This window comes from Francisella opportunistica (genome assembly GCF_003347135.1).
In the GTDB taxonomy this organism is placed as follows: domain Bacteria; phylum Pseudomonadota; class Gammaproteobacteria; order Francisellales; family Francisellaceae; genus Francisella; species Francisella opportunistica.
The window spans coordinates 288,358-346,028 of sequence record NZ_CP022377.1 but is presented as its reverse complement, the minus strand read 5'-3'; the positions used below and the strand labels follow the sequence as shown (position 1 = coordinate 346,028).

The window sequence follows — 57,671 nt, the reverse complement described above, 5'->3', positions numbered from 1 at the left end:
AAAAATACAAAAATATTTAAATAAATTTTAAGTTGACAAACTTATTAAATTAATTTTTGAGTGCTTTGTAGATCATACTATTTAATCTCAAGTCTTTGCTTCTTAGATTCTTCAAGCTGAGTATCAGCATATATTCCTGTACTTTCAAGTTTAATTTTTTCTTATCAAATCTTCTTATTTTTTCATCTGGTTAATTATATGATGATCTTCTTTAATAGTGTAAAGCTGTTCTCTTAAATCACAATTTTTTTTGACTAGTAGATGTTAGTCTAATATATAAATGCTCTTCGCACTTTTTGATTTTTTAAAAGGTAAGTAAAATAGATTACTTTTCAGTTACTATATTTGCGAATCTCTGCTAAACTTTGCTTAAACTTGATTTCACCATTGTCATAATACGTTTGTAGTTGTGTATCATGGTGATACTCACCAAGAGCATAACTACCATCAAGAACTATAGTTTTATAATTTCCCTTAGCATCTTTTATCAAATCAAGACGTCCCTGTTTTGATTTTTTAGCTAGATCTGTAATAGGCTCTTTTTTAACACCTAGTAAAGTATTACCACGTATAATTGCTGAACACTTGATTGCAAATTTGAAACTATCTCTATTTATTGATGATTCATGATTACCCTGCAGCAGCGCCCCACCCATACCAAAAGCAATATTCTCTACTGAGTAACCTTGATTTTTCATCGCCAATAGAACTTTTCTTGCTAAACTAATACTTACACCATCACCTTGAATCAAAGCAACTCTATTTAAAACCTTGTATCCTTTAGAGTTTAATGTACTACCATAACCTTTATCTAACTCACGCAGTGCATATAGAATATTATCCACAGCATCTCCGGAATCAGGGCGAATAACTAAGTTTGCTTTTTTAGCTGTAACTTTATCTTTTAAATCAAGCCATGTTTGAATTGCTTTTTTAAAGTCCCAACTGTCAGAAACACAAGCATATAAAACACTATTATCACCAAATTGCGTTATCATATTTTCAAAAGCTTGACGCTCACACTCAGTGCCAACACCCCAGCTTGTCATAGTAGAATGTTCGCTCGCAGGGATTGAAAATCCAGCCATTTCTTCACCATAGTACTCTTTGCAAACACGCAACGCAGCTAATGTATCTGTACCTAGAAAATTAGTTAGATGTGCTGCACCACCAATTCCAGCTGATTCCTCTGATGAAACACCTCTATAACCGAAATCATGAAGCATAAAGTTTAATTTATCCAGACTATCTGCTGTCTCAAGCAGATATTTTTTTATTACCTGCTTTATATTAAAGCTAATTGTTGCCACAGTAGTTGGATACCATACTTTTAGAAGTAAAGTCTCGACAAAGCCAGGTAACCAAAAGAGTTCTTTATCAGTACTTTCTATGGTCATCAACACATTATGCAAAGGAACTAGACTACCTTCTTTAACTGCGCGGATTCTAATTGGCAAATAGCCATTGTGATTATTTAATATCTTCTCAAATCCAGATCGATAAAATGGTAAACCATGAGCTAGTAGGACTTTTTCTGCAGCATCTATCATTTGTTGAGTTATTGGCTGAGATAAATATTTTTTTATATAGTATTGCAAGCCAAAAAACTTAGTATGACTACCTAAGTCTTTATTTGTTGTACCGCGACTTTCTAGATAAAAATGCAGATAGTTAGTATCTTTAGGATATTGATACGGATGTGAATGTTTATAACTATCTGTCATTAAAAGTAGGTTATCAAAACACATAGCAGAATTTACTAGTAAATAATAGAAATTATAAACTTATATAGGATGAGAATAAAATAATAAATACAGATTAAAGGACTGAAAATAAGTTTTTAGGGTTTTTTATTGGTGGAACCATATCCATCTGACTGCCAATATCATATTTCTCAGCTAGATCTAAAGTTAAGCGTAAAGCGGAGAAATCTTCAATTGCGAAACCTACAGAATCATAGATTGTGATTTCCTTATCATTTTCTCGCCCTTTTTTCTTACCTGTTAAGATCTCCCAAACTTCAGCATGAAGCACTTGCTTTACTTCTTGCGGAGATAAGTTTTGAATTTCGCCCTCAATCATTGATTGCTCTTTATATTCAACTACAACCTTCCCTCTAAATAGGATATCCATATCAAGCTCAGTTTTACCAGGGCAATCACCACCTAGACCACTGATATGGACACCTTCCTTGACCCAGTCATTTTCAATAACAATTGCATGAAGCTTACAAGCGGTACATACAACGATAATATCAGCACCTTCGCAAGCCTCTTTGGCACTATCACATGCTATAAATTCAAGGTCGACATCTTTCATATTATTAGCATATTTTTTCATAGCTTGTGGATCTGTATCGAAATATCTAACTGTCTGTATAGGTCTAATCAATTTATGTGCTAAAGTTTGAAACTCACTCTGTGCTCCAGTACCTATTAGCGCCATCGTTTTACTATCTTTACGTGCTAGATAATCAGTTGCTAAAACTGTTGCAGCTGCCGTTCTTAGTGCTGTAAGAATTGTCATCTCAGATATTAATAGCGGATAGCCATGCTTGATTTCACTAAGCTGTCCTGTAGCAATTACTGTTTGTTTACCATATTTTGGATTACCTGGATGACCATTTACATACTTATGGGAAAATAGTTTCTTATCTGCTGTCGGCATAAGCTCTAAAACACCACCTGGTACATGTGCTGCATAACGTGGTGACTTATCAAATTCACTCCATCTAATAAAGTCTTGTTTTGTATACTCAACAAGATCTATTATGAAATTATTAAAACCATGATTTTGCACTATTTTTACCATATCTTGGACTGATAAAATTCTCATATTACCTCTAAATAATCATTAATCGCTAACTTGTGTCATTGTAGTTTAGATATTTAATACTTGCAAATATTTATATCGAGATGATCTCTTTGCCACTGCTAAAACATAACCATCACTAACATATCATAAAAATCAGTTGCTAATATTGTGTTACTATGAAAAATTAAGAACTAGAGTAATTATACTATATAAAGTAATTTATAAGCCAGATAGGCTGTTAAAAATAGTACTCTGTATAAGCTAAAAGTTTAATTAAATTAAATAACTAAACTAGTTATAAAAAATCTCTGCTAGCATACATCTAGCACTGCCACCACCAACTACTTCGATATTTGTAATATCGCAAGCTATAGGCGTTGCATATTTATCAATCATTGCTAATTGACTTTGAGAAAAACCTTTATACGCAGTTTGCGAGAGTAATAAAAAGCTTTTATCATCTTTATTTTTGACTTCTAAAACATTGCCACACATTTGGTACATCTGATCTAAGGATATATCTATTATTTCTTTATTGGATTGCTGAAGGTTCTTTATGACAAGCTCTCTTTGGGGAGCTGATTTTATAGACTCAAGGCAAACTACAGCTAAATGCTCACCTATACTTAACATCACATTTGTATGGTAAATAGGTCCCTTTTTATCATAACTTGTAAATGTAACTAGTTTATAACCTAATTTATTACAAACTTGTTGTGCTAATTGAGCATTTGCTCTTGGAGATAATGACATATAAGCAATTTTGAACTCATGATCAAATATAAATACTCCTGTTCCTTCAAGAGCTTTTGAATAATCACCACGAAAGTCTACAACCTTATAGTTAGTTGTTGTAAGCTTGTTAAGTTGCACTAACAAATTATCAACTTGAACTTCGTGGCGGCGATTTCGTGTATACATTGGGTATATAAAAATATATGGCTGGTTATCTATGATATGGGTTGAAAACCAATTATTAGGAAAAACTGCATCTGGGGTATTTGGATTTGATTTTAAAACGATAACCTCGATACCATTGGTACGAATTTTTGCAACCATATTTTCAAACTCACGTATAACTCTACTTTGTAGCTCATCATTTGAAATATCTAATTGATTTTGAAAAGCATTATTAACTGAAGTCTCTTGATTAAAGCAAAAATATTTTGGCTCGACCATGACTACTGTGTTGGCAATATATCTATTCATAATTAATTACATCGTTTTAAAAACTGTGTTAGATATAAATATATATCGCTAATTGCTGATTGCAAATATATTTATGAACTTTTCATAGTTAAATAGATGTTGAGATTATTGCTGAGTTGGAGGCTTTGGTTGCATCAACTAATCAGCAAACTTTACCTAAGATAACCTATCCAGATTTACCTGTTAGTGACAAAATTGAGCAGCTTTGGAATATTATCTTTAGAAATTTCTTAGTTAACTAAGATTTGTTAGATATCACACAACTTGATTTAATAAAATCCGCTCATAACAACCTTCTTTAATTAGCCATACAAGTGTTATTTTTTGAGGTTGTAGCGTGATAGTTGTAGACTTATTATTAATTTTTAGAGTGTAACTACCTGCAGCTAAATTTTTAGAAAATAAATCAACATTCTTAGGTAATAGATTCCAGCTTCTCTGGTCTGCTTGAGTCGTTGTCAAGTTGTAAATAGATGTACCGATAGCGGCTAAAGCTGCATAGTCTCCAGAAGATCTAATTGCTGCTACAGAAATTGCTGTTTTAGCAACTAAGCGCAAAACTTCTCTTGTCACAATCGCAGGGAATTGATCAGCCAAAGATTTGGCTGCCATTGCTGTAGTGTCAACTAATAAAGCACTCTTGCCATGTTCGATAAGCTTCTTATCTCTAAAGATCTTAATATCTGCGCTTTGTGCTAGATTATAAGAACTGTAGTATGGCAAAGAAATTTTTTGCACACCAGCTTGTTGAAAAAATACAGTTATCGGTATATCAAATTTTTTTAGCGATTCAACCCAACCACTTTCATAGATAATTACAAGTTTTCCTTGTCCTTGTGGATAGATATTGCCACCGCTATCAAAGGCCTTTTTAATTTGTTGGTAATCTGCGCTGACATATGGATTATCTGGCACAACCCTAAATGCGTTACTCATTGATAGATTAGCATTATTTAAATCTGTATCATATGATTGGTATATTATTGCTTCTAAATAATAGCCAAAAGCATTCTCATAAGAGTTTTTTACTCTGTTAGCGATAGCTGCTAGCTGTCTATATTGTTTTGCGCTGGTGATATTTGATGATATCTGCCTAGAATTGACATGACTTAGCTCTTGATAATTTGTTTTACGAGTTTGAGCAGCTAAATCCTTAGCTTGAAATGTTGCATACTGTGCATATGATAGATTACGGATACTTACAGCAGCATTTTCTAAATCATGCTGTTTTAGATAATTAAGTGCTTGATAAGCATATAAAAAAGTTATCTCATAATCAGATATATAATAATATCTTTCTTTATCACTCAACAGTGTTGCTTGAGTATCTTTAAGAATATTTCTAACTCTTATTTTTGCTTCAGCTTCTGACTTAGCGACATAATCAGTTGCTTTGGTATATTTTTTCTGCGATAACGCTGTATTACCTATTAGTTGTTCAAAACGACCAGTCTCTAAAAATCCAATCGCTGCATCCACACCATCATTATCAAAAGTTTTTATAAACTTAGTTTCTATCGGCTTATATTGGCAAGTTTCTATAGCTTTTTTAGCATTACCAACCTTACTAGGATGACTACCACTAAATGTAGCACAACTAGAAGTAATTCCACACAACAGTAGTAGTAAACAACTCTTGGCTTTCATAATGCTATTTGGTTAGATAAGCGCGTAAACCTGGTTGAACTTTAGCTAGACTACCATCAATCACAATACCTATAGAATATTTAGGCATAACATCGGTAATTCTAACTTTTGCTAAGACTTTACTATCAAGTACGATATGTTGCCCAGTAGCAGGATCTAGCGTAACCCCACCACCTTGACGAACTTCATAGACACTTCCTTTGATAACTCTATTACCACCTTGATTAAAATAAATCTCACCATCATCAACTTTCAAGACTTGAAGAGGATATATAGCTCCAATAACTTGGTCTGATATTGTCTTACCTAGCTGCTTACCTAAATAACTTAACAGCTGCATATAATTAGCATCATCAGCGTTAGCATATTGATTAGCAATATTTGTTGGTACTTCAATAGTAACAACATTTGACCATTTAACCTCCATTGTCGCTAACTCTACCATACGATAAGCTACAGTAGCAGAAACATTTAGTGTCGTAAAATCTTCACCATAGTATGTGGTTTTGTTTTTAGTTATATTTAGATTTAGGATATCACCAGTAAGGATAAAGTCCGCGCCTATTTTTTGGTTAAGCTTGTCCTTCTCATTATCTGTATCAGAGTTAAGTATACGCTTAACTTCTTTTTCATAAGCTTTCTCATCATTTACATCACGATTTGATACTCTAAATTTACGCGACTGCGTGATTTGTGCAATGATACTATTATTTAAACCTGTTTGGAGTTGCTTTTGATCAATATTACCATCTATCTTGGCACCTTTTGTGTCAAAAGGTAATATTGCTACTCTAAACATTTTTAGTTTATTACGCTCATCTACACCCTTATAACCAATACTACTAGCTGAGTTAAGCATAGAGCTCGCAGAAATCATAGTTGCACTAGCTGAGGAGAGCATACTAGTACTTGCTAAAGGATGCTGTGCAGTAATAGCTGTAGCTGTGACAAAAATTACGGATGATACTAAAAGAGTAATTAATCTTTTTTGCATGATCAAGACCTTAGTATTGGTTTAGGTACTTATTATCATCACTTTGTCTGATAATTATCTTACCATTTAGAGAACTTTGACCACTTTCAGCATTTTGAGTATTTTGCTTACGATACTCATCATAGCTAAAGTTTTTAATCTTATTAGCTGTAGCCACTTGCTTAGGATCCCATTTAAGTACTACACCATAGACAATATTCTCAGTACCTGGTAGCTTATAACGCCATCTCTTGACAGTTTTAAGACCAATAATATCTAGATTTGCTTTTGTTTTATAATATGTCGATAATGTTTTTTCAATATCTGTAGCATCTATCCTACGTGTTTGTTGGGTCTTTGTATTTTTAGCCAGAGTACTTGATATATCCTCAGACATAGTCAATGCTTCTTGTGTCGACATCTGACCTGCAATTAGAGTAACAAGATTTGCTCTTGCCATAATTGCTGCTTGTTTGTAACTATAATCACTTGCTGAAACACCTTGAATACTTGGGCCATTATATGAACCTTGACCATAAGCTAAAATATATGGTTTGTTATCTTCCCCAAAACCAACACGGATACCATAATCACCCATCATATCTTCACCTGACTTATCTTTGTATAAATCAGATGGTGATTGACCGCCTTTGCCAACTATTACCGGCTCATTACCATGCTTAATATCCTCAAACATCCCTTTAATTTTACCTGAGTAGATAACTACAACACCAATAGCAGCATTGCCATCTTTTTCAACCACAAAGGTCTTAATCGGTAATAAACCTGATAAATTACCAAAACCTGTAGTTAAGCTTTTTATTGTCATTTGCTGGCTTAATAAAGCCTTTTTCTTCTCTTCTGGTGTCGCAAAATCATTCGGATTTAAGCCTTGTTGTTTAAGCTGATTATCTAAATTTGCTTCATCAAGAGCCTTTTGCTTAGCATCAATAGCTGCTTGCGTTCCCTGTTTTGGTTTATCAGCATCTGTATTGATCTCATTCGCGGTTGAGCCTTGAGTGCTATCTATACTTAAACTCTTGTCAACTTTGGTATTTGCTGAGATAAATGATATATATTCTGCCTGAGCCTTTATTAGCGCTTTCTCAAAAGCAAGCTGCGCACTATCAACATAGTTTGAATTTGTTTGATTAACAGATGCTGTACCTATCGCAGAACCAACATAATCATACCTATCTCTGAGGTTATTTTGATCAATGTAATTTTCCATAACATCGTTTAATATCTCTTCTACTGATCTTTTATCTTGAGTAGTTGTTGCAACTGGTTTAGAGCCTGAAGAAATAGCATTATTTAAATTAGCAACGTCTGCTCCAATATCAACTTTTGCTTGTGGTTGCTGCTGGGTAATTTTAGCGTCTACAGCTGTAGCATCTGCAGCAAATAATGAGCTTGCCAGCAACGACGAGGCAATTAATGAAGTTAAAATTTTCTTTCTCATATAATATCTCCTTTTTAAGATCCTAACAGTAATTAAGAATATCTACTTATTTATATCTTACCAACCAAAAGTTGATTTAATTTGAGATTTACGAATCTGTTTATCATCTTGCCATACAACCAAACCTGTTTTTAGATCCATCATTTTTAGTGTAGCTAAGAAGAACTTAGATCTCTTATCACCATCAACATTAGTATTATCAATATCTTGGATAGAACCATAGACCATATATCTAGCACCAATATGCTGTCCAATCTTAGTTGCAGTAGCTTGATCAACCATACCACTATTTGCTTGGTAGCCAAGTTGTTCACGGACATTTTTGATCTGAGACATATCTGTAACTTGGAATAACCCTGATTTTATAATCTGTGTTTGAACAGTGTTTGATAGCATAGTCGTATTAATATGCTCACGAGTCTCATTACGGATATTACTAAAAAACAATGTCGGCGTATCCATAGCAGTAATCTTTTTAACTGCAGGTGAATTAAGCATATCCTCAGTCATTTTATTAGTAATAGCTTGTAAATCTGTTGAACTAAAATTTATCGATGTTGTATCAACGCCATTTGGATCTTCATATGCTACAGTAGTTTTACCACATGAACTAAGTGCTAATACTAAACTAGCAGATATAGTTGTAAATAAAAGTTTTTTTTTCATTGAGTGTGTTCGTTGCTTTAAAAATTACTTATATAGCGATTATAACAAAAATAATTAATAATGTTATTGTTAATAAATAGTAAATAGCTACTTTAGAAACTAGAGCATAACATATACACAAACTAAGCCTACTTGCTTGATTAAGTATTGTTTGAAATTCTTGTTGAGATAACTTTATATAGATTTGTAAATGTCATTTTTATTATCAAAAATACTTTTGTTATTAACTCTTTGCAAAATTAGTAACTAGCTTTGAGTTATATTGATTATTTATTATTAAGCGCAAAGCTAATCAATAATGCTTAAGCATTTTAGCAATATTGTTTAAAACCATTTCTTTATTACCAAAACATATTTGAGCGCATTGGTTTTATAGCAAAAACTACTATTAAAATAGCATACACATACCAGGGCACCACAATTAGTATAGGTACAAGCACTACTAACATACATGCAAAAAAGAATTGACTAAAGAATAAAAGCACCTGATAAGAAGGCTTATTTGTTTTAATATACATCCTAGCTTTCTCGATATACGATCCTTCAAATGAAAATAGGTGAATCACTATTGGAAATACAGCTGTTAGAAACATCAGTAAATAAAAAATCCAACTTACTGTAGTTAAAACCAAATAATTAGTTGCTACCAGCACACCAACTAAAAAATAGACAATTTTAACTAATGCTATATCTACTAATGTAAACTGCTGCAATTTTTCCGCTAAAAATTGTTCTTCATACATAACCTTTTCCTTATAATTTTAGTCATCTGCCTGCTTATAATAATAACTTATAAGAATAGGTTTTTAAATAAACTCATAAGCAAATTATATTTTTTAAAAGTCATTAGAGTTACAAGGTAAATTAGAATACTAAGCTTAAATTTTAATAACGCCTAATTGATCTGCAGGAACTTCTTTTTCTTCAGTTTGAGTATCTCCATTACTATCTTCTGTTTTCTTAACAATCTTTGCTGTTTTACCGTCTGAGTTAATTGTAATTGAACTAAACTTTTTGAATACCTGAGGATTATTCTTGGCTTGAGTCGTGCCAGATTGTGCTTGCATTTGAGTAATGTTTTGATCGATATTAGCAAGCATTTTATTAAAGTGCTCATCTAATAGCTGTTGTTGTCTTTGAAAGTTTGCCATCATTTGCTCAATAGGATCTTTAGTGATAGTTTGAGAGCTTTTATCCTGAGGCTTTTGCTTAACCCAACCAACACTACCATCTTTGTTATCAACTATCTCGATCCAATCACCTTTTGAAAAAATTGCTTTATAGCGCGGGTTTTGATTATCTATATTCGCGAGTTTTTGTGATTTATTATCTGGTTTTGCATACATTGTATAGCTATCAGCATACACCCCAGAAACTACTGTTAATCCTAAAATTGTTGCTAGAATCTTCTTCATTTTAGCCTCCGTTTTTTACTTTAAATATTTTATACATAAAAGACTTATTTGTTTAAATAAGTTTTATAGCTATTTTTTCAAGACACAAAGCTATTAATTAACTATAATTACATTATATAACTGAAATTATAAACCAAATACGATGAGTAACAAGTAGCTGATGATGATAAAAAGATAGCTCAGTTCACAAAAACAAAATTTGAAGAAAATGGTATCAATACCACTGTAGCTTTTGTTGGTAATAGCTTTGATAATTTTTGATAATTTTTTTACTTTATGCCGTTATTAATATAACCACTTTATGCTTCCAGAATGAGCCAAATTTAAGTACTGGCCGCATGCAATGCTATTAGCCTTGATGATTTTTGATATTGCAAAAAATAATAATGCAGTCAAATTAGATTAAAGAAGGCAACAGAAATAACCTGCCCGTTATCAGACTTTTGACAAAATGATAGTTTGTTCTAAAGATTCATTGTTGATTGAATTTAGTTTTATAAATATTTTCAATTCTTAAAATATCAGAAGGGCGTTCCGTCTTCCTTAGTTCATATAACAACAACATGTCATCAAGGCTTAATAAAGGTATTCCATCTATAATGTCAACATAATGGTCTTTAAAAAAACTAGTTTGTTTTTTTGAAAATTTCATTAATCTTTCCATTGAAACAAAATCAATGTTCAATTGCTGTTTACTTTTTAAAAAATCAAATTTAGCTCCAGTATTAGTTTCTATTAAAGAAAATGGTTCTTCAAGATAAGTTTCTTTAATATGATTTTTTATACAATTTTTTAAAGTATTAAAAAAAGGAGTTGATTGTTCGATACTTATAAAAAAAATATCTATATCGTTTGGTAATGGATTAAAATCATTAAATCTCAAGGAATAAGCATAAGAACCACCTATAGCAAATTTAAAATCAGAAATCTTTAGCAAAATTCTAAGAATATAATTAATTTTCTCAGAATATGATTGAATATTTATGTTTTCTTTTTTAGGTTCATCAGTTAAAGAAATAAAGTTGTTTGTTTTAATATTGTTGTTTACTTCAATAGGAAATAGTATGGGTCTTTTCATAATTATATTTAGATTTAATTGAGATCATATAAATATTATAGAAAATAAAAGCAAAATAAAAAAGGCTTTCCCTGATTTTACAAATTGATAAAAGGCTCTTTTTATAGTTTGTAATTTTAACAGATAAATAAAAAATAACATTTTTGTCCTATAGGAACGGAACCCTTAAATTAGAATTCATTAATACATCAATAAAGATACTATAAGTCACTACATCTGCTAGTTTATAATCCTTAGCTCAATACATTATCTTCTAGTTGCTCAGCTTCTTTAAACGCTTGTAGGGCCTGTTCAAACTTCCCATTTTTGCCAGCAGCATCAATAAAGCTGGTATAAGTCACCGCATCTGCTAGTTTCTGCTGCTTAGCCTTAGCTTCATCAAACGCTTTTTGTGCAGCAGCAAATTTTCTATACCTATTTAAAGCATTTTTAAAAGTGTTTAAATTATCATTATTAGGGTATTCTATTATTTGAAAAAATGAGTCACAAGCTTCAAACGAAAGAAATGATAGTTTGTGAAGCAGTTGGTTTGCGATAACCAAATCAATTTTTGGATTATGGCGTAAAAACTCATTGATATCGTTTAGAGAACTTTTAGGTTCCAGTGTCTCGGATAGTTTTTTGTATTTCCCTTTATTTTGATTACTATAATCAATACTTACATGCGAAAAATCGATTTTTGTAACATTAGAGGATTTTGTGGGTAAATATGGCGTAAAGGCTTTTTGCATACCATAACTAAAATTACTCAAAGACAAACAAGTACACTTCCTATTACTACAATTTTATTCTTATTCATAATTTAAATTAAATTAGTTAATTAAGTAATATTTATTTTGCCATAATTTTTGGCATATAAACTATTATTTTTTATTAAGGTATAAATGAAATTACGCCAAACATGTCTAGGCTGTCTATTATAGCTAAACTATAGTGTTTTGATTGGATCTAAATATCTTTAACATTAAATCAACAGTCTCGATTATATAGCCTAAGCTTTTTATCTTAACTTGTAAATTTTGCATAAGGTGAGGCAATTACATTTTGTGAAGGCTTGGCACATCAATCAACTTTAATTCGCTTATTCTGTGAGAAATTAACCTCAAGTTTTGGCAAATTGACATTAATTATATGATTCTTGGTATATGAAAGAATACTTAGAATTGTTTGAGATTTTAAACAACCTAAAAAAAGTTGCTTGATTTTAAGATTAAAGTACTATTAAGCTTTCACCTTAGATTTATTTTTTCTCCTATATCTTGTTTTTTTCTTTTTAACTTTTTTATTTTGCTTAATTTTTTTATTAGCAGATGGTTTATCTAAGTTATTATCACTAAATGTTTTTTTTGGATCAAATAATTCAAAATCTATCTGAATATTCTCTAGATCAGCACGTACAACTCTTACAATTATATCTTGACCAATCTTATAGACTTTATGAGTTCTCTTGCCTATCAATATATCTTTAGTCTCATCATAGATATAATAATCACCCAGAATTGCTGATACATGTATCAATCCCTCTATATACATATCTTTTAACTCAGCAAAAAGTCCTAAGCCATTTATATGCTTGATTTGTGCCTCAAGAATATGTCCAATATAGTCTTGCATAAAGTAGCACTTAAGCCAATTCTCTACCTGTTTAGATGCTCCATCAGCATTACGCTCTTGATCTGAAGCGTTCTCACAGATATTTGCTAATTCTGAAGGTTTATAATCAGCTCCACCATGCTCATATTCACCAATAATTGATTTGATTATTCTATGTACTACTAAATCCGGGTATCTACGAATTGGTGAAGTAAAGTGTGTATATTCACTATATGCCAAACCAAAATGACCATCATTATTTATACTGTAAACAGCTTGATTCATACTGCGAAGAGTCATCATCCGAATATCATCATAGTCAGGACGATCTTTGATACTATCTAACATCTGTGCTAATGCTTTTGGACTGACTTTACCATTTTTACCATAAGCAAGGTGTACACCATGCTTAGCAAGATACTTTTTCAGAGTCTCCATCCTGTCTTGTTTAGGTTCACTATGAACCCTAAACGGCGAAGCCTTTTTATGTTTTATTGTAAATTTAGCTGCAGCAACATTCGCCACAAGCATACACTCTTCAATTAACCTATGTGCATCATTACGATGTCTTGGCACGATTGACTCGATGTGATTATGCTCATTTAGTATAATCTGTGTTTCAACTGTATCAAAATCTATAGCTCCTCGTTCTTCTCTAGCTTGGTGAAGTACTTTATACAAGTCATATAAATCAAATATATTAGGAACTAGCTCAGGAGTATTCTCAACTATAGTATTTTGTTTCTTTTCTAGAAGCTTGGCAACTTCTGTATATGTTAAACGTGCCTTTGAGTTTATTAGCGCAGAATAGAACTTATATCTAGAAAGCTTACCAGTCTTAGATATACTCATTTCACAAACAAGAGAATATCTATCCTCATTAGGCCTCAACGAGCATAATCCATTTGATAGCTTCTCCGGTAACATCGGTATTACATAACCTGGAAAATAAACAGATGTTGAACGACGCTTAGCATCTAAGTCCAAAGCTGAATCTTTCTCAACATAATTTGAAACATCTGCAATCGCTACATATAATTTCCAACTACCACTTTTAGTTTTATATGCATAAACAGCATCATCAAAATCTTTGGCATCTTCACCATCTATAGTTACAAAGTGTTTATCGCGTAAATCTACTCTAGCACTGACACTTATCTCTTCTGAGATCTCATCTAGATACCTTAGCGCTTTTTTGCTCCACTGTTCTACCAAGTCATATTTTTGAGTCGCCATCATCATCGCTTCTTTAACTGGCGATACAGCTTCTACCTCTTGTTTAAATCTAGCTACTGCGACACTATTTATACTAGGATAAACTATTATTTCAGCCTCTATCAACGAATTATGCTCTATTTTTTGCTTCGGTGGTAATAGCACTATATCATTTGTCATGTTCTTACTTATCGGTTTTAAGAAATGGCAATCAAAACTCTTATAATAGTAACCTGTAATAGTTTTTTGTGCTCTTGAAACGATTGTTTTGATTTCTGCTTCAATACGTCCACGTTTATTAAGGCCTAAAACTTTTGCTGTGACCTCATCTCCAACCATTACTATTTTCGCTTGATGAGAGACAATGCCAACCTTATTATTCAAAGTATGACTAAATAACTCAAGTCGAGAATCTTTACCAGATGTAACTTTAGATGTTATATATATAGGTGCCAAATCTGGTAAATTATAATATGACTTATCTTTTTCTAACTGGCCATCTCTAACCATTGCACCTAAACGATTTACAAGACCTTCAAAAAGATTTTTTTTAAAAATCTCTAAAGCATTTGCTATATTCTCAATACTTACAGGAAATTTTATATCTCTTATATAATTTAAAATCACTTCCCTACTTGGAATTGGATTTTCATATTTTTGAGCTTCAATCTCCCTATTTGGATCATTATGTACGCTATATTTACTCACTTATCAATATATCCTGATCAAAAAATTTTTTATTAATCAACTTACCTTTATCAAACTCCGCTATAGCTACAAATTTATCATCATCATATATTCTTATAGTTTTATCTAAATCTGGTTTAGCAGCTAAGAGCCCTCTCTTATATAAATCATCTTTTTCATTTTCTTCTAGAGAATATATAGGTTTGTCAATAAACACACTCTCTATACTAGCTATACTAGCAATTTTTAACTCAAAATTTAAATCTTTTAATTGATCTAGCTCAAATGCCTGAGCTAATTTAAAAGGTCCACTTTGAGTTCTCTGCAGAGCTATCAAATGGCCTCCACAACCTAGCTTTTTACCAATATCTATAGCTAAGCTACGGATATATGTTCCTTTTGAACATTTAACTCTAACTTTCAAAGTATCCTCATCAAAGTCTAATAACTCTAGCATATAAATGTTTATATTTCTGGATTTAACTTCAATACTCTTACCTTCTCTGGCAAGTTTATAAAGAGGTTGACCATTATGTTTAATTGCTGAGTAAAGAGGTGGAATCTGTGAAATATTACCACGAAAACTTGTTAATACTTCTTCTATTAGCTGGTGTGATAGGCTTGGTATATTATTATTTTTTGCTATTATTTGACCTTCAGTATCGCCACTATCTGTTTCAATACCAAGCCTAATTGTAGCAATATATTCTTTATCAGCATCAAGCAAATATTGTGCTATCTTAGTAGCTCTACCAAAGCATATCGGCAAAACTCCTGTCGCCATAGGATCTAAGGTACCTGTATGACCAGCTTTTTGTGCATTAAATAAGTATTTTAATTGTTGTAAAACTTTATTTGAACTAACACCTTTAGCTTTATTGATCACTACTATACCATTTAAGTTTAATTTATTTTTTTTCATGCAATCCTTGTTGTGATAACATTTCTATCAGTTTTTCGGCAGCTTTTTGCTCAGCTTTTTTTCGTGAAGCTCCTTTAGCTTTAACCTCAAGATTTAAATCTTTTGATACCGCAATTACAGTAAATTGCTGCTCATGATCTTTACCTTCTATAGTTTCAATACTATATTCTGGCAAACTTAAAGCATTTTGGAGTAGAATCTCTTGGAGCTTTGATTTACTATCTTTGACTTTTATACTATCTAGATTAATATCTGATATCACTGACTGATACCATTTCAATATAACTTTTTTGACAGTTGCAAAATCACTATCTAAATAAATAGCTCCTATCATAGCCTCAAAAACATCTTCTAATATCTTTTCGCGCTTTTGTCCACCTTGCTCACTAGCACCTAAAATAATGTACTCATCCATTTTAAGGCTTAAGGCTAATTGTGCTAAAGTTGCTCCTTTGACTAATCTGGATCTAATCTGCGAAAGTTTTCCTTCTGCTAAATCTGTAAATTGTAGGTATAACGCTTCAGCAATTACAAAACCTAAAATAGAGTCGCCAAGAAACTCTAATCTCTCATAATTTTTTTTAGACTTACTTCGATGTGTCAAGGCTCTTATTAGAAGAGTATAATCTTTGAAACTATAACCAAGAATTTTATAAAATCGTGAATATTCAGGAATCATTTTTAATTAAAAGACCTTACCAATTTCATCCCAGCGAACTTTCTTATCTATCTTATCCCAGCTCATCCAGACGACTTTTGCTTTACCAACTAAATCTTTCTCTGGTACAAAGCCCCAATAGCGACTATCTTCACTATTATCACGATTATCACCCATGACAAAGTATTGACCAGATGGAACTTTAAGATTTTCAAAATCAACCCCTTTTATAGACTCCACCCAGTCAACTTCATGCTTGACACCATCAAGGTTCTCTGTACAAATGGTATCGCCACCACCATTGGCTAAAGACTGATTATAATAGTTCATAGCATCGCGGTTACAATTAGTATACTCAAGCTTCTTACCATTTATTGTTAGCATTTTATCTTTATAGGAAATTACATCCCCTGGTAAACCAATCACGCGCTTAACAAAATCTACATTAGGATTAACTGGAAAATGAAACACTACAATATCACCTCTTTTAGGTTCACCAACCTTTATCAAATTTTCATTTGAAAATGGTGCTCTGATACCATAAGCAGTTTTATTTACAAAGATAAAGTCACCAACTGGAAGTGTTGGTGTCATTGATGCGGTAGGAATTAAGAAGTTGCCAATTAGGAAAGTTCTAAGTAGAAATACTACAAAAAATACGCTAAATAAAGATCTCGCTTGATCAGCTATAAAAGGTGCTTTTAATCCCCTATCTTTATAAAATTGGCGTTTTTGTTTTTTAGGAAGTCCTTTTAATTCAGCGGCATAGGGAGCTAATCTTGATTTTTGAAAGAATGTAAAGTCGATAATATAAATCAACCCACTTGATATAGTTAAGAACAAAAGCCAAAATGTAAAACCTAAATTTAGAAAATAGTTTAAGATTTCCATGAAGTTTACTTAATTACTTTATCCTTTTGTACGAAGTAACCAACTCCTCTAATAGTTTGAATAAAGTTAGGAACATTTATTTTCTTTCTTAAATTATGCATATGCACTTCTAGCGTATTTGTATCCATTTCTTTATCAGTAGAATAAACTTCTTCTAAAAGCTGAGTTTTAGGCACAACCCTACCAGCATTCTGTACTAGTATTGCAAGAAGAGCTAATTCTTTTTTAGATACCGGAATAATAACACCATCTTTAGTGACTGTTTCAGAATTTGGATTGAAACTATAGTCACCGAATCTAATTTCCTCACTACCTCTTTTCCCAGATCTAGTATCCACTCGACGTGAAATAGCTTTAATTCTAGCAACTAGCTCTTTTAACTCAAAAGGCTTAGTTAGATAATCATCAGCACCAAGATCTAAGCCTTTTATTCTATCTTCTAGACCATCTCTAGCGGTCAATAAGATAATAGGTACTTTGATACCACGGTTTCTAACGTTTCTTAAAACTTCTAAACCAGTTTTTATTGGCATACCGATATCTAAAACAATTATATCATACAAACCAGACTCTATAAAAGTTTGTGCTGCTTCACCATCTGAAACTAGGTTTACCATTAGCCCTTCTTTTTGTAAAGCTTCTAATAAGCCTTCACCTAAATTAAGATCATCCTCAGCCAACAATAGTCTCATAACTCACCTTTGCTATTAAAAATTTTTTGTAGTACATTTTAATAAAACAAGTATATAGCATAATATACATAAAATAAATATTTATTTAAAATTACCAAGGACCCAAAAAATTTGCTCAAAATCTTAGTTACTAACTGATTATCGCAGTACTGAATTCTTTGGCTAGTTCTTGTGCTCTAGCTATATTTGCTTGAATTGCATTATCTATAATTCTTCCAAGTTCAAACTTCTCAAAAGTGATTAATGCCTCATAAGTTATGCCTTTTTTCGAAGTTACATTTTTTCTTAAAGCTGACATATCCTCATCACTATTTAAAGCCATCTGCGCGGCTCCCAAACATGTTTGAGCAACTAGTTTCTCTGCTTGACTTTTGTCTAAACCTTGTTTGACTGCTGCATTAACCATATGTTCCATAAATTGGAAATAATATGCAGGTCCAGAACTAGCTATAGCTGCAATAATATCAATTTCTTTCTCATCTTTAACAACCGTTACAATCCCAATTGTCTGCATAATATCTATGACTATGGCTTTTTTATTAGCAGTAATATTGCCATTAAAATAAATTCCAGTAGCACCATAGCCTAAACTACTAGGCGTATTGGGAATTGTTCTAGCAAAAGAAATCTCTTTATTAAATAGTCTCTCATATGCATTAGTTTGTATACCTGCAGCAACCGTTACTATTACCTGCCTAGATGTAATTGACTCTCTGATATCTTTAATAAGATCAGGCATATTTTGTGGCTTAATCGCTAAAATAAGGATATCAGCACACTTAACTGTATCTAGTAATGAATTGGATACCCCGATATTGTATTTGTTATACAAGCTTAAACGCTTATGCTCATTTCTATCAAAAACAATTATATCTTGACTTTTATAACCATGTGAAGTCATACCCGCAATCATTGCTGCTGCCATATTGCCTCCACCAATAAAACATATTTTCATAAATTCAACCTGCCAATTATTTCAAAATATATGTTTTTAAAGGATAACATTTACAATAAATATTGCTAATATATCTTAACCAAATAACTTGTATAAAACCTATCACAATGAAGGAAATAGTTTTAGCCTCTAGCAACAAGGGCAAAATTAGAGAATTTACTAATATCTTTAAACAAAAGAATATCAGGATTGTCCCCCAAACAGATTTTAATGTTCCAGACGCTGATGAAACAGGACTTAGTTTTATAGAAAATGCGATCCTTAAAGCAAGAAACTGCTCTAAACATACAGGATTACCTGCGATTGCTGATGATTCAGGGCTTGAAGTATTCTCTTTAAATGGTGAACCTGGAATATATTCAGCAAGGTATTCAGGAAAACATGGTAATGACAAAGCTAATATACAAAAATTACTAGCTAAGTTAGCTGGAAATGATAATAGGAACGCTAGATTTGTTTGTGCTCTAGCCTATGTAGAGCACGAGCTTGACCCAACTCCAAATTTAGCATACGGTTTTTTAGAGGGACAAATAGCTTATCAAGTTAGTGGCTCAAATGGTTTTGGTTATGATCCTATATTCATATTACCACAATTACAAAAAACCTTAGCAGAAATTTCTGAATCAGACAAAAATAGAATAAGCCATAGAGCTATTGCTCTTAATAAAATAATACAACTACTAGTAGAAAACTAAATTTTACCAATTCAGATTATATAAATATTGTCGTTATATGCTACAATGTAGCAATAAGTGTCACTAAATGATGATAATAGCTTTAGGTTAAAGAGTGGAACATTTAAAAAAATTCTTTTATGTTTTTCTAGCTCACATATATTCGAGCATTTTTATAACATTAATACCTATTTTATATCTGAAAAAATTTAAAAGAAGCTTTAAAAATATTAATTATAGAAAAAGATGGGCTGAAAGATTCGCTCAGACAGAAATACGCCTAAACAATAGTATATGGATACATTCAGTTTCTGTAGGTGAAACTGTTTCTGCTGAACCACTAGTAAAAAAATTATTAAAAAATTTCCCTAATGAAAATTTTGTCATAACTACAACCACACCAACAGGTAGCGATGTTGTAAACAACTTATATAGTAACTATCCAAATGTACATCATATGTATATTCCTTATGATATAATCCCATTTGTCAATAGTTTTTTCGTTAAGACTAATCCAAAGGTTTTTATAATTGTTGAAACGGAAATTTGGCCAAATATTTTAAACAAATGTTTTGCTGAAAAAGTTCCTATAGTAATAACAAATGCCAGACTCTCAAAAAAATCAATGCGAAACTATACCAAAATCCCTTTTGGTAAAGAATTTTTATTTAAAAATATCTCTCATATTAATGCTCAAACAGAAAAAGATGCCAAAAGATTCTATTCTTTAGGGGTAGATAAAGAGAATATTTCCGTAACAGGGAACTTAAAATATAACCTTATCACTCCAGAAAACCTAGAAAATAAAATGCATAACATCAAAGATAGCCTAAAAGGTAGACCAATATGGATCGCAGGTAGTACTCATCAGGGTGAAGAAGAAATAATTCTTCAAGCGCATAAGCAAATCTTAAAAACACATCTAAATTGCTTATTAATCATTGTGCCAAGACATAAAGAACGCTTTCAGAAAGTAGAAAAGCTAATTGCTAGTAATTCTTTGACTTATCAAAAAAGAAGTGTCTTTGAATGTGAAATCTTTAATCACACTCAAGTATATTTAGGTGACACAATGGGAGAACTACTACATCTTTACTATATCTCAGATATAACTTTTGTTGGTGGAAGTTTTATAGATAATGGCGGACATAATTTACTTGAACCAGCTGCACTAGCAAAACCGATTTTAAGTGGTACAAGTCTTTTTAATTTTAGTCAAATATCCAAAGAACTAATCCGTAACAAGGCTCTAACTCGCATAAGAAGTCAAGAAGAGCTTGCAAATAACATACTTAAAATATTAGAAGACAAACAACTATTACAACAGATGTCTTCAGGTGCGCTTAAGACTTTTAAAGCTCATAGTGATGTGCTCGAAAAACAGTATAACAATATCTTAAAATTTTTATGAGTAGTGAAAAAATAATAAAAGATTTCGAAGTTTTTGCTGAAAATATATTTGCTCAGATTGATTCTGTATCCGAAACATTACTAAGTGCTATGCATTATAGTTTTTTTAGCGGTGGCAAGAGAATACGAGCACAGTTTGTTTACGCAATTGGTGAGGCTTTAGCTGTTGATAAATTAAATAGTGATAAAATCGCTTTTGCAATCGAATGTATCCATACCTACTCGCTAATACATGATGATCTTCCTGCTATGGATAATGATACACTGCGTAGGGGTAAACCTACTTGCCATATCAGATTTAACGAGGCTACAGCAATATTAGCAGGTGATGCTTTACAATCTTTAGCTTTTGAAATATTACAAGACATCGATTGTTCAGATATATCCAAACTAAGAAAAATAAATAAATTTTTTTCTCAATGCTGTGGCGCAAATGGGATGGTTGGTGGTCAACAGCTAGATATTGAGGGTGAGAATAAAAAACTCAAGCTTGAAGAGTTAGAGATATCACATATTAATAAAACTGCAAAAATGTTTAGAGCATGTATAGTTTTACCTTATATTTTCTCACAAAGTCAAAATAACAAAATAGAAGCTTTATTAGTGAAACTATCAGACTTAATAGGCTTATGCTTTCAGATCAAAGATGACATCCTAGATGTGACTAAAACAACTACGGAGTTAGGAAAAACTAGTGCTAAAGATATAGAAGCTAACAAATCTACCTACGTATCTTTAATGGGTTTAGAAGGTGCAAGTAAATATTTATTAGATAAAAAAAATCAAATCAATGAAATTATCACAAAGCTTAAAAATAACAAAATAAGCTCAACTAGCCTTGAAAGGCTCATTGATTTAGTTATTAATAGAAACTGTTAGTTATTTTTGCTACAATTCCGTAAATTTATTTAAAAATTAATTTAAAATGCAAACCATACAAAAAATATATGCTTGGCTAGTGCATCTTTTTACATCATTAGGTGCTGTATTTGGTATCTTAGCTATTATATTTTCAATAGAAGCTGCTAAAACAATTGTATTAGGTCAAACAGAACTACATCACTACTATATTAAGCTCTCTATGTTTAGCATCATAATGGCGATATTTATTGATTCAATAGATGGTAGTTTAGCTAGATTGGTCGATATCAAAAAACTTGCACCTCTAGATGGTGCCCTTCTCGATAACATTATAGACTTTACAACATATTCAATCGTTCCTTGCATTTGGGTATATGTCTCTGCAGTAGTTAGTCAACAATGGCTAATTCCGGTAATATTAATGATAACTATCTCTTCTTCGTATCAGTTCTGTCAACTAAATGCAAAAACTAGTGATCATTTTTTTGTTGGCTTTCCAAGTTACTGGAATGTGATAATAATGTATATGCTATGTTTTCAATCAAGCCAATTAATTAATGAAATAACGATAATAATATTATCAATCTTCTCTTTTATACCCATAAAATATATTTATCTATCAAGAACTGAGCATATTAGTAAGAGTAAATTTGTCAAAATATTTACATTTATTTTTACAATGTTAGCTGCGACTGCAACTTTCTTAGCAGTATTAATTTACCCAATTAAAACACCAACAACTTTAATAACCATAATAGTTGTGTTCTCAATATTTTATATAATTTTTAGCCTAAAACTTAATATTAAGCTTGTAAAAAGTTAACCTATTTACCTCTTCATCAATTCTATATGATAATATATTAGCTAAATTAGAATATTTTTATAATTTTATATGAAAGTTTTAAGTCAAGAAGAGCGCCAGAAGCTCTTTTTAGAAAATATTTTTCCATATAAGCATAAAATTCCACGTAATGTTTACGATAAACAAAAACATTACCTACAGATAGAGCTACTGAAATTCCAAAAATGGATAAAAGAAAATAACAAAAAAGTTCTGATAATCTTTGAAGGGCGAGATGCCGCTGGTAAAGGCGGAACTATAAAAAGAGTAATGGAACATCTAAATCCACGTGGTGCTAAGGTAGTTGCACTAGAAAAACCATCAGAGCGAGAAAGAAAACAATGGTATTTCCAAAGGTACATAGAACATCTACCATCTGGTGGCGAAATAGTCCTTTTTGATAGATCTTGGTATAATCGTGCTGGTGTTGAAAGAGTTATGGGCTTTTGTACTGAAAGAGAATACTTCCTATTTCTTGAACAAGCACCTCAACTAGAAAAAATGCTAGTTGATAGTGGCACTATGATAATAAAGTTTTGGTTCTCAGTTAGCCAACAGGAACAAAAAAATAGATTTGCTGCTAGAGAAAGTCACCCTCTAAAACAATGGAAACTTAGTCCCATAGATAAAGCCTCATTAGATAAATGGGACGACTATACCGAAGCTAAAGAAAGAATGTTCATATATACTGACAAACCATATGCGCCATGGGTAATCGTTAAGTCAGATGATAAAAAACGAGCTCGACTAAATGCGATAAGATATATACTTAACAATATTGACTATGATAATAAAGATCATGAAGTAGCGATTCCACCTGATCCTCTTATCGTAGGTACATCTTCAAAAATATATAAATAACACTCTAAAGTAAAAATACCTATTGACTAACAGCCTTATTTAAAATATAATCATGTCTAAGTTTTGGGCCTATAGCTCAGTTGGTTAGAGCGCCGGACTCATAATCCGTAGGTCGTAGGTTCGAGTCCTACTGGGCCCACCAAGCTTATGTTTCAACAAGTTTCATCCCATATCATAAATCCTTTAAATCCAAAGCATAAAGCGAAATACTTGTCTCAAAATGTATCAAGAAATATCAGGCAAAACGCTTGCAATTTTACATACTCATTTACATACTAAGGTATTACGCACACATATTGAATATGTAAATTATGGCTAGAACTATTACATATTAATCAGGATATAGAATTGAATTTTTAAAATCAGGCTCATTCCATATCTCTTCATCTGACAAATCAGTTTGTATAAATTCAATTATCGCTCCATTTTCCTCGACTACAGCAACTTTAAATCCTTCTATAGGAAAATAAGGTTCTAAAAGAACGTTTTTATTCTTAATAACACTCTCTAAATCCGTTACTTTATAGGCTATATGAGGTAGTGTCTGGAGTAATTTATTTAATGGGCAGTTTGGTCCAAAACGATGATATTGTATTCTGCCTGGTAGTTCACCACCTGAGGTATACATATCCATAGTAGGGCTATAGCGCTCTCCAGGTCGTGGTTCAGTGATAGGAATTCCCACATGGTGATATTCGTATTTCATAACTTTTTATCCATATTTTTTATTTATATCTATATTATAAGAAAAATTACCAATAAATTTAATTGAACTATACTCATCATTTATAAACTTTTAGTTTATAATAATAGCAAGCGCTTAATGGACTAAATAAAAGATGTTAAATTATTCACAGTTAAGATGTTTTATAAAAGTTGCTGAATATTTAAGCTACAAAGAAGCTAGTGATGAACTTTGTATTTCAACTACAGCTGTAAGTAAGCAAATAAAAAATCTAGAAAATCAATTATCTGAGAGACTATTTTTCCGTAACACGAGGAATGTTCAGCTAACACCTTTTGGTATAATAATGTTTGATAAATGCCAAAGTTTACTTAAAGAAAGTAATAATCTTGAAAACTTTATAGAGTCTAGACAAAAAACTCCCCAGGGTAAATTAACTGTACTAGTATCAAAGGTTTTAGCTAAAGAACTAATCTTAAAGCATCTAAGTGATTTTATAAATAAATATCCTCTAATTGAGTGTGAACTAATATTTTCTGAACAAGATGGTGATTTAGCAAAAAGCAATATTGATATAATAGTAGGTTTTCCTCAAATTCCCCCTATTACTGATAACCTTAAATATAGAAAAATGCAACCCATATCAAATATATTATGTGCCTCACCTGATTTAATTAAAAAATATGGCACACCAAATACAATAAAAGATTTACTTAATTATCCCTTTATATCACATAGTCTAAGAAAACCAGGAACAAAATTACCCTTAGAAAATGGAACTTATATATCATGTCCTCCACCAATATTATTTATGGATGACTTTAATGCACTTAATCACGCTTGTAAAGATGGGATCGGAATTTTTTTGACTGGTGACAGCCTAGTTGAAAAAGATATTAAAGAAGGAAACCTAATACAAATTATGCCTGAAATAAGATTTAAGAAATATGAGATATTTACTTTTTATCAAAACTATGGATATGATTTACCAAAAATAAAGGCTTTTTTGGACTTTTACTGCTATAAGATAACTGCCAAATAATTTTGCTTATCTTTTTTAGTAAGTCTAATTTTATGCTCATTCATTAATGTCCCATAAAAAGACTTAGCTAAAGCTTCAAGGACATCTACCATTAACTCATAACATGTTTTAACATCATAATCCATACTAGCAAGCTTTCTATAATTCATTACAGCAATAATACCACTTACACTGCCATCCGTAGCGCTTGAAAACTCTTGCTCTTGATTATCAGGTAAGATGCTAAAGATAACATCCTTATAATTAACTTTTTGGAAAGCTTTGTCATCAGTATATTTAATCCCATAGTACTTTAGGAATGTAGCTAAATCTTTTACTTGAATTGGCTCAATCGCTTCAAAATAAATTATTAAAAAGCCATCTCTTAAAAGTGGATATTCACGCTGAACATTTTCAACATTAACAGCATGTTCTGAGAAGCTTCTAGCTTGACTTATAAGTTCTTGAGTATTATTTTGTTCAATATTTTTAAGTATTTCTATTTGTTTAAGACGCAAGCTTTTACGATATAAATCTATTATGATTAATATCACTAAAACTAAAACTAGTGCCAATATTAATGTCATTTACCTAACACCTATAATGTTTTTATACTCATGTATTATATCTATAAAGACTCTAAAAATTAAGGTTTTTCTATCATAGTATCTAATACTTCAATGATCTTACTCTCAGTATCGATAACCATGTCTTTATGAATTTTTTCAAATTCTTTTACTATATAATCATTACGTTGCCTATCATCAAACAATCTTTTTAATTCACTAAATATATTGTCTGTACTACAGTCTTCTTGTATTAATTCTCTGATAATTTCGCTTTTATGCAAGATATTAGGAAAAGCCCAATAACTATGATTATCAACAAGCATTCTACCAAGAAAAGCGGAAAGCCAAGATAATTTATAACCCACAACCATTGGTAATTTACATAGCATAGCCTCTAATGTAGCTGTTCCTGATGCTAATAAACTCAAATCAGATGCTTTTAAAACATCATGAGAGCTTGCCTCAAAGACCTTAATATCTAGAGCATCGATTTGTTCCTTGTATTTAGCGAATAGTGGTTTTAAAGATGGCTTAGCTAAAGGCATAATTGCTTTAAATTTATATCCAGCATCTACTAATTTTTGCAATGCTGCTAAAAATAATGGTAGCAGCCTTGTAACTTCTGTAGTGCGACTTCCTGGTAAAACTGATAATATTGGCAAAGAAATATTTTCTAAGCCAAGGTTTTTTCTATATGTGATTCTATCGATATGTATTGGGATATTCTTAGCTAATGGATGACCAACATATATAGCTTCAAAATTATGTCTTTTATTATAGTATTCGACTTCAAAAGGTAAAATCGCCAATATCTTCTCAGTTGCTTTTTTTATTTTTTTGATACGATATTCCCGCCAAACCCATATTTTAGGACTTACATAATGTATAGTCTTAATACCAGCAGCTCTTAACTCTTTTTCGACTGTTAGATTAAAATCTGGAGCATCAATACCTATAAATATATCAGGTTTATTTTGCTTGAAATAATTGATAATTTTCTTGCGGATACTTAATATACGCAAACCTTTTGAGATAATTTCTAAAAAACCAATTAAAGACAGTGCATCCATTGGATATAGGCTTTTAAAGCCGGCAGCAGCCATTTTAGGACCACCAATACCCTCAATTGTAGCATTAGGATATCTTTGCTTTAAAGCCTCAACTAATGTGCCTCCTAACTGATCCCCTGAGAGCTCTCCAGCTACAATACCTATTTTCATTACCTTAGTATACCTCTTCGCGAAGTACTAATCACATCAATAAAAGGCTCCAAAACTTTATCATCTTTAGCCATCTCCTTGATTATCTCAAAAGCTTCTCTCATCATCAAACCTTTGCGATATAACACCTTGTAGACTTCTTTAATTCTTTTCATTTCTTCAGGAGTAAAACCACGACGCTTTAAGCCTTCAGTATTTATACCACAAGGAGTTGAGCCAGCATTTACAGCAGTAACCATTAGATATGGAGGGACGTCCTTACCAACTAATGCTGCATGAGCAATAAAAGCATGTTTACCGACTCTACAAAATTGATGAACACCAACATTAGAACTTAAGATTGCATAATCATCAATATGCACATGTCCAGCTAAACCAACACCATTAACCAAATTTATATAACTACCTATTTTACAATCATGACCAATATGCACATAGCACATAATGATATTGTTGTTACCAACTGATGTAACGCCTGTTTCTTTTGTGGTTCCACCATGAATGGTCGCACACTCTCTGATAATGTTATTATCACCAATTACAACCTGAGAAAAATCACCTTTTTTATATGTATAATCAATTGGATCATCACCGATTGAAGCATATTGGAAAATCCGATTATTTTTGCCTATAACTGCATTATCACCAATTGTTATATGGCTTTTTAACTCAGTATTTTCACCAATAACAACATTTTTCCCAATAACACAGAATGGCCCTATTATAGCACTATCGGCTATTTTGGCGCTCTCATGTACTACTGCCAAACTATGTATCACGATTAATAGTCCTTATATGCTGCCATTAATTCAGCTGAACAAACTACTTGTCCATCAACCTTTGCTACTGACTCTGCTGTGCAGATGATATTTTTTTGTTTTACCATACGCGACTCAATGACTAGCACATCACCTGGTACTACTGGTCTTTTGACCCTTACCTTATCAATACCAGCCAGCATAAATGTTCTTCTACCTCCACCGGCTTTCTCAACTACATGAGCAAACAATGTTTCTGCCATTAACTCACCAAGTATAGCTGTTGCTTGTGCCATTGCCTCAACAATCAAAACACCAGGCATTACTGGAAAATCAGGAAAGTGCCCGTTAAAAAAATCCTCATTTATAGTGACATTTTTTTGCGCAACAATCGTTCTATCTTCAATACTCCAATCAACAATCTTATCCAAAAGTGCAAAAGGGTATCTATGAGGTAAGATTTTTCTAATCCCCATTACATCTATTTGCTTATTATTTTCATTAAACTGGCTCATTAAACAGTCCTTACTTATTTAATTTTTCTTCTAGTTGTTTTACTTTTGTAATTAAAGTATCAATCTTGGCTAGTTTAGCCACAAATCTACCCCATTGAATTCTAGGTTTAGCTTCAAATGCAGCGTAGTACATTCCAGGCTTAGTGATCGACTTACCAATATTGGATGCCCCACCTATAATCGTATTGTCACAAATACTAATATGCCCAGTTATTGCAGACTGGCCACCAATAAGACAGTTATCACCAATCGTTGTACTACCTGCAACAGCTGTAACTCCAGCTAAAGCAGTGTTTTTACCAATAACTACATTATGAGCTATCTGTACTAAATTATCAATACGTGCACCCTTTTTAATTATCGTATCATCAATAGCCCCTCTATCAACGGTTGTTCCAGAGCCAATCTCAACATCATCTTCGATAATTACTCTACCTAGCTGAGGAATCTTTGTCCAACTGCCATCTTCATCTCTTGCATTACCAAAACCATCGCAACCAATTACAGCATTTTGGTGAATAATACATCCAGCACCAATTACAATATCATGGGCAATAGATACATTACTCTTAATAAGAGTATCATTACCTACCTTAGTACCATTATCAATAGTTGCACACGCACCTATACAGACATTATCTCCAATAGCTACATTTTCACCAACAACTGCATTAGCACCTATAGTAACATTCTCACCAATCACAGCACTTGCGGCTATTACAGCTTTGCTATGGATTTTTCCATCTGGACGTGGTGATTTATCAAATAGTTCCATAACCTTTGCTAATGCCATATAAGGATTTGTTAACACTATTGCATTTGTATTACAGTACCCTAAAGCCTCTTCTGTTATTAAAACTGCTGATGCTTTTGTTTCAGATAATGCCTTTAAATACTTAGGGTTAGTACAAAAAGAAATATCCCCTTCACCAGCTTGTGATAGCGTAGCAATCTTGTTTATCTCAATATTTTTATCACCTTTAACTTCACCATCAAGTTTTGATGCTAGAAAATCTAAAGTATACATTAATAAAACTCCCTAGAGCTATTCAGAGTCTTTATTCATCAACTCAATAACCTGGCTTGATATATCATCGACATTATTAACATAAGCTAATGCCTGCGTTGTAAGCACTATGTTATATTTTTTTTGCTGAGCAATTGTTTGTACTGCCTTATCAAATGAAGATTGGAATTTCTTTGATAGTTTATCTTTTAACATATACTCTTTTTGTTGCAAGATTCGTGCTTTTTCAGCAAAGTTTTGTTGTTCTTTTTGGATTTGCTGCTGTTTTTTATCTAATTCACTCTTAGTCATAGTCGCAGAATTATCTTGTAAAGCTTTCATCTGCTGCATAATATTATCTTGTTCTTGCTTAAGCTTTGAAGCCTCAGGTTTAAGGTCATTTTCAAGTTTCTTAACACTCACAGATCCCAAATCAGAATCATTGAAGATCTCAACCGGATTAACTACAGCTATTTTAGTGTCTGCATACGCTGCGGTAAATGCACTCGCCAAAACGCATATTGATAAAGCAAATTTTTTCATTTAGAAGCTCTCCCTTAAATTTATTTATAATCATTTAATAGTAGATTCTAACACAATATTACCAAAGTTGTTAAACCGTTTTAGGTACCAGATACAATTAATGCAACTTTTCAAAAAGAAAATATTTATTATTTGTTTAGAAATTTTGTCCTAATGAGAACTGGAATACTTGTGTTACATCACCAGCCTGTACATTAAATGGTTGAGCAAACGATACAGCCAAAGGCCCCATTGGTGAAGCCCATCTAAATTCAATACCAACAGAGTATTTTAGGTTGGAAAATGAAGGTACAGTTTCTTGTTTTGGAGTAGGAGCTACTACTCCACTCAAATTGTAAGTCGTATATGTGTTACCAATATCTAAAAATGCACCTATTCTCATCTTAGAACTATCCTTAATAAAAGGTACTGGAAATAGTAAATCATAGTTATTATAAATATTAAGGTTACCACCAATTGAATTACCCGTAGAACCATCTACTAAGTTAATATCACGTGGACCTAGCGAACCTTGTAAGAAACCACGTACGCTTCCCCAACCACCACCGTAGAAGTTCTCATAAAATGGTAGTTCTTGAGTCTTACCAAAGCCACCACCATATTGAACCCCAGCTCTTATTGTTAGAGCTGACATATCAGTATTTGGTACAGCTATGTTATAAGTACCTCCAACTTCTACCTTATAAGCGTTGATATTACTAATAACTGGAATATTGACAGAACCATTTAAATTAAATGACCCACCATCTGTAGCAAAAATATATTTATTTGAGTTATCATAACTCCAACCTGCTGTTAGTGCTGGCTCATTAAAGTTGTTTCTACCGCCCTGCTGTTGTATAAACCATTGTACAATTGAAGATTGGTAGCCATCTGATTGTTTAACTGTATTATTAGCAAAAGTTATACCTGCTGAAACATTACTAAATGTTGATATAGGTAGACCATACATCAATCTTGCGCCAATCGTATCTAATTGATACGCAGCAACAGCATTTGTCTTAGCAAAGTTTGATCTATTTATGTATGCAGAAATACTTTGGCTAACCCCTGATGTAGTAAAGAATGGATCAATATAACTTATATCTAATTGTTGGAAAGGTATTGAAAGCTGCGCATTAAGGTTAAAAGTATTACCAGTACCAAAAACGTTAGGCATATTTAGCCTACCGCCTATCATAAAACCATATAAATCAGAGAAACCTAAGCTTCCACTTACCGAGTTAGCATTCCTCTCTTTAATATTATAGTTCACATCAACCAAATCATCAGATCCTTCAACAGGAACAAGCTCCATATCAGCTGAGGCAACATATGGTAATTGATCTAACCTTCTTTGAGACTTATCTATTGCTTCTTTATTATAGCGGCTTTGCTCATAATATTGTAACTGACGACGAAATACATAATCATTAGTTATGTTATTGCCAAAGAAATTTATTCTATTTACATAAACTTTCTTTCCAGCATCTACAACAATTTTAAAAGCAACTATATGATTGTTCTTATCAACTGTAGGGATAGGATTAACTATAGCAAAAGCATATCCCTTACTACCTAACAGAGTTTTTATACCCTCAACTGTATCAACCAGTTTAGTTTTTGAAAACACTTCACCTTGTTTTATCTTTACCAAAGATTGTAACTCTGATTTTGGTAAAATAAACTTACCAGTTAAAGAAACGCTACCAACTTTATAAATCTGACCTTCTGCAACATCAAAAGTAATATATGAATGCTCACGATCTTTAGACATAGAAGCTTGTTTTGAAGTGACCTTAAAATCTAAATAACCTCTATCTAGATAATAATTAGTTATGCCTTGGACAGACTGATTCATACCATCTGGTGAATAACTATCAAATGGTGACAAAAACCCCCATAAATTCCATATCGAAGGTACTTGAAATGCAATACTACTATCTAAGTCCGCATCAGCAAAACTTTTGTTACCTACAAAGTTTATCGAATCAACAGTTGCAGGCTTACCCTCCTGAAAGTTTATATTTATATCAATTCTATTATTAGGTAGTTTTCTGATATTTTCTTGTATTTTTGCACCATATAAACCCATCATAGAATATTGATTAAGCAAAGATTGCTTAAGCAAAAACATTGTATTAGGATTGTAAACATTACCTACATATATACCAGCATCAGTAAAGACTTTCTCAAGATTATCTTTACTAAGCTTTTTATTACCACTAAAACTAAACCCTGCTATAATCGGTCTTTCTTTGACATTAATAAAAAGATTACTTCCTTTACGATACAGATCTACACTGTTAAAAAAGCCTGTACCATAAAGATTATTGATAATCTGGTTTGTATCTTCTGGTGTAATGTAACTACCTTTCTTATAACCAACACGGCTTTTAACTACATCACTTTGTAGACCCTCTAGTCCATTAATAGATACGTTATCTAATATAAAACTGTCATTATCTGCCCAGCCATTAAATGCAATACCCATAAGAAGAGAGGCTAATACAAACTTCTTTCTTAAAAAAAACACTCAATTTACCCCAAAACAGAATCCACATACTCTCGAGTTTTTCTATCTATCTCAAAAACTTCTTCTATATTTGTTGGATTCTCAAAATTTAACTCTTTTGTTACTTTTTTGTTTACTTCTATTATCTCTAAATATTTAATTTTTTTATCTAAAAATGCAGATACTAGCTTTTCATTAGCAGCATTAAAAACTATATTTGCCGCATAGTTTTTATTCTGTAAGTTCTCAAATACAATCTTCAATGCTTCAAATCTTTCAAAACATGCATTTCTAAAGGTCAATTCACACTTTGTAAAATCAAGCTTAGCGACTTGTGTTTCACCTCTAAGAGGATAGTATAAGGCGTTTGCTATAGGCGTTTTCATATCCTGTACTCCTAGCTGAGCCAAATAACTACCATCAATATACTTCACCATTGAGTGAATTATACTCTGAGGATGAATCAAAACGCTTATTTTATCAGCAGGGACAGCAAAAAGCCAATATGCTTCTACTACTTCTAAAGCTTTATTCACCATAGTAGAGCTATCAACAGAAATTTTTCTTCCCATGTCCCAATTAGGGTGAGCACATGCCTGTTCAGGTGTTACATCACTTAGCTCATATAACTGCATATCTCTAAAAGGTCCACCCGATGCTGTCAAAATTATTTGTTCGATATCTTTGGCATATTGCTTATTAACGTTATCTACACATTGAAATATCGCATTGTGCTCACTATCTACAGGTATAAGTTGAGCATTATTTTTTATAACTTCATCTACCAATAAGTGCCCTGCTGTTACTAACGATTCTTTGTTAGCAAGCAAAATTTTCTTACCAGCTTTAGCTGCTGCAAAAGTCGGCCTAAGCCCTGCAATACCAACTATAGCAGACATAACTATATCAACCTCTGGCAAACTAGCCACTTTCTCAAGTCCCTCTTCAGCTAATAAAATTTCAACATCTGAAACTAGTGATTGTAACTCTTGTTTTTTATTTAAATTTGGGACCACAGCAAACTTAGGCTTAAATTCTCTACAAAGATTCACCAGCTTCTCAATGTTACTAAATGCTGTTAAAGCAAAAACTTCAAAATCGTTACTCTCCCTAATTACAGCAAGAGTACTATCACCAATAGATCCTGTAGCCCCTAGTATAGTTACTTTAATTTTAGACATATTTAATTATTCACTATGTTTTGCACTATCAGAAGATTCTAACTCTACACTATCTTCATCGCCTTCGACTTGCTTAACTACTTTTAAGCTAATAAGCTTTTCATTATTTCTTAAGTTTATAAGCCTAACTCCTTGAGCAGAGCGACCACACTCTCTAACTTCATCAGAAGATGTTCTTACCAAAGTACCATTATCAGTAATCATTACAATATCTTCATCATTCTCAACCAAAACAGCTACCACAACCTTACCATTACGCTGCGAGATTGATATTGCTATCACACCCTGACTAGCACGCTTAGTCTTACGATATTCACAGACTGCTGTTCTCTTACCATAACCATTTTCTGTAGCTGCTAACACAACCCCCTCATCAGGATTTGTCACAAGCATTGAAACTATCTTTTGGCCAGGTTGGATACGCATACCAGTTACTCCAGCTGCTGAACGGCCCATAGCCCTCACATCAGACTCATCAAAACGAATCGCTTTACCTGCATCAGAGAACATCATAATCTGCTTATTACCATCTGTAAGGGCAACATAAGATAACTCATCGCCATCATTTAAACCAATTGCTATCTTACCTGTTGAACGCGGTCTAGCGAATTCAGACAAATCAACTTTCTTGACTCTACCAAGTTTAGTTGCCATAAACACATACCAGCCCTCGTTAAACTGAGAAATTGGCATCATTGCAGTTATTCTTTCATCCCTCTCTAATGGCAAAATATTGTTAATTGGTCTACCTTTAGAAATTCTACTTGCGACTGGGAAATCATAAACTTTTGACCAGTACACTCGACCTAAACTTGAGAAACACAACATTGTATCATGAGTTGAAGCAAGCATTAATTTAAATATACTATCTTCTTCTTTAGTCTTAGTCGCAGATTTACCAACACCACCACGCTTTTGCGCATTATACATACTTAATGGTTGAGTTTTAACATAACCATCCATAGACAGAGTTACAACCATATCTTCTTCTGTAATTAAATCTTCTCTAGTTAGATCTAATCTTGACTCTATAATTTCTGATTTCCTCTGATCGCCATAGTTATCTCTAATTTCAACAAGCTCCTCTTTAACAACGCGAATAAGCTCATTGACATCGCTCAAAATACTAATTAGATATTTAATTCTGTCAATAAGCTCTTTGAATTCATTGACAATCTTATCTTGCTCCAAACCCGTCAATCTGTGTAGTCTCAAAGCAAGTATCGCATCTGCTTGCTCCTCAGTTAGATTATATGAAGCATCAGCTTGGATACCATAGTGAGATGCTAAAGTTTCTTTACGATACATTTTAACATCGACACCCTCTAGCATACTCTTAACCATAGAACCATTCCATGATCTTGCTAGCATAGACTCTTTTGCATCAGTCGGTGAAGGAGATGCTTTAATAAGGTCGATCATCTCATCAATATTTGCTAATGAAAGCAATAAACCTTCTAATATATGCGCTCTTTCTTTTGATTTTCTCAGCTCAAAAATTGTCCTTCGAGTCACAACTTCTTTTCTATGCTTAATAAACTGCTCTAGAATTTCTTTGAGGTTTAGTAGCTTAGGCTTGTTGTCACTAAGAGCAACCATATTAATCCCAAAACTACATTGTAATTGTGTTTGGGCATATAAAGTATTTAGGACAACTTCAGGTGACTCATCTCTTTTGAGATCAATTACAACACGAATACCATCTTTATCAGACTCATCTCTAAGCTCTGAAATACCTGTTACTTTCTTATCTTTAACAAGCTCAGCAATCTTCTCTACAAGCTTAGCTTTATTTACTTGGTAAGGTATTTCGGTGACCACTATTTGTGATTTACCGGATGCTTCATCTTCATGAATATTAGCTTTAGCACGCATAATTACGCGTCCTCTACCTGTCTTATACGCCTCTAGTATTCCATCTGTACCATTAATATATGATCCAGTAGGAAAATCAGGTGCAGGAATATATCCGATAAGCTCTTCGATAGTTAAGTTAGGATTATCAATAAGAGCTATAGTAGCATTGATAACCTCCGTCATATTATGCGGTGGAATATTAGTCGCCATACCAACAGCAATACCTGAGGAACCATTGACCAAAAGATTCGGTACTCTTGTTGGCAACACATCCGGAACTAGCTCTGTATTATCATAATTAGGAGAGAAGTCTACTGTCTCTTTGTCTATATCAATTAAAAGCTCATGCGTTAGCTTTTCCATTCTAATTTCGGTATAACGCATTGCTGCTGGCGAATCGCCATCAACAGAACCAAAGTTACCTTGGCCATCAACCAAAGTATAACGCAATGAAAATGGTTGAGCCATTCTCACAATCGTATCATAAACAGCTGTATCACCATGTGGATGATATTTACCTATAACATCACCGACAACCCTTGCAGACTTTTTGTATGGCCTATTGTAGTAGTTTGACAGTTCATTCATCGCGAAAAGTACACGGCGGTGAACAGGCTTAAGACCATCACGCACATCTGGCAAAGCACGACCCACAATTACACTCATCGCATAATCAAGATACGATTGTTTTAGTTCTTTTTCGATATTTATAGATGATGACTCTTTCGTGATTATAGACATTAGTTATCGCTTTTAATGAAGATAAAACATATAACCGACATTTTAACATAACCGATAACAAAAAGCACTCTTTACCAATCCATTCAAAAACCTAGCAAGTCTAACAACCAAAAATATCTTAATTATCACAAATTAATAAAATAGCTCTTATCAATTTTTAACAGCTGTTATTAATAACTGATAAGGAAAATCTTGCAAAAAAAATCTATAATCTGAAACTACTTTTTTTAAAAATCTAAGCTTTAGAAAAATAAGGAAAAACAATGAAGAAAGTTATCATTAGTTCTATTATTGCATCAATTATGTTGCCAACAGCAACTTTTGCTAATAATAAACAATTAAACCAAGGTGAAGTAGCCTATCACAATACTTTTCCTATCAGTCAGTCAGAGGCATATGATATTTTTATTACCAATACCGAATATGCAAATACAGTTATTATGTCAAATACTATAGCTGGGGTGATGTATGGTTATTTGATTAAGCAAAAATATCCAAACATGAAATTTAATAAAGACTATCTATATGGTTCATTGATAGGCCAGCTAATGCAAGAGTCGGATATGTCTAGTCAAATAGCTCAAAACTTTGAGCCAAACAATCCTGATCAACTGATTCATAACAGCACATATGCAAATATATTACTACAGGCTGGTCAAGGTGGTCCTTATCAGATTAACGACTACTCAAAAAGACTACCTTCAGCTGAAGCTGATGGAGCTCTTGGCTTAGTAAATTACGATGCTGTAGCCGCAATACTAGGTTATTCAATACAAGATCAAGATGACGGTTCACAGACAAAAAAAATAGGTCCTGAAGCATTAGACAATGTTTACTCTGGGCCAATGATAACTACTTTCTATCATTTCAACGATATAAATAGAATGAATGTTAACTCGACAAATGATTGGTATGTGGACCATGAGCAATGGAATAAATGTTTAGAAAACTCTCAGAAAAATACAGCTGGCGGTTTAACATTCCCATTCGTGATGAATGTTGTCTATAATGCTGGTGACTATAGCCCAGTACTTAAGACATATCTAAATATATGTGCTGAAGGTAGCACTGATACTAAAGAGTATAAAAATATCAATAATTGGTTATTAGATACAATCAGTTATCAAACTAGAATTGGAGCTGAAAAACCGAATACTGGCGAAGCTACATATTACAGATATCCACGTCAAGTTTCTTTCTATATCAATCAAATATTCAACAATAATAACAAAAAACTTGAAGATACAGGTATTGAAGTAAACAATCAAGTTACTTTCTCAGTGGCAAGACTAAAACAAGTATTTGCAATGGTGATGCATAAATTATCTTATCGAGATAATAATGATGATCTTCGCTTTATCAGTGTAGAAGATGCTAATAAAGCATTTGATCAAGCTATCAATCAAGTTACAAAAACAGATGGGCAAATACCAGAAGAGCTAAGTTTCTCAAACACTCAAAAAACAGCAAACCAACAAAGGTTATTAATTTATAAAATAATCCAAAGAGCAATAACTAAACTTGCTCAAAACAATAATATTGATTTCACTAAAACTTATGATGCAAGCAAACCAGGACCAGAGCCTGGACCTACGCCAGAACCTCAATATACATATCCAGATGGTATTGGTAGCTATGTAAATGGAACTGTCGTAAAAGCAGGAGATAGTACCTATCAATGTCTAGTTGCAAACTGGTGTAACACTTCAGCTTACTCACCACTAGGCGACTATTCAGATTCTGCTTGGAAAAATCTAAATCCTCAGCCCAAACCAGCTCCAGTAGGCACATGGGACCCTACAAAAGAGTATATTGCTGGTGACATTGTTGAAATCAATGGTGTCAAATATGCTGCGCAATGGTGGAATAAAGGAGTTAATCCTGTAGAAAATCATACTCAATATCAAGATCCTTGGAACATTGTTAAATAAACATTTTTTTCTAGGCTGACCATGATATGATGGTTCAACTAAGTAAATTCCAGCCTATTTTCTGACCTTTTTTTTCAATCAAGTACTTATTACAATCAACAAAATGATTACAGCCTAGAAAACCTCTATGTGCTGATAGTGGTGATGGATGTGTAGATTCAAGAATTAAGTGCTTTGAACTATCAATAAGACTCTTTTTCATGCGCGCATGAGAACCCCAAAGCATAAATACAACATTCTCTTTAATACCAGATATTTTTTGAATTACAGTATCTGTAAAAATCTCCCATCCGATATCTTTATGTGAATTTGCTTTATGAGCTTCAACTGTCAAAGTAGTATTCAACAAAAACACTCCTTGCTTTGCCCAATCAACTAAGCAACCATGATTTGGAATTTCAAACTCTGGAATACTGCGAGCAAGCTCTTTATAGATATTTTGTAATGATGGCGGAGTATCCACCCCTTTCTGCACTGAGAACGCTAAACCATGTGCTTGGTTATAGTTATGATATGGATCTTGACCCAAAATAACCACTTTTAGATTATCTAGCTCTGTATACTTAAAGGCATTAAAAATATTTTCCTTAGCTGGGAAAATTACCTTACCTTTAGCGATTTCACAAGCTAAAAATTCAAGTATTTGTTTAAAATAAGGTTTTTGTTTCTCTTCTGAGAGAATATCCGACCAATTCATCTGTAATACTCCTGTAAAATTTTGGATAATTGTTGTTTATTTACCCTGGTTTTAAACCTAATTTCAATATTAGGTTAATTGTTTTTGTAAATTATCAGAAAAATTTTTAGCATAATCAATTTTTGTTTTTTCTGATTCGGGAGTATCACCCCTATTTTTATAACCCTTAGTCTCTACACTACAGCTAAAAATAATTGCTTTAGATGTTTCAAACTGACTACACTTTTGAGTTTTATAGTGTTCTTTAGATTTAAATAATTATCATTAAAAACATTGCATTCATCTAAAATACTTACGATATTATTGGCAAAATTTTCTTGATATTGTTGTTTTTCAAATAGCATTTTATGCCCTAGTTTTTCTGATGTATTTTTTCTATTAGCTCTTTTAAGTTAGCATCAGCAACCCTATTCCAAAAACCAACTTTTCTCTTATGTCTTTCTATTAAAAAATTAAAATAAACTATAGGATGTTGTATTTCTCTCCAATTTTCCACAATTTCACCAAACTCAATAGCTTTTTTAAGGTCACTAACAGCATAATCATAATATTTAGATTTTCCACCATTAAGGCAATCAGCCACAAGCAATCTTCTAATAAGCACTGCCACCAAAGGCTTTTCTTTAGATATACTTGTACTGATTTTTCTGATATCACTTACATAGCGTAAATCTAACTCTTCATTTGTCTTAGCAAAATCTACCAAAGCATCCTCAAGCAAATCATATTCTCCTAGAGTATAAAGAGCTTCTATAGTTTCAACACCGAAATCTTTTGCGTTGATGTGCTCTTTAATTTTTTGTTTAGCTTCTTGAGATTCCTCAGCATTAGCATATTTAATATAGCTAAGATATGCACCTGTGTTTATGCGGTAACTATCAAAAATTTGATTATAATAAATTTTCTTGATCTCTACAGTATTACCATCTAAAAGATATGCCTCTATCAAAAGCCTATCTCTTTCTGGGTAAAAATTTACTTGGGTAATTTTGTTTAGATACTCTATAGGTTCCATGAACAAAAAAATTGAATAAAGCAGTTAAGTATATTTAAATAGTTTTGTGAAACAAAAAAACATACTTAACATATATGGAATATTACATATCAGAAACAAATTGGTCAACTATTTTAACTTTTCTAACAGCTCAAAAAGGATTGCATACAAAAGATGTAGTTAAGCTTAGAAGATTCATAGAAGCAGTATTTTTTATCCTAAAAACAGGAGCTCAGTGGAAATATCTTCACAAGGATTATGGTAATAGTAGAGCCATCCATAAGCGTTATAAATACTGGGCTGACAAAGGTATTTGGAATAATCTAATGACTTATGTTTCAGACATTGATTCACAACAGTTCATGATAGATTCACTATCTGTTAAAGCACATGCGTGTGCTAGTGGTTATGAGATAAATGGTAATGAAATCAATGCTTTGGGTAGAAGTGTGGGTGGCTTAACAACAAAGATTCATACTCTTACAGATGCTTTAGGAAATCCCGTTAGATTTATAATAACTGCTGGTAATGTCCATGATATTGTACCCTCACAACAACTCTTAGAAGGAATAACAAATGCTTATATTCTTGCTGATAAGGCATATTTCTCTGAAGAAAATATAAAATTCCTTGAGGAAAATAAAAATAAACCAGTCATTCCTGCTAGAGAAAACTATACCAAAGGCCATAATGTTGACTGGCATATTTATAAGGAAAGACATTTGATAGAGAACTTTTTCTCTAAAATTAAGCATTTTAGAAGGGTTTTCTCTAGGTTTGATAAGACTTGTTCTGCTTTCCTCGGCTTTATAGCATTAGCAAGCACCTTTATTTGGCTTAGATGATTTTTTTGTTCATGGAACCTAGCCTCATCTTCTCTAAAAGCATCTATTAATCTCTTTGCGGTATCCAGTAAATAACTAGCATTATCAATACCACCTTTAGCTTTGACTACAGATATATAGCTATCCACATCTTTTCTCTTATCGGCAATAAACTTATGAAAATGCTCATCGTAGTCAAATTTATAACTTTTCCTATCAAAAGGTTTAAGCTCAACAATCGGTACTAGCATATTCTCAAGCTCTACCAGCACCTCCTCACTTATACATTTACTAAAACTTAGTACTGACTCATTATAAGCGTATTTAGAACTAGTAAAAGTTTTGTAGATAAATTTAGCAATCTCTGCTGGCTTAACTTTTGCATAAAAAAATGCTCTATCAAGCACTTTAAATAAATCACCAAAAGCATCACCCATCCCACCATTTGAGTCATCTATATATTCGGCTATCTTCTCTTCTTTATCGATAATTCTTTTAGCTAGTTTAATCGCCAAATCAGGAGCTTGTGGAACTAGGAAATTACCTATTCTAGTAACTACAGCTCTAACCTTATCAGCAAAAATTGTACATTCCCAATAGCCATAAAACTTCCTATTACTTGTAATAGATGTTACTTCTTTACTTACCACCTTATAAAATTCTTTGGGATCATAAGCAGCTATTAGAGTTTTAACTTCTTTCTCATAAGCTTCATTTTGACTAGCAAGATTTTCTAGTATTGTTACAAGTTGCCCTTTCGTTAGTTCTTCTAATCTAACTGTTAATGTTTTCACTGTTGATTTTCTCCGAAATAGTCATCATAAAGAAATTCAATATCTTCTACATAACTATCATCTGCTTTTCTTAGAAGTTTTTTTAAAACATCTTCATAATGGTAATATAGCTGATTCTTTTGAATAATTTTTATAGCTGATTCAAACATACTAGCACAGCTATCAGGGTAGTTTGTATCATAACCAACACCATAGTTTCTAATAAACCCTAAAAGCTCATCAACATAACAAAGCATCAACTCTACAATATTCTCATCAGTAACTGGTAGTTTTTTGAAATCAGTTATAATTTTTTTAGCGTCTTTTATACTCGCTCTAGGGCATCCATATTTAGCATTGCCATAAAATTCTTTATGAATTTTTTGTTTTGCTTCTTCTAAAACCTCATCAATACCACTACTGTCATATAGCATGGTATAGTGCTTTTTAACTTGGGGAAATTGCTTAAACAAAATCTCTATATCAGCCTGCAGATCTTCTCTTGACTTAAATTTTAGTTCTTTTCTAAGTTTCGTTAGAGTTATATTTTTCATTTTTGACCTCCTGCTAAAAGGAGCAAAATCATACCTACCATCTTATCTTTATCCTTCGGTTGTGATTCTGCAACTAATACTGTTAATGTTGCTAAAGTTTCTGGAGTTATTCTATGATTATATTAAAACTTTTGCAAAAGCCAAATAAAAGCAAAAGCACCGCTTCTTTTATTGCCATCATTAAAGGGATGATTCTTGATTATAAAATATAATAAATGAGCAGATTTTTCCTCAACACTTGGATATAACTCTTGTCCAAAAACATTTTGAAAGACATTATTTACTATACTTTCTAAATTACCTTTACTTTTCTCTTGAGCAAATAAAGGGTTTGCTTCTTTTTTATTAATCAAATCAGCTTTTAACTGTTGCAAATCTTGATAAAGATTTTTTATAGAAATATCAATGTCTGAAGTTGTATCAGTTTTAGGAAACTTCTGCTCATCATAACTTTGTAAAGAAAACCAAGTATATGAGAATGTTTTTATTAACTCTAAAATCATCATTGTTAATTTGCTTTTGAGCTAAATTTCGCATTATTGATGTAAACTCAACTAAGAAATTAGGATCTTTCTCAATTTTAGCCTGATTAATCGTATAGCCTTGATAATATGTTGCTTTAATGTTTGTGCTGCCCACTTCCTAAATCTAGTACCCAAAACAGAGTTAATTCTATAACCAACTGATATTATTACATCTAAGTTATATTCTTTAACCTTTCTTTTAATAAGCTTTTACCCTCTTTTTGAACTTGTAAAGATTCCTTACAAGTTGAAATTTTAAGAGTATCAATATTATCACCAAAAGAGTTATTTCTCTTGAGATCCTGAAGCAAATCCATGAAGACGAACAAGATTTTTGTTTTTCTTCTGATAGAATGTCAGATCAGGTCATATATTATTCCCTAAGTTTACTTTAAGACCAAAATTTTGAAACGGTTGGAGTCTTGATCCCAATTCCCTTTGAGGTAACAAATATCATGTTACCACCGCATTTTAAAACAATTTGTTTTTTATTCTGTACAATCATACAATCTTCACTTGTATCAATATATTGCTGTGCTTGAGCTGGTGTTGCATTTGGTGATAATCCAATATTCTGGTTACTAGTCGCTAGCAAAATGCTTGGAATAAAAATTACCAGAACAATAAAACTTTTGAATAACTTCATAAACTATTTCTTTTTACGGTTCTTTTTCTTAGAGATTTTTGCTTGTTTAGATTTAGCTTTTTTCTGTTTAGCTATTCTAGACTGCTTAGCTTCAAACTTCTTCTGCTCTAGTAATCTTTTATAATTATCATAATCATCACGATAGAATCCGCTATTTGCTAAAAACTCAAATGCATTATCTAAATCACTCAAATTATTTCTGTCATAGATAGAAACATTACTTTTATCAAACATTCCTGAGCTATTAATATCGTCAAAATCATCCCTATCAAAAATACCAGTATCTTCAAGAGATAGATTATCAAAGGTTTTGAGCATTTTATCTTTTAGCTCATACATGTTTATATCTATCATATCGCACATAGCCAATGCTATCATTTCATCGTACTTAACATCTAAATCTAAGATTTTGGAAGAAATATTTATTATATCTCCTCTACTTATGTTTCCTAAAATATAAGCTAGAATCAAAGCATCATAAGCAGCATTTCTGATACTCCTAACCTTCACTTGCTCTGAAAACACTATATTCTCAATTTTCTTAAAATCACCATCACATGTTTGATAAAGTATATAACCTAAATACTCTGTAGTATAATCTCCCCAGTATCTATAGTTATCATCATCAGTTAAATTAAACACTTCAAAAATAAGCTCAAAAGCACCTATTGTTTTAAACTGTGTTAACAACATTAATATATATGCCAAATCTGGGGTTTGAGGAAAATAGCCACAATCTTTATACACATCAGATACTTCTTGAAACCTTGCTAAAAGCAAAGGTTCCATCTCTGCTTGACGCTCAACTATAGCCTCAATAAAAGGCTTAGCTAAATATATATTATCTTGATTTAAACCCGCCATTAAATCTTCAGCAGTAGCACTTCTTAAACTATCAGTTGAAACTATTTTTTTAATTATCTTTGCCCTATCAAGTTTAGCAAGTTCAAGCCTCTTAGATTGATTTGCAATATCTTTCTGACTTATAAAGGCATCTTCCAAAAAGTCATGATAATCAGCATCATCTCTTTGCATTTGTTCATAAGATTCTTTTAACTGCTCTGAAAACTCATCTTGTCTATCAGCTGCAAACTTAAAATCAAATAATTCTGATAAAGGTATATCAAAGGGATTGTCTAGACTTATATTTTCATCCGAACGTTTCAATATTTGGTTTATTACATCTATAATTTCATAAGGGTTTATTTCTCTTATGACCATAGCCATATTACTATGTAATACGTAAGCATTACTCTCACTTTCAACAACGTCTAGAAAAACATCTAAAAGTTCTTTTTTTGTAATTTCAGCATTATGATATTTATATATTAAAGCCTCCCAAACAGCTACTTTAACACTATCATATACCGTAAAATCTAAGACTAGCTTTTTTAACTTAGGTGCCGAAGTAGTATTGTATAGAGTAAGCACCAATTGACTTATAAAAATATCTTTAAATATTTCCTTACATGACGGTTCATCTAAAACATAGCATAGCTTCACCATAGCACTTTCTGCTTCATGTGCTTTCCACTGTGACAAAACCACTAAACTTGCTAAAAGCTGATTGATTTCTGCTGGTGTGGTAATTTTTGAAATATTATCGCTAGCATTTTCAATAACTGCTATAACTTCATTGAGGTGTTTGTCTTTATTAGCTATTACTTTATCAATATTTTCTTCTGAATATACTTGATCATTTTTGAGTAGTTGCATAACATTTTTTTGATAAACCTAATTTAGGAATATTATAACTCAAGAGGTATATTAAATGCATTATTCAATAACAAAATAAGAATATGGAAAGAGAAAAAAATCTTTAAGATAAAGGTTTAGAAATAATTACTTTTTCTTTTGTGGTGGAAGGTCTGTTGCAGTACCTTCAAAAACTTCTGTAGCCATCATTAAGCTTTCAGATAGAGTTGGATGTGGATGAACTGTAAGAGCGATATCTTCAGCATCACAACCCATTTCAATAGCTAAAGCAGATTCTGATATAAGCTCACCAGCGTTAGTACCAACTATAGAGGCACCAATAATTTTGTGGTTCTCATCAAATAGCACTTTTGTCATACCTTCTGATCTACCGATACTTAATGATCTACCACTAGCAGCCCAAGGGAATACACCCTTCTCATACTTAATACCTTTTGCTTTTGCAGAAGTTTCAGTTTCACCAACCCAAGCAACTTCTGGATCAGTATAAGCAACAGCTGGAATTACTAGAGGATCAAAGCTATGATTTAAACCAGAAATAACTTCAGCAGCAGTTCTTCCTTCTGGTACAGCTTTATGAGCAAGCATTGGCTGACCTATAATATCCCCTATTGCAAAAATATGCGGCACATTAGTGCGAAGCTGTTTATCTACAGGAATAAAACCTCTTTCATCAACTTTAACACCAGCCTTCTCAGCATTAATTAGCTTACCATTTGGCTTACGACCAATAGCCATAAGAACTCTATCATATCTTTCTTCTTTAGCTGAATGATCACCTTCCATAGTCACGTAGATACCATCTTTACGCGCATCCATAGCTGTAACAGCAGTTTTCAGGCGAACTTCATAACGCTTATTCATTTTTTCATAAGCTTTTACTATGTCTTTATCCACACCATTCATAAGCTGATCAGCAAATTCAACCACCGTAATCTTAGTACCTAGCTCAGAATAAACTTGAGCCATCTCAAGGCCAATAATTCCACCACCGACTACAAGCATAGTTTCTGGGATTTCTTTCATCTCAAGAGCACCAGTTGAATCGATGATTCTATCATCTTTTGGCACAAAAGGTAGATTAATAACACTAGAACCAGCAGCAATAATACAGTTATCAAAAGTTATTTTAGTTACTTTACCGTCAGTTCCTTCTACAGCAAGCTCTTTATCAGATGTAAATTTACCGTAACCTTGTACGATTTTAACTTTTCTCATAGCGGCCATACCTTTAAGACCACCTGTAAGCTTAGCTACAACATCATTCTTATACTTAAGAATTTTATCTTTGTTAACCTTCATATCGCCAATTTCAATGATTCCGTCAGCAGCTAAATGCCTAGCTTCATTGATAACTTTTGCAATATGTAATAATGCTTTAGATGGAATACAACCAACGTTTAGACATACACCACCAATATTTTCATATCTCTCAACCAAAGTTACTTCTAGTCCTAAATCAGCCGCTCTAAACGCTGCACTATATCCACCAGGACCACTTCCTAAAACTACTACTTGCGTTTTAATATCACTCATTATTTAAAACTCCGTTTACATTATGATTTCACGTAAATCAGATAATATCTGACAATATCTAGTTAAGAACTTAGCTGCTAATGCACCATCTATTACCCTATGATCTGTAGATAAAGATAGAGGCAACATAGTTCTTGGAATAAATTCTTTACCATTCCAAACTGGCTTAACTGCAGTTTTTGACACACCCATAATTGCTACTTCTGGCATATTAATAATTGGTGTAAATGCTGTAGTACCTAATACCCCAATACTTGAGATAGTAAATGTAGCACCAGCCATGTCTTTTGCACCAAGCTTACCATCACGAGCTTTACCTGCTAATTCCATAATATCTTTTGATATTTCAATGATACCTTTTTTATCAGCATCTTTAATTACTGGAACCATAAGACCAGCTGGAGTATCTGCAGCAAAACCAATGTTATAGTATTTCTTAACAATCAAATTCTCACCATCATTAGATAGAGAACTGTTAAATCTTGGAAATTCCTGCAATGCTACAGCTGCTGCTTTAACCAAGAATGATAAAGGCGTAATTTTTATACCCTTTTTCTCAGCAAATGCTTTTTTAGAACTTCTAAATTCTTCAAGGTCCGTAACATCTGCATCATCATAAAAAGTAACATGAGGAATTTTGACCCAATTTCTATGTAAGTTTTTAGCACTAATCTTATTGATACGTGATAACGGCTGGGTTTCAATTTCACCAAACTTAGCAAAATCTACTACTGGATCATCTAAAAGATCTAAACCATTACCACTAGCTGCCACCTTACCAGATTGAACTTGGCTAACAGCATTTTTGATATAGTTGTAGCAATCTTCTTTAGTTATACGACCCTTACGACCTGTAGCTTTAACTTTGCTTAGATCAACATTTAAAATTCGCGCTAACTTTCTCACTGCGGGAGACGCATGAGCATTAGAGTTATCTACGGCAGACTCATTTACTGAACTTGATGCTGGTGCTGGAGCGGCAGGTGTAGCAGCTTGCTGCTTAGGTGTCTCTTGCTTAGCAGCTGCAGGTTGCGAACTAGCTTGCGTTGGTGCTGAACCTTGTGTTTTAACTTTAAGGATTAGACTACCTTGTGAAACTTTATCACCAACTTTTGTGACTATCTCAACAACTTCACCAGCGACTGGAGATGGAACCTCCATACTAGCCTTATCTGTTTCTAAGGTTACTAAAGAATCTTCCTCTTCAACTTTATCACCAACATTTACAGATACTTCGATAACATCAACATTATCATAATCACCGATATCTGGAACTTCTACATTTACAACTTCTTCTGTTGTTTGAGCAGTCACCGGCTGTTGAGTTTGCTCTATTGCTGAAGCTGATGCACTAGCACCAGTCTCAACTTTAAGGATTAGACTACCTTGCGAAACTTTATCACCAACCTTTGTAACAACTTCAACAACTTTACCTGCAACTGGAGATGGAACTTCCATACTTGCCTTATCTGTTTCTAGTGTGATTAGTGAATCCTCTTCTGCTACCTCATCACCTACTTTTACAGATACCTCAATCACATCAACACTATCATAATCGCCAATATCTGGAACTTCAACATCGATAATTTGACTCGCTGCAGCTGCTGCAGGAGCTTGGCTAGTTGATTGTGGTTGTGATTGCGTAGCAGCAGCTTGATCACTACTGCCCTCAACCTCAACTTCCATTATTGCAGTTCCTTGTGAAACTTTATCACCAACTTTTACAGTTAATTTAGTGATTTTACCTGCAACTGGAGATGGAACCTCCATACTTGCCTTATCTGTTTCTAACGTAATTAGTGAATCTTCTTCAGCGATAACATCACCTTCAGCGACATTAACCTCGATTACATCAACGTTATCATAATCCCCAATATCAGGGACTTTAACTATCTCTATAGACATTAATATCTCCTTACCAATTAGCTATACAATGGTGCCATACGCTCTGGATCTATATTGTACTTCTCAATCGCAGCCTTAACCTCGCTAGCTTCAACTTTGCCATCTAGACATAGCGCATATAATGAAGCAACAACGACATGGTATCTATCGACCTCAAAGAAACTTCTTAGCGCTGCACGAGTATCAGATCTACCAAAACCATCAGTACCTAGGTTTACAAATGTATGTGGTATAAACTCTCTTAGCTGATCGGTATACAACTTGATATAGTCAGTAGAAGCAACTACAGGACCTTGTTCATTCTTAAAGCACTTCTCAATATAGCTTTCTTTTTTCTCAGCAGTTGGATGAAGCATATTAGTTCTAGCCACATCTTTAGCTTCTCTGTAAAGCTCGTTTGCTGAAGTCATGCTCCAAATATTAGAAGTAATACCATACTCTTCTTTTAACATCTTAGCTGCAACTTCAACTTCTCTTAGGATAGAGCCTGAACCTAATAACTGCACATGTTTAGCTGCTGGATTTTTCTCTTCTTCTAACTTATATAGGCCCTTGATAATACCCTCTTGACAATCTTCCGGCATTGCTCTATGAGAGTAGTTTTCATTCATTACGGTGATATAGTAATATACATGATCACCATCAACATACATTCTCTTCATACCTTTGTCAAGAATTACAGCTAATTCATAAGCATACGTAGGATCATAAGATATACAGTTAGGTATAAGACCAGCTTGGATATGGCTGTGACCATCCTCGTGCTGCAGACCTTCACCATTTAGAGTTGTACGCCCTGATGTTCCACCTATAACAAAACCTTTTGCCATAGAATCACCAGCCGCCCATGCAAGATCACCAAATCTTTGGAAACCAAACATCGAGTAGTAAATCATGAAAGGAATCATTGGCACCTTATGCACGCTATATGAAGTAGCTGCTGCGATCCAAGAACAAAAACCGCCTTGCTCGTTAATACCTTCTTGCAAGATCTGGCCATCTTTAGCTTCTTTGTAGAACATCACTTGCTGCTTATCTTCTGGTACATATTGCTGGCCTTGCGGATTATAGATACCTAGTTGTCTAAATAATCCTTCCATACCGAAAGTACGCGACTCATCAACTGTGATTGGTACAATGTGCTTACCGATTTGCTTATCTTTTGCCAAATGCGATAAGATTCTCACAAATGCGGTAGTGGTTGAGAATTCTCTGTCGCCACTATCATCTAGCAGACTCTTAGCAAAATCTTTGTAACTTGGGATTTCTAGAGGTTGTTTATTCTCTAATCTTTTAGGAATATAGCCACCTAATTCTTTTCTCTTAGAGTGTAGATATTTCATCTCTGGAGAGTTTTTATCTAACGTGATAAGTCTGTAGTTTTCAACATCTTCTTTAGTTGCAGGCACATCAAATCTATTTTTGATATGCTCAAGTGCATCAGTATCAAGCTTTTTAACGTTGTGGGCGATATTTTTAGACTCTCCCCACTCACCTAAGCCATAGCCTTTAACAGTCATAGGTAAGATAAGAGTTGGACGGCCATTTGCATTTTCTACAGCTTTTTTATATGCAGCATAAATTTTTAGTGGATCATGACCACCACGACGCAGCGCAGTAAGATCCTCATTTGTCATATCTTTAGCTAGAGCTTCTAAGTCTTCATCTCCGCTAAAGACTACCGATCTACATTCTGCCCCACCATGTGCTTTAATAGTATGCATCTGACCATCATTTAATGAGCTTAATCTTTCTTGTAACTTTTTGCCTGCTTTTGGATCATTTAATAATTTATCCCAATCACTACTCCACAGTACTTTGATAACATTCCAGCCTGCACCCATAAACACATCTGCAAGCTCTTCTACAATATTACCATTACCATTTACAAGCCCATCTAACCTTTGTAGGTTACAGTTAACTACAAATATAAGATTATCTAAACCTTCACGACCGGCTCTAGTGATAGAACCGATTGACTCTGGCTCATCCATCTCACCATCACCACAGAAAGCCCAAACTCTACGATCAGAAGTTTTAGCTAGCCCTCTTGCCTCTAGATACTTCATAAATCTAGCTTGATAAATGGCTTGCAGAGGACCAAGTCCCATAGACACTGTAGGGAACTGCCAATAAGTAGGCTGTAAATAAGGATGAGGATAAGAAGACACAGCATTTTGTCCATTAAATGCTTGTTTTCTAAAGTTTTCTAATTGTTCTGCAGTTATTCTACCCTCCAAGAATGAACGCGCATAAACTATTGGAGAAAGGTGTCCTTGGTAAAAAATTAAATCACCTGCATGATTTTCATTTGGAGCTTTCCAAAAGTGGTTAAAACCAACTTCATATAGAGTCATAGCACCAGCACCAGTACCAATGTGGCCACCTATTGAACCATCTTTTTTGTTAGCATGTGCTACGATAACAGTTGAATTCCATCTATTTATAGCTTCAATCTTTTGCTCAAGCTCAATATCACCAGGATAACTAGGCTGTTCAGAAACATCTATAGAGTTAACATATTTTTTGATTTTAGCTGTCGCATAAGCATTCTCAACACCAAGCTCAGAACCTTTATTTAACAATTGTTCAACCAAAAACTTAGCTCTATCAACACCTTCTCTTTTAATGACATCTTCAAAGGCCTCAAGCCATTCTTGGGTCTCTAAAACATCAATATCTTTAGTAAAATCCGACATCCTTTATCCTCCGAATTAATCGAATATTAACGAAATTAAAACTTACTGCCCGATTATAAGCCAATAGATAGACAACATCAACCAGTAACAAGCTTGTTAACTATTAATATGTATTTAATTATAATCTTGTAAAATTTTATTAACAACTTCAATAATCTCAAAGATTGCTATAAGTCTAGATATTTTCGCTAAAACAATTAGTTTATAGAGTCTTTTATCTCAATTAAAATCCAAGCTTTAAAATTATCAACTCTCAACAAGCACTTCATCCAAGCTTAGTAAACGTCCATCAAAACAGACCTCCTGAGGCGTTGAGATTATTATTTGATACTTACAAAACCAATGAAAGATCAAATTTCTGCCAATTTATCTTGTTACAGAAATAGTAATTTAAAATCATCCAAAATTATAAATTTATTATAAAGACTTAAATTTTTTTTCTTATTTGTAGATCAAGTTACCACTACTAAAGTAAACTCTCTATGGTTTAGGTTAATATATTTATAACAGATAATCAATATTGTCTTGGTTATCAAATGCATCTAAAACAAAATCGAAATCCATTGAAAAAGCAATAACTTTAAAGACTTCAGCAAGCTTGTGATTAAGTAGTAAGTCTTTTATATCATTGCTGTATTTCAACTGCTGATTTGTATTTAAACGTTTTGATATATCACTAAAGACTCGAGAAATACCAGCTCTTTTGAGAAAGTTTGCTTGCGTCATATAGCCATCAAGTTGAAAACCTACTTCAACTGCTGCTTCAGTGACAGTTGTAAAATCGACATGTGCAGTAATATCCTGCTTGCCAATATTTATAAATGGTTCAAAGTTAACATGATGCTGATGGTAACATGCTAAAGTACCCATATACCGTTGTTGTGAATAATACAGAGCTCTGTGGTAGCCATAATCGCATAAGAAAACTATACCCTGCGATAAAAACTTACCTAAAGAACTAATCCATGGTCTTATCCATGTGTTTAATTCACTTGTATAACCATCATCAAAGGTGATGCCGTCATCTAGAAGTCTAATTGATTCATACTCAAAGCGGACATCATTTTGTGGCATATCAGAGAATTCAAAGGTATCCCCTGTAACAATAACACCCTGCTGTATTAGAGTATTATTTTTAGCTCTAAAAACATCCACAGGCATTGCATCTAAAAGCTCGTTTGCAAAGACAATAGCCTTAATCTTTTGCTCAGGTAGTTTATCAAGCCAAACAAACCTACCATATAAATGAGGTAAATTTTTCTTGATATATTGCTGCTGCCTTGATCTAAGATCATTACTTAACTCTAAGATTATGTAATGTTTGGGTAGAACTGCTAAATTCTCAAGCTCATCGATACAATCCGCAGCAAACTTACCATTACCTGCACCAAATTCGATAATATTACAATCATCACCAAGCTCAGAAAGTATTAAGGCAAACTGTCTAGCAAAAGTCCGCGCAAATAGTGAGGTCTGTGATGTAGCAGTGACAAAATCGCCTTGAGAGGAGATTTTTTCTTTTACTCCAGAATAATAGCCCAATTGAGGGTAATATAGAGCCATCTGCATAAAATCTCTAAATGGTAACGGCTGTTTAGATGATTTTATCCGCTCTAGGATAATATTTTTAAGCGACACAGAAATATCAATTTATAATAAAAACTATAGTTATTTTAAGCTCAAAATGTATTTTATTCAAAAAAGATATGACTTTCTAAAAAAAAAATATTAAAATTTGTGCTCAAATAATTTTTTACAAGCAAGTTGTAGATGAATTTTATAAACACTTATCCAATTGGTATAACTGGTGGTATTGCAAGTGGTAAATCAACAGCAACAAGAATTCTCAAAGAGAAAATGAATTTAAATGTTGTATGTGCAGATACCATAAGTAGAGAAATCACTAAAAAACCTTCAGTCATAAAAAAGATAGCTGAAAAATTTGGTAATGAAGTAATAATGAATAAGCAGATAAACAGAGCGATGCTTAGAGCTATTATTACAGAGTCTAAAGAGGCTAAAAAATGGTTAGAAGATTATTTACACCCAGTAATCAACAAAGAGATAACAAAACAATTAAAAGAGTCTGACTCTGTTATGACAATTGTTGACATCCCACTACTAGGACCATACAACTTTCGTCACTATGACTATCTAAAAAAAGTAATAGTTATCAAAGCAGATCTTGAAACTAGAATTAGAAGACTAATGGAGCGCGATGGCAAAAATAGACAACAAGCTGTTGCTTTTATCAATCTACAAATATCTGATAAAGAAAGAGAAAAAATCGCTGACTTTGTCATAGATAATACTGAACTAAGTGATCAAGAATTAGAAAATAAATTAATTGCAACAATTAATGACATAACAAACTTGACTAACTAAAGATAAGGCTATATAATATGGCTCAAATCTTGCACCCATAGCTCAACTGGATAGAGTACTCGGCTACGAACCGAGCGGTTAGGGGTTCGAATCCCTTTGGGTGTGCCATGTTTCAAAAATTTGCGGGAATAGCTCAGTGGTAGAGCACAACCTTGCCAAGGTTGGGGTCGCGAGTTCGAGCCTCGTTTCCCGCTCCATTAATTTAGAATAAATTTTCTTATTTTTAATAACTCTTGTATGCTACAATTTATACCAGTTTAAGCTATAAATTAATCTATTTTATAACCAGTAGGATCAAGATGTCACAAAAAATAATTTTGACTGGTGTTACTCCATCAGGGACACCACATTTAGGTAATTATATTGGTGCTATCAAACCAGCGATAGAAATGATTAACAATGGGGCGTATAAATGTATGTACTTTATTGCTGATCAACATTCATTAATCAAGCTTTGGGATAGAAAATTACGCCAGCAATATATTCATGAAATAGCTTCATCTTGGTTAGCACTTGGACTTGACCCAGATAAAGCTTATTTCTATCGTCAGTCAGATATCCCTGAGATAATGGAACTAACTTGGATTATCAGTACAACTACTGCTAAAGGTTTGCTTAATCGTGCTCATGCATATAAGGCTTTAGTTGATCAGAATCTTCAAGAGGAGAATACCGACCCGGATAAAGGTATAACTATGGGGTTATTTAACTACCCTGTACTTATGGCTGCGGATATTCTTATGTTTGATGCAGATCTAGTTCCTGTGGGTAAAGATCAAATCCAACATATAGAAATAGCTCGAGATATTGCTAACCGTTTCAATCACATTTACCAAAAACTAGTTCTCAAAGCACCACAAGCTCTAACAAGTGAGAGTAGCCAAACGATACTTGGTTTAGATGGTCGTAAAATGTCAAAAAGCTACGATAATACTATAGCTATTTTCTCAACCGAGAAGAAACTTAGAAAACAAGTGATGAAAATCATTACAAATTCTCAAACACCTGAAGAGAAAAAAGATCCAAATAATTGTACTATCTTTGCAATATATAAAAGTATTGCTAACCAAACAGAGATAACCTCACTAGAAGAGAAATACTTAGCAGGTGGATTTGGCTGGGGAGATGCCAAGCAAATACTTTTTGAGAAAATAAATGAGTATCTAGCAGATGCCAGAGAGAAATATGACTATTATATAAATAATCCTAAAATTGTTGATGATATTCTTAGCCAAGGAGCTGCAAAAGTACGCCCTTTTGCAAAAAATAAACTCAAAGAAGTCAAAGATATCATAGGAATGTAAAATGCAAAAGTTAGATAATATAATTATTGCTAACTACAGCATTCATTCTTTAGCTCTTATATGCTGGGCAAAGCAAAATTTATCAGGTAACTTCTGTGTCTTATCTGTAGATACAGGATTTGCCGCCGCTAACTGGAGTAATTATTTAACAGCAGTTTTTGACTGGCTAACAAAAGAAAATATCAGCCACTTTCATTTAAAGTCAGAAAATACTTTCCAACAACTAGTTTTAGCGCGTAAGCAATTTCCATCGCAAAAGTTTAGTTGGTGTGCTGGTTTTCTAAAAGGTATAACTCTACTCAATAAAATCGATGAGCTTGATACTGATGGCAATGTCACTATCTTACTTAGTCATCGTAAAAATATGTCTACTGTCTCACAGCTTTTAAAAAACATAGATGAAGAAGAAAGATATGATTATAGACCTTTAGCATATCCTTTACTAAATCATAGCTACGAAGACATTCTTGATTTAACCAGAGAATTACCGTTTGAGCCAACCAAACACAGTCTTGAGTGCCAACCATGTATACATTTAACACAACAGCAGTTTAAATTATTAACTAAACAAGATATTGACAAAGTAACTGATTTAGAAGTTAAAACAAACAGATTTATGTTTGGAGATCTACCTTTTAATAAGTTAAGTGATGGTTTCTTTACACAAAAGAATTTATTAGAAGAGTTATCAAAAGCATGCAGTTGGGAATACAGCTGTGGCTTATAGGGAATTATTATGAGTGAATATTTTTTATTTAGTTTGCTAACTGTTGTAGCAGCATTGATGAGTTACATTAACACTAAGTTTCTAAAGTTACCCAAGGCAATAGGCTTAACAATTCTCTCAATAACCTTTTCGGCACTGTGCGCTTCTTTTTTAAGCTCATCGAATTTTTTAGTAGTTGCTTTATCAAGTTTTGATTTCAAAAAAACAGTTCTTGATGGAATGCTATCTTTCTTATTATTTGCCAATGCACTACATTTTAATATGATTGATCTAAAAAAAGAGCTAAAAGCCATATTTGGACTTGCAAGCATTGGTCTATTATTATCAGCGCTTACAACTGCTATATTAATTTATGGCTTCTGTCTATTGGTAGGTTTTGATATCAGCTTAGGCTATTGCTTAGTCTTCGGTGCATTAATCTCTCCTACTGACCCTATTGCTGTAATTAGTACTCTTGCTGGCAACAAATCTATACCTAAACATATCAAAACCCGTGTAGTTGGTGAGTCATTATTTAATGATGCTACAGGTATTGTCCTTTTCGTAGTAATGTCAAATATCTTTTTCTTTGGTAGTGGTGGTGAATTTGGGCAAGCTATTAATGGTCACGGGATTGAATATGTTTGGATAATAGCTAAACAAATTGGTTCAGAAGCTGGTGGAGGAATACTGCTTGGTTATATCTTTGCTAGAGTCGCACTTATATTTTTAAAAACTAATCAAGACTCTGAAACTTCAATTTTTGTAACCCTAGCTGTAGCAAGCATGGGGTATGTAATCGCTCATAGCTTACATGTATCAGGCCCTATTGCCATGGTCGTTGCTGGTTTATTCATCGGTAATAATCTTTCTGACCGTAAAAAAACCTCACCAGATCAAATAGAAAAGCTCGATAACTTTTGGATGGTTATTGATAATATGCTTAATTCTTTCTTATTTATACTAATAGGTCTAGAGTTAACTAGCATACCATTTAATCATGGTGCTTTTTGGGTTGGTGCTGCTGGTATATTTATTGTGACATTCGCTAGGTTAATTAGTATATCAATACCAATCACTGTAATTGATAAAAAGCTTACACGAGCATCAGCTAGAGATAATTTACTCGTAGCGTGGTCTGGGGTTAGAGGAGGTATATCCCTAGCTTTGGCTTTATCATTACCTGATGAAGGTAATGTTATAGTCAGTATTACATATACTGTAGTTATCTTATCAATACTCGCTCAAGGTTCTACTTTGAAAATAGTTCTAAATATGATTTATCCTCACAATATTACTAAGAAAGCTGCAAATACAGTAGATAACTAATAAATTTATTATTTGTATTTATGTTTATAATAAGCATCACCTAAGTATTTGTCTAATTAATTATCAACCTGTATTGCTTGTGGCATTGAGCTTTTAGGTCTACACGGATTAAAACAAGAGACTGATTAATAGACTCCTTGTTTGGTCATTTAGGTTTGTTAATTTAAGTATAACAACTTGCTCTTTGAAGCATCACTGCTCCAGCAAGCGAGTCCCTTTAATCAGTCTTTAAGATATTGATGACCAATATCAGTATAAATTAAGAATGTTACTGTTTTAAGATAAAATATATTTTTTTGATTTATGTTATTTAGTACAATTTAAAATTACAATTTTTGATAAAAAGTAATATATGTTGAATAAGCATAAGAATAGTAAAAAAATATTGTCTCTAGCTATTTCAGTGATACTTATTCTTATAGCTATATTCAATTTATTTTTCTTATATATTTCATATGCTTATTATCTAAATACACAAATATACAGATCTATAAATATAATCACTGATTTGAGCTACTCTTTCTATGATGAGTTAGTAGATAATAAATATATTAATTCAAAATTTAACACTATATATAGTATAGATAAAAGCTCAGCAGAAGTAACATATACTATAAGCACTAAGCCTAAAAATGATTTGGTTATAAAGCTTTTTGATACTAAAGCTAACCATGAACTACAAAGAAAAAAAGTCGAAAAATATACTGGAAACCACAGCATTATAAAAGATATATCTATCTGCTATCCTAAATACGATAGATGTTTTAACATTCATATTAAAAGTAGAGCTAAATTTTATCTATATTACATTTCATTATTATTATCGATAATAATATCAATCTTCTTTCCTTTATATATAATATATAGTCAATCTTTACTGTTTAGTCTAATTAGGTTCAAAAAGATACTAAAAATAGTCGATAGTGAGATAAAAGACTTTTCTCTTTTTGCTCCTAAAAATATTCAACTTATTCCAAAAACTATTTTTAAAGTTATACTTTCTCTAAAAAAAGAAATAAGAAATAGAGTTTTTA

Annotated in this window: 53 protein-coding genes, 3 tRNA genes and 2 pseudogenes (1 of these 58 running past the window's edge); 16 read left to right on the top strand and 42 right to left on the bottom strand. The window is 32.8% G+C overall.

The features are described 5' to 3' along the window. Nucleotides 1–332: 332 nt before the first annotated feature. The 17 genes from CGC45_RS01695 to proC form a co-directional block, all read right to left on the bottom strand. Nucleotides 333–1,748, bottom strand: coding sequence for a nicotinate phosphoribosyltransferase (locus tag CGC45_RS01695; RefSeq protein ID WP_071628676.1), 1,416 nt, complete (start codon nt 1,746–1,748; stop codon nt 333–335). A 70-nt stretch (nt 1,749–1,818) separates the two neighbouring features. Further along, nucleotides 1,819–2,835 carry an ornithine cyclodeaminase gene (gene ocd / locus CGC45_RS01690; RefSeq protein ID WP_071628675.1) on the bottom strand — a complete coding sequence of 339 codons (1,017 nt, stop codon included), beginning with the start codon at nt 2,833–2,835 and terminating at the stop codon, nt 1,819–1,821. A 270-nt stretch (nt 2,836–3,105) separates the two neighbouring features. After that, entirely contained in the window at nt 3,106–4,023 is a 918-nt protein-coding gene (ctlX, locus tag CGC45_RS01685) for a citrulline utilization hydrolase CtlX (protein WP_071628674.1), read from the bottom strand. Nucleotides 4,024–4,278: 255 nt separating this feature from the next. Beyond that, nucleotides 4,279–5,670, bottom strand: coding sequence for a COG3014 family protein (locus CGC45_RS01680; RefSeq protein WP_071628673.1), 1,392 nt, complete (start codon nt 5,668–5,670; stop codon nt 4,279–4,281). Nucleotides 5,671–5,674: 4 nt separating this feature from the next. Next, nucleotides 5,675–6,664, bottom strand: coding sequence for an LpoB-related protein (locus CGC45_RS01675; protein ID WP_071628672.1), 990 nt, complete (start codon nt 6,662–6,664; stop codon nt 5,675–5,677). A 10-nt stretch (nt 6,665–6,674) separates the two neighbouring features. Continuing rightward, entirely contained in the window at nt 6,675–8,105 is a 1,431-nt protein-coding gene (locus CGC45_RS01670; RefSeq protein WP_071628671.1) for a DUF6844 domain-containing protein, read from the bottom strand. Nucleotides 8,106–8,162: 57 nt separating this feature from the next. After that, nucleotides 8,163–8,771 (bottom strand): penicillin-binding protein activator LpoB, encoded by a 609-nt coding sequence (gene lpoB, locus CGC45_RS01665; RefSeq protein ID WP_071628670.1) that lies wholly within the window; start codon nt 8,769–8,771, stop codon nt 8,163–8,165. Nucleotides 8,772–9,112: 341 nt separating this feature from the next. Next, nucleotides 9,113–9,514: a hypothetical protein gene (locus tag CGC45_RS01660; protein WP_071628669.1), complete on the bottom strand. Its 402-nt coding sequence runs from the start codon at nt 9,512–9,514 to the stop codon at nt 9,113–9,115. Between the two features lie 135 nt (nt 9,515–9,649). Next, nucleotides 9,650–10,186 (bottom strand): hypothetical protein, encoded by a 537-nt coding sequence (locus CGC45_RS01655; protein ID WP_071628668.1) that lies wholly within the window; start codon nt 10,184–10,186, stop codon nt 9,650–9,652. A 472-nt stretch (nt 10,187–10,658) separates the two neighbouring features. Further along, complete coding sequence (locus CGC45_RS01650) at nt 10,659–11,264, bottom strand: hypothetical protein (protein ID WP_071628667.1); 606 nt, start codon at nt 11,262–11,264, stop codon at nt 10,659–10,661. A gap of 233 nt (nt 11,265–11,497) precedes the next feature. Then, nucleotides 11,498–12,022: a pentatricopeptide repeat-containing protein gene (locus tag CGC45_RS01645; RefSeq protein ID WP_071628666.1), complete on the bottom strand. Its 525-nt coding sequence runs from the start codon at nt 12,020–12,022 to the stop codon at nt 11,498–11,500. 463 nt (nt 12,023–12,485) lie between these two features. Beyond that, entirely contained in the window at nt 12,486–14,780 is a 2,295-nt protein-coding gene (rnr, locus tag CGC45_RS01640; protein WP_071628665.1) for a ribonuclease R, read from the bottom strand. Further along, the gene (gene truB / locus CGC45_RS01635) at nt 14,773–15,681 is read right to left on the bottom strand and encodes a tRNA pseudouridine(55) synthase TruB (protein WP_071628664.1); all 909 of its coding nucleotides are present in this window, start codon (nt 15,679–15,681) and stop codon (nt 14,773–14,775) included. The genes rnr and truB overlap by 8 nt, the downstream gene beginning before the upstream one ends. Beyond that, the gene (gene rnc / locus CGC45_RS01630) at nt 15,668–16,360 is read right to left on the bottom strand and encodes a ribonuclease III (RefSeq protein WP_071628663.1); all 693 of its coding nucleotides are present in this window, start codon (nt 16,358–16,360) and stop codon (nt 15,668–15,670) included. The genes truB and rnc overlap by 14 nt, the downstream gene beginning before the upstream one ends. A 6-nt stretch (nt 16,361–16,366) precedes the next feature. Further along, a complete protein-coding gene (gene lepB, locus CGC45_RS01625) occupies nt 16,367–17,230 on the bottom strand; it encodes a signal peptidase I (RefSeq protein ID WP_071628662.1) in 864 nt (287 codons plus the stop codon). Nucleotides 17,231–17,235: 5 nt separating this feature from the next. Beyond that, nucleotides 17,236–17,922 (bottom strand): response regulator QseB, encoded by a 687-nt coding sequence (gene qseB / locus CGC45_RS01620; protein WP_071628661.1) that lies wholly within the window; start codon nt 17,920–17,922, stop codon nt 17,236–17,238. Between the two features lie 130 nt (nt 17,923–18,052). After that, nucleotides 18,053–18,877: a pyrroline-5-carboxylate reductase gene (gene proC / locus CGC45_RS01615; RefSeq protein WP_071628660.1), complete on the bottom strand. Its 825-nt coding sequence runs from the start codon at nt 18,875–18,877 to the stop codon at nt 18,053–18,055. A gap of 107 nt (nt 18,878–18,984) precedes the next feature. Between proC and rdgB the strand changes: the two genes are divergently transcribed. The 6 genes from rdgB (at nt 18,985) to CGC45_RS01585 (ending at nt 23,666) form a co-directional block, all read left to right on the top strand. Beyond that, the gene (gene rdgB / locus CGC45_RS01610) at nt 18,985–19,572 is read left to right on the top strand and encodes an RdgB/HAM1 family non-canonical purine NTP pyrophosphatase (protein ID WP_071628659.1); all 588 of its coding nucleotides are present in this window, start codon (nt 18,985–18,987) and stop codon (nt 19,570–19,572) included. A gap of 94 nt (nt 19,573–19,666) precedes the next feature. After that, a complete protein-coding gene (gene waaA, locus CGC45_RS01605; protein WP_071628658.1) occupies nt 19,667–20,962 on the top strand; it encodes a lipid IV(A) 3-deoxy-D-manno-octulosonic acid transferase in 1,296 nt (431 codons plus the stop codon). After that, nucleotides 20,959–21,840: a polyprenyl synthetase family protein gene (locus CGC45_RS01600; protein ID WP_071628657.1), complete on the top strand. Its 882-nt coding sequence runs from the start codon at nt 20,959–20,961 to the stop codon at nt 21,838–21,840. Before waaA ends, CGC45_RS01600 begins: the two co-directional genes overlap by 4 nt. Before the next feature lie 46 nt (nt 21,841–21,886). After that, the gene (locus CGC45_RS01595) at nt 21,887–22,645 is read left to right on the top strand and encodes a CDP-alcohol phosphatidyltransferase family protein (protein ID WP_071628656.1); all 759 of its coding nucleotides are present in this window, start codon (nt 21,887–21,889) and stop codon (nt 22,643–22,645) included. Nucleotides 22,646–22,714: 69 nt separating this feature from the next. Continuing rightward, nucleotides 22,715–23,524, top strand: a complete 810-nt coding sequence (gene ppk2 / locus CGC45_RS01590; RefSeq protein WP_071628655.1) for a polyphosphate kinase 2 — start codon at nt 22,715–22,717, stop codon at nt 23,522–23,524. 65 nt (nt 23,525–23,589) lie between these two features. Beyond that, nucleotides 23,590–23,666 (top strand) — tRNA-Ile (locus CGC45_RS01585). A 189-nt stretch (nt 23,667–23,855) separates the two neighbouring features. Here the strand turns inward: CGC45_RS01585 and CGC45_RS01580 are convergent. Then, a complete protein-coding gene (locus tag CGC45_RS01580) occupies nt 23,856–24,230 on the bottom strand; it encodes a helicase (protein ID WP_071628654.1) in 375 nt (124 codons plus the stop codon). Between the two features lie 133 nt (nt 24,231–24,363). Between CGC45_RS01580 and CGC45_RS01575 the strand changes: the two genes are divergently transcribed. Further along, entirely contained in the window at nt 24,364–25,251 is an 888-nt protein-coding gene (locus CGC45_RS01575; RefSeq protein ID WP_071628653.1) for a LysR family transcriptional regulator, read from the top strand. Here the strand turns inward: CGC45_RS01575 and CGC45_RS01570 are convergent. From CGC45_RS01570 to gyrA, 9 genes are all read right to left on the bottom strand, one after another. Beyond that, a complete protein-coding gene (locus tag CGC45_RS01570) occupies nt 25,230–25,817 on the bottom strand; it encodes a cell division protein ZipA C-terminal FtsZ-binding domain-containing protein (protein ID WP_071628652.1) in 588 nt (195 codons plus the stop codon). The two genes, CGC45_RS01575 and CGC45_RS01570, sit on opposite strands and share 22 nt — an antisense overlap. Before the next feature lie 59 nt (nt 25,818–25,876). Then, nucleotides 25,877–27,019, bottom strand: a complete 1,143-nt coding sequence (lpxB, locus tag CGC45_RS01565) for a lipid-A-disaccharide synthase (RefSeq protein WP_071628651.1) — start codon at nt 27,017–27,019, stop codon at nt 25,877–25,879. Next, nucleotides 27,019–27,798: an acyl-ACP--UDP-N-acetylglucosamine O-acyltransferase gene (gene lpxA / locus CGC45_RS01560; protein WP_071628650.1), complete on the bottom strand. Its 780-nt coding sequence runs from the start codon at nt 27,796–27,798 to the stop codon at nt 27,019–27,021. Before lpxA ends, lpxB begins: the two co-directional genes overlap by 1 nt. A 2-nt stretch (nt 27,799–27,800) precedes the next feature. Continuing rightward, nucleotides 27,801–28,292, bottom strand: coding sequence for a 3-hydroxyacyl-ACP dehydratase FabZ (gene fabZ, locus CGC45_RS01555; RefSeq protein WP_071628649.1), 492 nt, complete (start codon nt 28,290–28,292; stop codon nt 27,801–27,803). A gap of 10 nt (nt 28,293–28,302) precedes the next feature. After that, nucleotides 28,303–29,319 carry a UDP-3-O-(3-hydroxymyristoyl)glucosamine N-acyltransferase gene (gene lpxD / locus CGC45_RS01550; RefSeq protein WP_071628648.1) on the bottom strand — a complete coding sequence of 339 codons (1,017 nt, stop codon included), beginning with the start codon at nt 29,317–29,319 and terminating at the stop codon, nt 28,303–28,305. Nucleotides 29,320–29,337: 18 nt separating this feature from the next. Next, nucleotides 29,338–29,841 carry an OmpH/Skp family outer membrane protein gene (locus CGC45_RS01545; RefSeq protein ID WP_071628647.1) on the bottom strand — a complete coding sequence of 168 codons (504 nt, stop codon included), beginning with the start codon at nt 29,839–29,841 and terminating at the stop codon, nt 29,338–29,340. Nucleotides 29,842–29,977: 136 nt separating this feature from the next. Further along, nucleotides 29,978–32,356 carry an outer membrane protein assembly factor BamA gene (gene bamA / locus CGC45_RS01540; RefSeq protein WP_071628646.1) on the bottom strand — a complete coding sequence of 793 codons (2,379 nt, stop codon included), beginning with the start codon at nt 32,354–32,356 and terminating at the stop codon, nt 29,978–29,980. A 5-nt stretch (nt 32,357–32,361) separates the two neighbouring features. After that, nucleotides 32,362–33,516 (bottom strand): 1-deoxy-D-xylulose-5-phosphate reductoisomerase, encoded by a 1,155-nt coding sequence (gene dxr / locus CGC45_RS01535; RefSeq protein WP_071628645.1) that lies wholly within the window; start codon nt 33,514–33,516, stop codon nt 32,362–32,364. A gap of 6 nt (nt 33,517–33,522) precedes the next feature. Further along, the gene (gene gyrA / locus CGC45_RS01530; protein ID WP_071628644.1) at nt 33,523–36,114 is read right to left on the bottom strand and encodes a DNA gyrase subunit A; all 2,592 of its coding nucleotides are present in this window, start codon (nt 36,112–36,114) and stop codon (nt 33,523–33,525) included. 884 nt (nt 36,115–36,998) lie between these two features. Here gyrA and CGC45_RS09435 point away from each other — a divergent pair. Next, nucleotides 36,999–38,045, top strand: coding sequence for a carbohydrate-binding protein (locus CGC45_RS09435; RefSeq protein WP_306669151.1), 1,047 nt, complete (start codon nt 36,999–37,001; stop codon nt 38,043–38,045). Between the two features lie 34 nt (nt 38,046–38,079). Here the strand turns inward: CGC45_RS09435 and ung are convergent, their stop codons facing one another. The 4 genes and pseudogenes from ung to CGC45_RS01505 form a co-directional block, all read right to left on the bottom strand. Continuing rightward, nucleotides 38,080–38,742: a uracil-DNA glycosylase gene (gene ung / locus CGC45_RS01515; RefSeq protein ID WP_071628642.1), complete on the bottom strand. Its 663-nt coding sequence runs from the start codon at nt 38,740–38,742 to the stop codon at nt 38,080–38,082. Further along, a pseudogene (locus CGC45_RS09500) lies at nt 38,739–38,919 on the bottom strand (hypothetical protein); the annotation flags it as partial. The gene ung and the pseudogene CGC45_RS09500, both read right to left, overlap by 4 nt. Further along, nucleotides 38,916–39,086: a hypothetical protein gene (locus CGC45_RS09270; RefSeq protein WP_232310102.1), complete on the bottom strand. Its 171-nt coding sequence runs from the start codon at nt 39,084–39,086 to the stop codon at nt 38,916–38,918. The pseudogene CGC45_RS09500 and the gene CGC45_RS09270, both read right to left, overlap by 4 nt. Nucleotides 39,087–39,094: 8 nt before the next feature. Next, nucleotides 39,095–39,757 (bottom strand): DUF6880 family protein, encoded by a 663-nt coding sequence (locus CGC45_RS01505; RefSeq protein WP_071628641.1) that lies wholly within the window; start codon nt 39,755–39,757, stop codon nt 39,095–39,097. A 74-nt stretch (nt 39,758–39,831) separates the two neighbouring features. On the opposite strand from CGC45_RS01505, the gene CGC45_RS01500 reads away from it, so the two are divergent. Beyond that, nucleotides 39,832–40,581 (top strand): IS5 family transposase, encoded by a 750-nt coding sequence (locus tag CGC45_RS01500; RefSeq protein ID WP_071628410.1) that lies wholly within the window; start codon nt 39,832–39,834, stop codon nt 40,579–40,581. 311 nt (nt 40,582–40,892) lie between these two features. On the opposite strand, the pseudogene CGC45_RS09495 reads toward CGC45_RS01500, so the two are convergent. From CGC45_RS09495 to CGC45_RS01460, 11 genes and pseudogenes are all read right to left on the bottom strand, one after another. Continuing rightward, nucleotides 40,893–41,354 (bottom strand): annotated as a pseudogene (locus CGC45_RS09495) (DUF6880 family protein); the annotation flags it as partial. Continuing rightward, nucleotides 41,351–41,887 carry a DUF6155 family protein gene (locus tag CGC45_RS01495; protein WP_071628640.1) on the bottom strand — a complete coding sequence of 179 codons (537 nt, stop codon included), beginning with the start codon at nt 41,885–41,887 and terminating at the stop codon, nt 41,351–41,353. The pseudogene CGC45_RS09495 and the gene CGC45_RS01495, both read right to left, overlap by 4 nt. A gap of 122 nt (nt 41,888–42,009) precedes the next feature. Beyond that, nucleotides 42,010–42,390 (bottom strand): type II toxin-antitoxin system death-on-curing family toxin, encoded by a 381-nt coding sequence (locus CGC45_RS09265; protein ID WP_257211282.1) that lies wholly within the window; start codon nt 42,388–42,390, stop codon nt 42,010–42,012. A 51-nt stretch (nt 42,391–42,441) separates the two neighbouring features. Then, nucleotides 42,442–42,558 carry a hypothetical protein gene (locus CGC45_RS09260; RefSeq protein ID WP_232310112.1) on the bottom strand — a complete coding sequence of 39 codons (117 nt, stop codon included), beginning with the start codon at nt 42,556–42,558 and terminating at the stop codon, nt 42,442–42,444. Nucleotides 42,559–42,584: 26 nt separating this feature from the next. Further along, nucleotides 42,585–42,728 (bottom strand): hypothetical protein, encoded by a 144-nt coding sequence (locus CGC45_RS08980; protein WP_162790168.1) that lies wholly within the window; start codon nt 42,726–42,728, stop codon nt 42,585–42,587. A gap of 74 nt (nt 42,729–42,802) precedes the next feature. After that, nucleotides 42,803–43,057 carry a hypothetical protein gene (locus CGC45_RS01485; protein ID WP_071628639.1) on the bottom strand — a complete coding sequence of 85 codons (255 nt, stop codon included), beginning with the start codon at nt 43,055–43,057 and terminating at the stop codon, nt 42,803–42,805. A 3-nt stretch (nt 43,058–43,060) separates the two neighbouring features. Further along, nucleotides 43,061–44,773, bottom strand: a complete 1,713-nt coding sequence (locus CGC45_RS01480) for a DUF1186 domain-containing protein (protein WP_071628638.1) — start codon at nt 44,771–44,773, stop codon at nt 43,061–43,063. Nucleotides 44,774–44,899: 126 nt separating this feature from the next. Further along, a complete protein-coding gene (lpdA, locus tag CGC45_RS01475; protein WP_071628637.1) occupies nt 44,900–46,309 on the bottom strand; it encodes a dihydrolipoyl dehydrogenase in 1,410 nt (469 codons plus the stop codon). Nucleotides 46,310–46,324: 15 nt separating this feature from the next. Beyond that, on the bottom strand, nt 46,325–48,214 hold the full coding sequence (gene aceF / locus CGC45_RS01470) for a pyruvate dehydrogenase complex dihydrolipoyllysine-residue acetyltransferase (RefSeq protein ID WP_071628636.1): 1,890 nt from the start codon (nt 48,212–48,214) through the stop codon (nt 46,325–46,327). Between the two features lie 17 nt (nt 48,215–48,231). Further along, nucleotides 48,232–50,913, bottom strand: a complete 2,682-nt coding sequence (aceE, locus tag CGC45_RS01465; RefSeq protein WP_071628635.1) for a pyruvate dehydrogenase (acetyl-transferring), homodimeric type — start codon at nt 50,911–50,913, stop codon at nt 48,232–48,234. Nucleotides 50,914–51,414: 501 nt separating this feature from the next. After that, nucleotides 51,415–52,551, bottom strand: coding sequence for a class I SAM-dependent methyltransferase (locus tag CGC45_RS01460; RefSeq protein ID WP_071628634.1), 1,137 nt, complete (start codon nt 52,549–52,551; stop codon nt 51,415–51,417). Nucleotides 52,552–52,683: 132 nt separating this feature from the next. On the opposite strand from CGC45_RS01460, the gene coaE reads away from it, so the two are divergent. The 7 genes from coaE to CGC45_RS01425 all read left to right on the top strand — a co-directional run. Beyond that, nucleotides 52,684–53,298 (top strand): dephospho-CoA kinase, encoded by a 615-nt coding sequence (gene coaE, locus CGC45_RS01455; protein ID WP_071628633.1) that lies wholly within the window; start codon nt 52,684–52,686, stop codon nt 53,296–53,298. 31 nt (nt 53,299–53,329) lie between these two features. Then, a tRNA-Arg gene (locus CGC45_RS01450) sits at nt 53,330–53,406 on the top strand. Nucleotides 53,407–53,420: 14 nt separating this feature from the next. Then, nucleotides 53,421–53,495: transfer RNA gene (locus CGC45_RS01445), tRNA-Gly, on the top strand. Nucleotides 53,496–53,597: 102 nt separating this feature from the next. Further along, the gene (gene trpS, locus CGC45_RS01440) at nt 53,598–54,602 is read left to right on the top strand and encodes a tryptophan--tRNA ligase (protein ID WP_071628632.1); all 1,005 of its coding nucleotides are present in this window, start codon (nt 53,598–53,600) and stop codon (nt 54,600–54,602) included. Between the two features lies 1 nt (nt 54,603). Then, entirely contained in the window at nt 54,604–55,329 is a 726-nt protein-coding gene (locus tag CGC45_RS01435) for a hypothetical protein (RefSeq protein ID WP_071628631.1), read from the top strand. A gap of 9 nt (nt 55,330–55,338) precedes the next feature. Next, the gene (locus CGC45_RS01430; protein WP_071628630.1) at nt 55,339–56,637 is read left to right on the top strand and encodes a cation:proton antiporter; all 1,299 of its coding nucleotides are present in this window, start codon (nt 55,339–55,341) and stop codon (nt 56,635–56,637) included. Between the two features lie 352 nt (nt 56,638–56,989). Continuing rightward, nucleotides 56,990–57,671 carry the 5' portion of a sensor histidine kinase gene (locus CGC45_RS01425; RefSeq protein WP_071628629.1) on the top strand. 608 nt of this gene lie beyond the right edge of the window, so only the first 682 of its 1,290 coding nucleotides appear in the window; the start codon lies at nt 56,990–56,992; its stop codon lies off the right edge, out of view.

Coding starts and splice junctions, on each gene's coding strand:
- CGC45_RS01695 (WP_071628676.1), bottom strand. CDS start 1,748: ATGTGTTTTGATAACCTACTTTTAATGACAGATAGTTATAAACATTCA.
- ocd (WP_071628675.1), bottom strand. CDS start 2,835: ATGAGAATTTTATCAGTCCAAGATATGGTAAAAATAGTGCAAAATCAT.
- ctlX (WP_071628674.1), bottom strand. CDS start 4,023: ATGAATAGATATATTGCCAACACAGTAGTCATGGTCGAGCCAAAATAT.
- CGC45_RS01680 (WP_071628673.1), bottom strand. CDS start 5,670: ATGAAAGCCAAGAGTTGTTTACTACTACTGTTGTGTGGAATTACTTCT.
- CGC45_RS01675 (WP_071628672.1), bottom strand. CDS start 6,664: ATGCAAAAAAGATTAATTACTCTTTTAGTATCATCCGTAATTTTTGTC.
- CGC45_RS01670 (WP_071628671.1), bottom strand. CDS start 8,105: ATGAGAAAGAAAATTTTAACTTCATTAATTGCCTCGTCGTTGCTGGCA.
- lpoB (WP_071628670.1), bottom strand. CDS start 8,771: ATGAAAAAAAAACTTTTATTTACAACTATATCTGCTAGTTTAGTATTA.
- CGC45_RS01660 (WP_071628669.1), bottom strand. CDS start 9,514: ATGTATGAAGAACAATTTTTAGCGGAAAAATTGCAGCAGTTTACATTA.
- CGC45_RS01655 (WP_071628668.1), bottom strand. CDS start 10,186: ATGAAGAAGATTCTAGCAACAATTTTAGGATTAACAGTAGTTTCTGGG.
- CGC45_RS01650 (WP_071628667.1), bottom strand. CDS start 11,264: ATGAAAAGACCCATACTATTTCCTATTGAAGTAAACAACAATATTAAA.
- truB (WP_071628664.1), bottom strand. CDS start 15,681: ATGAAAAAAAATAAATTAAACTTAAATGGTATAGTAGTGATCAATAAA.
- rnc (WP_071628663.1), bottom strand. CDS start 16,360: ATGATTCCTGAATATTCACGATTTTATAAAATTCTTGGTTATAGTTTC.
- lepB (WP_071628662.1), bottom strand. CDS start 17,230: ATGGAAATCTTAAACTATTTTCTAAATTTAGGTTTTACATTTTGGCTT.
- qseB (WP_071628661.1), bottom strand. CDS start 17,922: ATGAGACTATTGTTGGCTGAGGATGATCTTAATTTAGGTGAAGGCTTA.
- proC (WP_071628660.1), bottom strand. CDS start 18,877: ATGAAAATATGTTTTATTGGTGGAGGCAATATGGCAGCAGCAATGATT.
- rdgB (WP_071628659.1), top strand. CDS start 18,985: ATGAAGGAAATAGTTTTAGCCTCTAGCAACAAGGGCAAAATTAGAGAA.
- CGC45_RS01600 (WP_071628657.1), top strand. CDS start 20,959: ATGAGTAGTGAAAAAATAATAAAAGATTTCGAAGTTTTTGCTGAAAAT.
- CGC45_RS01595 (WP_071628656.1), top strand. CDS start 21,887: ATGCAAACCATACAAAAAATATATGCTTGGCTAGTGCATCTTTTTACA.
- ppk2 (WP_071628655.1), top strand. CDS start 22,715: ATGAAAGTTTTAAGTCAAGAAGAGCGCCAGAAGCTCTTTTTAGAAAAT.
- CGC45_RS01580 (WP_071628654.1), bottom strand. CDS start 24,230: ATGAAATACGAATATCACCATGTGGGAATTCCTATCACTGAACCACGA.
- CGC45_RS01575 (WP_071628653.1), top strand. CDS start 24,364: ATGTTAAATTATTCACAGTTAAGATGTTTTATAAAAGTTGCTGAATAT.
- CGC45_RS01570 (WP_071628652.1), bottom strand. CDS start 25,817: ATGACATTAATATTGGCACTAGTTTTAGTTTTAGTGATATTAATCATA.
- lpxB (WP_071628651.1), bottom strand. CDS start 27,019: ATGAAAATAGGTATTGTAGCTGGAGAGCTCTCAGGGGATCAGTTAGGA.
- fabZ (WP_071628649.1), bottom strand. CDS start 28,292: ATGAGCCAGTTTAATGAAAATAATAAGCAAATAGATGTAATGGGGATT.
- lpxD (WP_071628648.1), bottom strand. CDS start 29,319: ATGTATACTTTAGATTTTCTAGCATCAAAACTTGATGGTGAAGTTAAA.
- CGC45_RS01545 (WP_071628647.1), bottom strand. CDS start 29,841: ATGAAAAAATTTGCTTTATCAATATGCGTTTTGGCGAGTGCATTTACC.
- dxr (WP_071628645.1), bottom strand. CDS start 33,516: ATGTCTAAAATTAAAGTAACTATACTAGGGGCTACAGGATCTATTGGT.
- gyrA (WP_071628644.1), bottom strand. CDS start 36,114: ATGTCTATAATCACGAAAGAGTCATCATCTATAAATATCGAAAAAGAA.
- CGC45_RS09435 (WP_306669151.1), top strand. CDS start 36,999: ATGAATGTTAACTCGACAAATGATTGGTATGTGGACCATGAGCAATGG.
- ung (WP_071628642.1), bottom strand. CDS start 38,742: ATGAATTGGTCGGATATTCTCTCAGAAGAGAAACAAAAACCTTATTTT.
- CGC45_RS09270 (WP_232310102.1), bottom strand. CDS start 39,086: ATGCTATTTGAAAAACAACAATATCAAGAAAATTTTGCCAATAATATC.
- CGC45_RS01505 (WP_071628641.1), bottom strand. CDS start 39,757: ATGGAACCTATAGAGTATCTAAACAAAATTACCCAAGTAAATTTTTAC.
- CGC45_RS01500 (WP_071628410.1), top strand. CDS start 39,832: ATGGAATATTACATATCAGAAACAAATTGGTCAACTATTTTAACTTTT.
- CGC45_RS01495 (WP_071628640.1), bottom strand. CDS start 41,887: ATGAAAAATATAACTCTAACGAAACTTAGAAAAGAACTAAAATTTAAG.
- CGC45_RS09265 (WP_257211282.1), bottom strand. CDS start 42,390: ATGATTTTAGAGTTAATAAAAACATTCTCATATACTTGGTTTTCTTTA.
- CGC45_RS08980 (WP_162790168.1), bottom strand. CDS start 42,728: ATGGATTTGCTTCAGGATCTCAAGAGAAATAACTCTTTTGGTGATAAT.
- CGC45_RS01485 (WP_071628639.1), bottom strand. CDS start 43,057: ATGAAGTTATTCAAAAGTTTTATTGTTCTGGTAATTTTTATTCCAAGC.
- CGC45_RS01480 (WP_071628638.1), bottom strand. CDS start 44,773: ATGCAACTACTCAAAAATGATCAAGTATATTCAGAAGAAAATATTGAT.
- lpdA (WP_071628637.1), bottom strand. CDS start 46,309: ATGAGTGATATTAAAACGCAAGTAGTAGTTTTAGGAAGTGGTCCTGGT.
- aceF (WP_071628636.1), bottom strand. CDS start 48,214: ATGTCTATAGAGATAGTTAAAGTCCCTGATATTGGGGATTATGATAAC.
- aceE (WP_071628635.1), bottom strand. CDS start 50,913: ATGTCGGATTTTACTAAAGATATTGATGTTTTAGAGACCCAAGAATGG.
- coaE (WP_071628633.1), top strand. CDS start 52,684: ATGAATTTTATAAACACTTATCCAATTGGTATAACTGGTGGTATTGCA.
- trpS (WP_071628632.1), top strand. CDS start 53,598: ATGTCACAAAAAATAATTTTGACTGGTGTTACTCCATCAGGGACACCA.
- CGC45_RS01435 (WP_071628631.1), top strand. CDS start 54,604: ATGCAAAAGTTAGATAATATAATTATTGCTAACTACAGCATTCATTCT.
- CGC45_RS01430 (WP_071628630.1), top strand. CDS start 55,339: ATGAGTGAATATTTTTTATTTAGTTTGCTAACTGTTGTAGCAGCATTG.